52 protein-coding genes and 2 pseudogenes (1 of these 54 only partly in view) are annotated in these 56850 nt (G+C 64.6%); 23 read left to right on the top strand and 31 right to left on the bottom strand.

Translation table 11 applies throughout. The features are described 5' to 3' along the window. From CK220_RS22045 to CK220_RS22035, 3 genes are all read left to right on the top strand, one after another. Positions 1-502: the end of a sugar ABC transporter ATP-binding protein gene (locus CK220_RS22045; RefSeq protein WP_095813557.1), read on the top strand. Its footprint begins 1052 nt before the window's first position; the window shows 502 of its 1554 coding nt (coding positions 1053-1554); its start codon lies off the left edge, out of view; the stop codon is at positions 500-502. Beyond that, on the top strand, positions 499-1464 hold the full coding sequence (locus CK220_RS22040) for an ABC transporter permease (protein ID WP_095813556.1): 966 nt from the start codon (positions 499-501) through the stop codon (positions 1462-1464). The genes CK220_RS22045 and CK220_RS22040 overlap by 4 nt, the downstream gene beginning before the upstream one ends. Before the next feature lie 68 nt (positions 1465-1532). Then, positions 1533-2552: a zinc-binding alcohol dehydrogenase family protein gene (locus tag CK220_RS22035; RefSeq protein WP_095813555.1), complete on the top strand. Its 1020-nt coding sequence runs from the start codon at positions 1533-1535 to the stop codon at positions 2550-2552. 135 nt (positions 2553-2687) lie between these two features. On the opposite strand, the pseudogene CK220_RS22030 reads toward CK220_RS22035, so the two are convergent. From CK220_RS22030 to CK220_RS22015, 4 genes and pseudogenes are all read right to left on the bottom strand, one after another. Continuing rightward, positions 2688-2935, bottom strand: a pseudogene (locus tag CK220_RS22030) (UTRA domain-containing protein); the annotation flags it as partial. Positions 2936-2975: 40 nt separating this feature from the next. Continuing rightward, positions 2976-3827 (bottom strand): sugar phosphate isomerase/epimerase, encoded by an 852-nt coding sequence (locus tag CK220_RS22025; protein WP_095813554.1) that lies wholly within the window; start codon positions 3825-3827, stop codon positions 2976-2978. Positions 3828-4038: 211 nt separating this feature from the next. Beyond that, complete coding sequence (locus CK220_RS22020; RefSeq protein WP_095813553.1) at positions 4039-5226, bottom strand: Gfo/Idh/MocA family oxidoreductase; 1188 nt, start codon at positions 5224-5226, stop codon at positions 4039-4041. Between the two features lie 159 nt (positions 5227-5385). Next, positions 5386-6441, bottom strand: a complete 1056-nt coding sequence (locus CK220_RS22015) for a sugar phosphate isomerase/epimerase (RefSeq protein ID WP_095813634.1) — start codon at positions 6439-6441, stop codon at positions 5386-5388. Positions 6442-6842: 401 nt separating this feature from the next. On the opposite strand from CK220_RS22015, the gene CK220_RS22010 reads away from it, so the two are divergent. The 4 genes from CK220_RS22010 (at position 6843) to CK220_RS21995 (ending at position 10663) form a co-directional block, all read left to right on the top strand. Continuing rightward, positions 6843-7730, top strand: coding sequence for a sugar phosphate isomerase/epimerase (locus tag CK220_RS22010; protein ID WP_095813552.1), 888 nt, complete (start codon positions 6843-6845; stop codon positions 7728-7730). 61 nt (positions 7731-7791) lie between these two features. After that, positions 7792-8961, top strand: a complete 1170-nt coding sequence (locus CK220_RS22005) for a mandelate racemase/muconate lactonizing enzyme family protein (RefSeq protein WP_095813551.1) — start codon at positions 7792-7794, stop codon at positions 8959-8961. A gap of 2 nt (positions 8962-8963) precedes the next feature. After that, on the top strand, positions 8964-9680 hold the full coding sequence (locus tag CK220_RS22000; protein WP_095813550.1) for a FadR/GntR family transcriptional regulator: 717 nt from the start codon (positions 8964-8966) through the stop codon (positions 9678-9680). A gap of 5 nt (positions 9681-9685) precedes the next feature. After that, positions 9686-10663, top strand: a complete 978-nt coding sequence (locus CK220_RS21995; protein WP_095813549.1) for a hydroxyacid dehydrogenase — start codon at positions 9686-9688, stop codon at positions 10661-10663. Between the two features lie 19 nt (positions 10664-10682). Here the strand turns inward: CK220_RS21995 and CK220_RS21990 are convergent, their stop codons facing one another. Next, complete coding sequence (locus CK220_RS21990) at positions 10683-11978, bottom strand: amidase (RefSeq protein WP_095813548.1); 1296 nt, start codon at positions 11976-11978, stop codon at positions 10683-10685. Positions 11979-12091: 113 nt separating this feature from the next. Here CK220_RS21990 and CK220_RS21985 point away from each other — a divergent pair, with 113 nt between their 5' ends. Then, positions 12092-12439, top strand: coding sequence for a GFA family protein (locus tag CK220_RS21985; RefSeq protein WP_095813547.1), 348 nt, complete (start codon positions 12092-12094; stop codon positions 12437-12439). A 61-nt stretch (positions 12440-12500) separates the two neighbouring features. On the opposite strand, the gene CK220_RS21980 is transcribed toward CK220_RS21985, so the two are convergent. Then, positions 12501-13715 carry an MFS transporter gene (locus CK220_RS21980; protein WP_095813546.1) on the bottom strand — a complete coding sequence of 405 codons (1215 nt, stop codon included), beginning with the start codon at positions 13713-13715 and terminating at the stop codon, positions 12501-12503. Between the two features lie 168 nt (positions 13716-13883). Between CK220_RS21980 and CK220_RS21975 the strand changes: the two genes are divergently transcribed. Then, complete coding sequence (locus CK220_RS21975; RefSeq protein WP_095813545.1) at positions 13884-14852, top strand: AraC family transcriptional regulator; 969 nt, start codon at positions 13884-13886, stop codon at positions 14850-14852. Positions 14853-14962: 110 nt separating this feature from the next. Continuing rightward, a pseudogene (locus tag CK220_RS21970) lies at positions 14963-15389 on the top strand (DUF4437 domain-containing protein). A gap of 33 nt (positions 15390-15422) precedes the next feature. On the opposite strand, the gene CK220_RS21965 reads toward CK220_RS21970, so the two are convergent. The 7 genes from CK220_RS21965 to CK220_RS21935 all read right to left on the bottom strand — a co-directional run bounded on the left by CK220_RS21965 (position 15423) and on the right by CK220_RS21935 (position 22115). Next, positions 15423-16508 carry an ABC transporter ATP-binding protein gene (locus tag CK220_RS21965; protein ID WP_095813544.1) on the bottom strand — a complete coding sequence of 362 codons (1086 nt, stop codon included), beginning with the start codon at positions 16506-16508 and terminating at the stop codon, positions 15423-15425. Further along, complete coding sequence (locus CK220_RS21960) at positions 16508-17611, bottom strand: ABC transporter ATP-binding protein (protein ID WP_095813543.1); 1104 nt, start codon at positions 17609-17611, stop codon at positions 16508-16510. The genes CK220_RS21965 and CK220_RS21960 overlap by 1 nt, the downstream gene beginning before the upstream one ends. Next, complete coding sequence (locus tag CK220_RS21955; protein WP_095813542.1) at positions 17608-17829, bottom strand: hypothetical protein; 222 nt, start codon at positions 17827-17829, stop codon at positions 17608-17610. The genes CK220_RS21960 and CK220_RS21955 overlap by 4 nt, the downstream gene beginning before the upstream one ends. Then, positions 17826-18782: a carbohydrate ABC transporter permease gene (locus CK220_RS21950; protein ID WP_095813541.1), complete on the bottom strand. Its 957-nt coding sequence runs from the start codon at positions 18780-18782 to the stop codon at positions 17826-17828. Before CK220_RS21950 ends, CK220_RS21955 begins: the two co-directional genes overlap by 4 nt. 1 nt (position 18783) lies before the next feature. Next, positions 18784-19689, bottom strand: coding sequence for a sugar ABC transporter permease (locus CK220_RS21945; RefSeq protein ID WP_095780122.1), 906 nt, complete (start codon positions 19687-19689; stop codon positions 18784-18786). A gap of 67 nt (positions 19690-19756) precedes the next feature. Further along, positions 19757-21073: an extracellular solute-binding protein gene (locus CK220_RS21940; RefSeq protein ID WP_095813540.1), complete on the bottom strand. Its 1317-nt coding sequence runs from the start codon at positions 21071-21073 to the stop codon at positions 19757-19759. Between the two features lie 352 nt (positions 21074-21425). After that, positions 21426-22115 carry a TetR/AcrR family transcriptional regulator gene (locus CK220_RS21935; protein WP_095813539.1) on the bottom strand — a complete coding sequence of 230 codons (690 nt, stop codon included), beginning with the start codon at positions 22113-22115 and terminating at the stop codon, positions 21426-21428. 119 nt (positions 22116-22234) lie between these two features. Between CK220_RS21935 and CK220_RS21930 the strand changes: the two genes are divergently transcribed. Genes CK220_RS21930 through CK220_RS21920 form a run of 3 tightly spaced genes read left to right on the top strand, consistent with a single transcriptional unit; the run spans position 22235 to position 24735 of the window. Next, complete coding sequence (locus tag CK220_RS21930) at positions 22235-23431, top strand: Tm-1-like ATP-binding domain-containing protein (RefSeq protein ID WP_095813538.1); 1197 nt, start codon at positions 22235-22237, stop codon at positions 23429-23431. Between the two features lie 12 nt (positions 23432-23443). Beyond that, complete coding sequence (locus CK220_RS21925) at positions 23444-24298, top strand: phosphoenolpyruvate hydrolase family protein (RefSeq protein ID WP_095813537.1); 855 nt, start codon at positions 23444-23446, stop codon at positions 24296-24298. 14 nt (positions 24299-24312) lie between these two features. Beyond that, complete coding sequence (locus tag CK220_RS21920) at positions 24313-24735, top strand: cupin domain-containing protein (RefSeq protein ID WP_095813536.1); 423 nt, start codon at positions 24313-24315, stop codon at positions 24733-24735. Between the two features lie 133 nt (positions 24736-24868). Here CK220_RS21920 and CK220_RS21915 read toward each other — a convergent pair whose 3' ends face one another. Next, positions 24869-25273, bottom strand: a complete 405-nt coding sequence (locus tag CK220_RS21915) for a nuclear transport factor 2 family protein (RefSeq protein WP_095813535.1) — start codon at positions 25271-25273, stop codon at positions 24869-24871. A gap of 189 nt (positions 25274-25462) precedes the next feature. Beyond that, a complete protein-coding gene (locus tag CK220_RS21910) occupies positions 25463-26653 on the bottom strand; it encodes a Xaa-Pro peptidase family protein (protein WP_095813534.1) in 1191 nt (396 codons plus the stop codon). Between the two features lie 340 nt (positions 26654-26993). On the opposite strand from CK220_RS21910, the gene CK220_RS21905 reads away from it, so the two are divergent. The 6 genes from CK220_RS21905 to CK220_RS21875 all read left to right on the top strand — a co-directional run bounded on the left by CK220_RS21905 (position 26994) and on the right by CK220_RS21875 (position 33004). Continuing rightward, entirely contained in the window at positions 26994-28604 is a 1611-nt protein-coding gene (locus tag CK220_RS21905; RefSeq protein WP_095813533.1) for an ABC transporter substrate-binding protein, read from the top strand. A gap of 261 nt (positions 28605-28865) precedes the next feature. Further along, complete coding sequence (locus tag CK220_RS21895) at positions 28866-29852, top strand: ABC transporter permease (protein ID WP_095813532.1); 987 nt, start codon at positions 28866-28868, stop codon at positions 29850-29852. Next, positions 29849-30679 carry an ABC transporter permease gene (locus CK220_RS21890; RefSeq protein WP_095813531.1) on the top strand — a complete coding sequence of 277 codons (831 nt, stop codon included), beginning with the start codon at positions 29849-29851 and terminating at the stop codon, positions 30677-30679. The genes CK220_RS21895 and CK220_RS21890 overlap by 4 nt, the downstream gene beginning before the upstream one ends. Next, a complete protein-coding gene (locus tag CK220_RS21885; RefSeq protein ID WP_176479158.1) occupies positions 30676-31689 on the top strand; it encodes an ABC transporter ATP-binding protein in 1014 nt (337 codons plus the stop codon). Before CK220_RS21890 ends, CK220_RS21885 begins: the two co-directional genes overlap by 4 nt. Further along, entirely contained in the window at positions 31686-32465 is a 780-nt protein-coding gene (locus tag CK220_RS21880; protein WP_095813530.1) for an ATP-binding cassette domain-containing protein, read from the top strand. Before CK220_RS21885 ends, CK220_RS21880 begins: the two co-directional genes overlap by 4 nt. Further along, positions 32462-33004, top strand: a complete 543-nt coding sequence (locus CK220_RS21875; protein WP_095813529.1) for an L-2-amino-thiazoline-4-carboxylic acid hydrolase — start codon at positions 32462-32464, stop codon at positions 33002-33004. The genes CK220_RS21880 and CK220_RS21875 overlap by 4 nt, the downstream gene beginning before the upstream one ends. A gap of 46 nt (positions 33005-33050) precedes the next feature. Here the strand turns inward: CK220_RS21875 and CK220_RS21870 are convergent, their stop codons facing one another. Continuing rightward, positions 33051-34343: an FAD-binding oxidoreductase gene (locus CK220_RS21870; protein WP_176479157.1), complete on the bottom strand. Its 1293-nt coding sequence runs from the start codon at positions 34341-34343 to the stop codon at positions 33051-33053. Positions 34344-34345: 2 nt separating this feature from the next. Further along, entirely contained in the window at positions 34346-35719 is a 1374-nt protein-coding gene (locus tag CK220_RS21865) for a glutamine synthetase family protein (protein WP_095813527.1), read from the bottom strand. Between the two features lie 497 nt (positions 35720-36216). Here CK220_RS21865 and CK220_RS21860 point away from each other — a divergent pair, with 497 nt between their 5' ends. Beyond that, complete coding sequence (locus CK220_RS21860; RefSeq protein WP_095813526.1) at positions 36217-36657, top strand: GFA family protein; 441 nt, start codon at positions 36217-36219, stop codon at positions 36655-36657. A 19-nt stretch (positions 36658-36676) separates the two neighbouring features. Here the strand turns inward: CK220_RS21860 and CK220_RS21855 are convergent, their stop codons facing one another. The 5 genes from CK220_RS21855 to CK220_RS21835 all read right to left on the bottom strand — a co-directional run bounded on the left by CK220_RS21855 (position 36677) and on the right by CK220_RS21835 (position 41483). Beyond that, a complete protein-coding gene (locus CK220_RS21855) occupies positions 36677-37438 on the bottom strand; it encodes a glucose 1-dehydrogenase (protein WP_095813525.1) in 762 nt (253 codons plus the stop codon). Between the two features lie 11 nt (positions 37439-37449). Beyond that, on the bottom strand, positions 37450-38262 hold the full coding sequence (locus tag CK220_RS21850; protein WP_095813524.1) for an ABC transporter permease: 813 nt from the start codon (positions 38260-38262) through the stop codon (positions 37450-37452). Beyond that, complete coding sequence (locus CK220_RS21845; RefSeq protein ID WP_095813632.1) at positions 38262-39125, bottom strand: ABC transporter permease; 864 nt, start codon at positions 39123-39125, stop codon at positions 38262-38264. The genes CK220_RS21850 and CK220_RS21845 overlap by 1 nt, the downstream gene beginning before the upstream one ends. 77 nt (positions 39126-39202) lie before the next feature. Then, complete coding sequence (locus CK220_RS21840; protein ID WP_095813523.1) at positions 39203-40366, bottom strand: spermidine/putrescine ABC transporter substrate-binding protein; 1164 nt, start codon at positions 40364-40366, stop codon at positions 39203-39205. After that, entirely contained in the window at positions 40347-41483 is a 1137-nt protein-coding gene (locus CK220_RS21835) for an ABC transporter ATP-binding protein (protein ID WP_095813522.1), read from the bottom strand. Before CK220_RS21835 ends, CK220_RS21840 begins: the two co-directional genes overlap by 20 nt. 119 nt (positions 41484-41602) lie before the next feature. Between CK220_RS21835 and CK220_RS21830 the strand changes: the two genes are divergently transcribed. From CK220_RS21830 to CK220_RS21820, 3 genes are all read left to right on the top strand, one after another. Continuing rightward, complete coding sequence (locus CK220_RS21830) at positions 41603-42412, top strand: LuxR C-terminal-related transcriptional regulator (protein WP_245429344.1); 810 nt, start codon at positions 41603-41605, stop codon at positions 42410-42412. 202 nt (positions 42413-42614) lie between these two features. Further along, positions 42615-43313: a GntR family transcriptional regulator gene (locus tag CK220_RS21825; protein ID WP_095813520.1), complete on the top strand. Its 699-nt coding sequence runs from the start codon at positions 42615-42617 to the stop codon at positions 43311-43313. A 446-nt stretch (positions 43314-43759) separates the two neighbouring features. Then, complete coding sequence (locus tag CK220_RS21820; protein WP_095813519.1) at positions 43760-45115, top strand: glutamine synthetase family protein; 1356 nt, start codon at positions 43760-43762, stop codon at positions 45113-45115. Between the two features lie 12 nt (positions 45116-45127). Here CK220_RS21820 and CK220_RS21815 read toward each other — a convergent pair whose 3' ends face one another. The 9 genes from CK220_RS21815 to CK220_RS21775 all read right to left on the bottom strand — a co-directional run bounded on the left by CK220_RS21815 (position 45128) and on the right by CK220_RS21775 (position 56202). Then, positions 45128-46117 (bottom strand): ABC transporter permease, encoded by a 990-nt coding sequence (locus CK220_RS21815; protein ID WP_095813518.1) that lies wholly within the window; start codon positions 46115-46117, stop codon positions 45128-45130. Next, positions 46114-47634 carry a sugar ABC transporter ATP-binding protein gene (locus tag CK220_RS21810; RefSeq protein ID WP_095813517.1) on the bottom strand — a complete coding sequence of 507 codons (1521 nt, stop codon included), beginning with the start codon at positions 47632-47634 and terminating at the stop codon, positions 46114-46116. The genes CK220_RS21815 and CK220_RS21810 overlap by 4 nt, the downstream gene beginning before the upstream one ends. A 64-nt stretch (positions 47635-47698) precedes the next feature. Then, positions 47699-48691, bottom strand: a complete 993-nt coding sequence (locus tag CK220_RS21805) for a substrate-binding domain-containing protein (RefSeq protein ID WP_245429342.1) — start codon at positions 48689-48691, stop codon at positions 47699-47701. A gap of 84 nt (positions 48692-48775) precedes the next feature. Continuing rightward, positions 48776-49552: an SDR family oxidoreductase gene (locus CK220_RS21800; RefSeq protein ID WP_095813516.1), complete on the bottom strand. Its 777-nt coding sequence runs from the start codon at positions 49550-49552 to the stop codon at positions 48776-48778. Between the two features lie 2 nt (positions 49553-49554). Beyond that, entirely contained in the window at positions 49555-50727 is a 1173-nt protein-coding gene (gene dgoD / locus CK220_RS21795) for a galactonate dehydratase (protein WP_095813515.1), read from the bottom strand. A gap of 77 nt (positions 50728-50804) precedes the next feature. Further along, positions 50805-51548, bottom strand: coding sequence for a FadR/GntR family transcriptional regulator (locus CK220_RS21790; protein ID WP_141245199.1), 744 nt, complete (start codon positions 51546-51548; stop codon positions 50805-50807). A 187-nt stretch (positions 51549-51735) separates the two neighbouring features. After that, entirely contained in the window at positions 51736-52377 is a 642-nt protein-coding gene (locus CK220_RS21785; protein ID WP_095813513.1) for a ThuA domain-containing protein, read from the bottom strand. Between the two features lie 208 nt (positions 52378-52585). Next, positions 52586-53761 carry an acetate/propionate family kinase gene (locus CK220_RS21780; RefSeq protein ID WP_095813630.1) on the bottom strand — a complete coding sequence of 392 codons (1176 nt, stop codon included), beginning with the start codon at positions 53759-53761 and terminating at the stop codon, positions 52586-52588. A gap of 59 nt (positions 53762-53820) precedes the next feature. Further along, positions 53821-56202 carry a phosphoketolase family protein gene (locus CK220_RS21775; protein ID WP_095813512.1) on the bottom strand — a complete coding sequence of 794 codons (2382 nt, stop codon included), beginning with the start codon at positions 56200-56202 and terminating at the stop codon, positions 53821-53823. Between the last annotated feature and the right edge of the window lie 648 nt (positions 56203-56850).

Raw genomic sequence — 56850 nt, 5'->3', positions numbered from 1 at the left:
CCGCGACCAAGGCCTTTGCCTCAACCTGCCGGTCGGCACGAATCTCAACCTGCCGATCTACAAGCGCATCTCGAGCAATCTTCTGATCTCCGGTTCGCGCGAGAAGGCCGAGGCCGAGCGCCAGATAGCCGATCTCAGGATCAAGACGCCCACGCGCCATGCGCTGGCCTCCAGCCTGTCGGGCGGCAACCAGCAGAAGATCGTCATCGGCAAATGGCTGGCGCATGGCGCCAAGCTGTTCATCTTCGACGAGCCGACGGTCGGCGTCGATGTCGGCACCAAGGCCGAGATCTACCGCCTGTTCTCGACGCTTCTGTCCAAGGGCGCCGGCATCATCCTGATCTCATCCTACCTGCCGGAAGTCTACGAGCTCGCCGACACGCTGCATGTGTTCCGCCGCGGCAAGCTGGTGGCGACGCACGGCTTCCGCACCGCCAGCCACGAGGACATTTTGGGCCAGGCGCTGGCCGAGAAACAAGAAAAGACGGGAGGACAAAAATGAGCACCGAGGCGATCCCCGCCGAAAAGCCCAAGCGCAACTTCAACGCCCTGTTCGGGCTCACGCTGCTTGGCCTTCTGCTTCTGATGTGGATCGTGCTGGCCGTCGCCACGCCGTCCTTCGCCACGGCGCTCAACATCACCAATCTATTGCGCCAGGGCTCGCTGATCGCCATCCTCGCGGTCGGCCAGACCTTCGTCATCATCACCGGCGGCATCGACCTCTCGGTCGGTGCCGTGGTCGGCTTCACCACCGTCATCGTAGCGCTTCTGATCAATGCCGGCTGGCCGATCTGGGCGGCTGTGCTCATTACTTTGCTCGCCGGCGTCGCCATCGGCCTGTTCCACGGCTTCGGCATCGTCAAGATGGGCTTGCCGCCCTTCATCATCACCCTGGCCACCATGACGTCGCTGCGTGGCATCGGCCTCTTGATGACCAACGGCAATTCGATCTCGATCAACAGCGACCCCTTCCAGGCCTTCTCGCGCGGCTCGCTGCTCGGCATACCCTACCTCTTCTGGATGGTGATCCTGGTCGCGATACCGTCCTATGTCTTCCTGCACCACACGCGTTGGGGCCGTTACCTGTTCTCGGTCGGCTCCAACGCGGAGGCCGCGCGCCTTTCCGGCGTGAACGTGCCGCGCACCATCTTCATGGCCTATATCCTGTCCGGCCTGCTCGCGGCTTTCGTCGGTGTGCTGCTTGCGTCGCGCATCGGCATCGGCAACCCGACGCAGGGCGACACCTATGAGCTGCAGGCCATCGCCTCGTCGGTGATCGGCGGTACCTCGCTGTTCGGCGCCATCGGCTCGGTGCATGGACCGCTGATCGGCTCCTTCATTCTTTCGACGATCAACAACGGCGCCAACCTGCTCAACGTCAACACCTTCTGGCAGCGCGTCATCACCGGCCTGCTGATCATCGTCATCGTCTACTTCGACGGCCTGCGCCGTCGCGGCAAATAATCGTCCCTGAAATGACGCGTCGGTCCCGACCGAGCGGGCCGACGCTCCCTTGAACACTGGAACAGCGCATGAAAGCCGTCGTCTGCCGCTCGCCTGGCGACCTTGTTCTCGAAGATCGCGCCGAACCCGGCGCGCCGCCGCCCGGCTGGGCGCGGATCGCAGTCAGCCATGTCGGCATCTGCGGCACCGACTATCACATCTTCGAAGGCAAGCACCCATTCCTCGCCTATCCGCGCATCATGGGCCACGAGGTATCGGGCACGGTCGTCGAGAGAGGCGAAGGCGTAGAGCTCGCCGTCGGCGAGGCGGCGATCATCAACCCCTATCTCGCCTGCGGCAAATGCGTTGCCTGCCGGCACGGCAAGCCGAACTGCTGCGTGAAGATTGAGGTGCTCGGCGTGCATCGCGACGGCGCCATGTGCGACGAGATCCTGGTGCCGGCACAAAACCTTTATCCGGCGAACGGCCTGTCGCTGGCCGATGCCGCCGCCGTCGAATTCCTCGCCATAGGCGCACACGCCGTGCGGCGCTCGCTTAGTGCGCCCGGCCAGCGCACGCTGGTCATCGGCGCCGGTCCGATCGGCCTTGGCACGGCGCTGTTCGCCCGCATCGCCGGACTCGATGTCAGCCTGCTCGACATGAGCACAGAACGGCTCGGTTTCGCCGAAAGCGAGCTCGGCTTTACCGCGCTCGACGGCTCGAAAGCGCCGGCAGCCGATCTGGTACGGCAGGCCTCCGGCGGCGAAGGCTTCGACGTTGTGTTCGACGCCACCGGCAACACGCAGTCGGTGCAGTCCGCGTTCGCCCATGTCGCGCATGGCGGAGCGCTGGTGCTGGTCAGCGTCGTCAAGGACGACATCACCTTCTCCGATCCCGAGTTTCACAAGCGCGAGATGACGCTGGTCGGCAGCCGCAATGCGCTCAGAGCAGACTTCGACCATGTCGCCGCCTCAATCCGCAACGGCGCCGTGCCGCTGGAGAAACTCGTCACCCATCGCACCACGCTTGCCGATACGCCGCGCGATCTCGCACGGTGGGCGCGTGAAAAAACCGGCTTGATCAAGGCCGTCATCGAGGTGGGGTCATGACATGACAGGCGGTGAACCCGGCCTGAATTGAAGGCGCTTCTCAAACGCCAATCCGCTGACAAGTAAGCGCGACCGAGCTGGTCTGTTATCAGCGTGAGTCAGGTAAATCACGGTCTCGCATAAGGCCGGCGATCCCTACAACGCCGACAACTTCAGCTCCACTCGCTCCGCCGGGAACCGCGACTCCGCGAACTGGATCGGCTGGCCGTTCAGCTGACATTGACGGCGACGGTGACCAGCACGATGGCGCCGAGCTGCAGGTCGGGATCGGCAACGTCGTCGGCATCGGCGTGGCGTGCCGACAGCACCGTCGAGTGTCTCAGATAATCGTTGATGCCGAAGCGCTTGAGCGAGGCGGTGATCGATCCCGTCTCCGCCATCGCCGTCTTTTGCTCCGCCCGCGGATGATGACGAAGGGAGGACCTAAGCGGCCTTCTTCCACCCATCCCTGATATGCTTGTACCCTTCGCGATAAACGGCTTCCGGGCTCTCGGCAAAGTCGCGCCACACCTTCGTCGCCGCCGCCAAATCCTTCAGCGAGCGCCCAAACGCCTCAATGGTGAGCCAGTCGTCATAGCCGCTCTTGCGGATGGCGGCGAAGGTTTCCTTCCACGGAATATTACCCCGTCCCGGCACGCCGCGGTCGTTCTCCGAAATATGGATATGCACGACGTTCCGGCGATTGCGGGTATAGGCGCCGATCGGATCGGCCTCCTCGATATTGGCGTGAAAGGTGTCGTACATCGCCTTGATGTACGGATGGTCGATCGCGTCGATATGCTCGGATAGATCGTCCATGGTGTTCACCAGATAGCATTCGAAGCGGTTGAGCGCTTCGAGCCCGATGGTGACGCCCCTCTTGCCGGCATGGTCGCCGATGGCGCGTTGCGAGGCGATTGAGCGCTTCTTCTCGGCCGCTGTCGGCCCGCTGCCGGAAAAGGCGCCAAGCGTCGAATGCAGCGGCCCGCTCAGCCTGTCCGCACCGAGCGCCGCGCTGCAGTCGATCGCCCATTTCATGTAGTCGGTGCCGGCTTTGCGCGTTGCGGCATCGGGCGAGATCAGGTTCATCGCCGGGTCGCCCATCGCCGAGACCGCGCTGCGCTCCAGTCCGATGCGGTCGAGCATCTCGCCAAGCTTCTTGTAGTCATCCGGTTCGCCCGCGAAGACTGGTATCTCGACACCGTCGAAACCGGTCGCCTTGATGTCCTTCAGCAGCGCCCCGTGCTTTTTCGAGACGCTCGTCGTCCACAAGAACATGCACATGCCGATTTTCATCAACACCCCTCCCTCTGGCGGCCAACCTCTTGCGATAGCGGGCCACACCTCATCCGGCCGCTTCGCGGCCATCTCCCCGAGGGGAGAAGAGGCAGACACCGGCGTCGATCACCTCCTCCCCAAGGGGAGAGGCCGGATTACCCCGAATTGCCCTTCGCAATTCGGGGTAATCCGGGTGAGGCGGATTCCGCCTTTGACGACGCGGACACCCCTAGAGCTTGGTCCACGCCCCGTTCTTCTTCGACGACTTCACGCAGGCCTCGATGAAGGCCATGCCTTCGACGCCGTCCGCGATCGTCGGGAAGGCGACATCCTTGGCAAGCTTGCCGCCTTTCTTGCGCGCCGCGCGGATGGCGCGGGCTGCCTCCTGGTAGATGTTGGCGAAGCCTTCGAGATAGCCCTCCGGATGGCCGGACGGCACGCGGGTCACGCGCGCGGCCACGGGCATCGCTCCGGCGCCTGCCCGGGTCAGCAACTGCTTCGGCTGGCCGAAGGGCGTGTACCAAAGATAGTTCGGGTCGGCCTGCACCCATTCCAGCCCGCCCTTCGAGCCGTAGATGCGCAGCTTCAGCCCGTTCTCGTGCCCCGGCGCCACCTGGCTCGCCCAGATCATGCCCTTGGCCGGATGCTTATTGCCGACCGGCTTGAAGCGCAACAGCACATTGATGTTGTCGTCGAGCTGGCGTCCCGGCACGAAGGCGTCGAGATCGGCCGAAAGCGAATCGAGCTCCAGCCCCGAGACGAAGCGGGCGAGGTTGTAGGCATGCGTGCCGATGTCGCCGAGCGCGCCGCCGGCGCCGGCCTGCTTGGGGTCGGAGCGCCATGAGGCCTGCTTCTGGCCGGTCGCGGCGAGGTCTTCGGTCAGCCAGTCCTGCGGATATTCCGACTGCACGATGCGGATGTCGCCGAGCATGCCCTTGGCCACCATCTCGCGCGCCTGCCGCACCATCGGATAGGCGGTGTAGTTGTGGGTCAGCACGAACACCTTGCCGGTCTCTTCGACCAGTGCGGCAAGCTTCTTCGCCTCGGCGAGCGAGGTCGCCAGCGGCTTGTCGCAGATGACGTGGATGCCCGCCTCGAGGAAGGCTTTCGCCGCCGGCACATGCACATTGTTGGGTGTCACGATCGCCACCGCCTCGATCCCGTCGGGGCGCTTGGCCTCCGCCTTGGCCATCTCGGCATAGGAGCCGTAGCTGCGTGTGGGATCGAGCCCGAGTTCGGCAGCCGAGGCCTTGGCGCGCGCCGGGTCCGACGACAGCGCCCCAGCCACCAGCACGAAGTCGTTGTCCATGCGCGCCGCGATCCGGTGCACCGCGCCGATGAAGGCGCCCTGCCCGCCTCCGACCATGCCGTAGCGGATCGGGCCGCCTCCCGTTTCCGATTTCGATGCGCCGACCATGCTTTTGTCCCTCCATTGTCTCAGATATCCCTCCCCTTGAGGGGAGGGCGGCCCGAAGGGCCGGGTGGAGTCGATAGATGCCGAGCTCGACGCCCGGCGACCCCTCCCCGATCCGCTATGCGGATCGACCCTCCCCTCGAGGGGGAAGGTAAAGCGGTGCTAGATTCCCATCATCGCGCGCAGCAGCTTCTTGTCGCTGGTGGCGCCGGCGAAATCATCGAAAGCCCTCTCGGTGACCCGGACGATATGATGCTGGATGAAGGGCGCGCCTTCGGCGGCGCCGTCCTCGGGGTGCTTGAGGCAGCATTCCCATTCCAGCACCGCCCAGGAATCGTAGTCGTACTGGGTGAGCTTGGAGAAGATGCCGCTGAAATCCACCTGCCCGTCGCCGAGTGAACGGAAACGCCCCGCCCGGTTCACCCAGCTCTGATAGCCGGAATAGACGCCCTGCCGTCCGGTCGGGTTGAACTCGGCATCCTTGACGTGAAAGGCCTTGATGCGCTCGTGGTAGATATCGATGAATTCGAGATAGTCGAGCTGCTGCAAGAGGAAGTGCGACGGGTCGTAATTGATGTTGCAGCGCTTGTGGCCGCCGACCGCGTCGAGGAACATTTCGAAGGTCGCGCCGTCGAACACATCTTCGCCTGGATGGATCTCGTAGCCGACATCGACGCCGTTCTCGTCATAGACATCGAGGATCGGCTTCCAGCGCTTGCCGAGCTCGGCAAACGCCTCCTCGATCAGCCCAGGCGGCCGCTGCGGCCACGGATAGAGGTACGGGAAAGCGAGCGCGCCGCTGAAGCTCACCGACGCCTTGAGGCCGAGATTTTTCGATGCCTTGGCGCCGAATTCCATCTGCTCGACCGCCCATTTCTGCCGGGCCTTCGGATTGTTGTGCACCTCGGCCGGCGCAAACCCGTCGAACTGCGCGTCGTAAGCCGGATGCACCGCCACCAACTGCCCCTGCAAGTGCGTCGAAAGCTCTGTGATCTCGACGCCGGCATCGGCGCAGATGCCTTTCACCTCGTCGCAATAGGTTTTCGACGACGCCGCCTTTTTGAGGTCGAACAGCCGTCCGTCCCAGGTCGGGATCTGGACGCCCTTGTAGCCAAGCCCGGCCGCCCATTTGGCGATCGACGCCAGCGAATTGAATGGCGCGGCGTCGCCCGCGAACTGCGCCAGAAACAGGCCGGGACCCTTCATCGTCGTCGGCATCGGCATCCTCCCTCTCTCGTTTTCATGGACCAAGCATAGCGCCGATTGAAGCGAGGGCTAGCCTCTTCGATCGTTCGTATCGGCGCCGACAGGTAGCGGCATTCTGGTATTACCAAATCCGGCTATTTGGTCAAGCGGCCAGAAGCGGCTGGAGAGCGATCCGCACGATTGCCAAAGGGCAGCTTAGTCAATTAAAATCAACAGATTGACTGATGAGTCAGGCCCAATGGGCGGTCTCCTTGCCGTTCCTGTGTATTTGCTGTAGAGGTTCTGTCAGACCCAATTGGTAGAACCAGTTTCGAGAAAAACCGCTGGAACGCCGTGGGGAGGAGATCATGCGACGGGCTCAGTGGAGAACGCCGCGAAAAAACCTGACAGGCGAATTCTGGGAAGGATAGACCATGCATCTTTCGACGCACAACTGGATGCGGGCGGAGCCGCTGGAGGTGACGCTGAAGCGCATCAAGAAGTTCGGCTATGAGTCGATCGAGATTTCCGGCGAGCCCGAGCAGTACAAGACCAAGGAAACACGCGCGCTCCTGAAGGAGCACGGCATACGTTGCTGGGGCTCGGTGACGCTGATGCTGGGCGAACGCAACCTCGCCGCCAAGGACCAGGGCCAGCGCGAGCGATCGGTACAATATGTCAAGGACGTGCTGACCATGGTGAGCGAGCTTGACGGTGAGATCATCACGCTGGTTCCCGCCACCGTCGGCAAGGTGGTGCCCGACGGCACCGAGGCGGAAGAGTGGGGGTGGGTGGTGGACGCCACGCGCGAATGCTTCGCGCATGCCAAGAAGGTCGGCGTCAAGATCGCCGTCGAGCCGCTCAACCGATTCGAGACATATCTCTTCAATCGTGGTGCCCAGGCGCTCGCGCTCGCGGATGCGGTGAGCCCGGAATGCGGCGTATGCCTCGACGCCTACCACATCCACATGGAGGAATTTAACGTCTATGACGCCATCCGCCAGGTCGGCAAGCGCCTCTACGACTTCCACGTCGCCGACAACAACCGCTTCGCCGCCGGTCTCGGCCAGATCGACTGGCCGAAGATCGTCGGCACGCTGAAGGAGATTGGCTATGACGGCGCGCTGACCAACGAGTTCGTCGCGCCGGTCGACCGTACGCCGGCCGCCCCCTATCCGGAGATGGTGGAGCGCAACCCGGTCGACATCTCGCCCGAGCAGCTCAAATTCATCCAGGATCACGGCTCCAGCGTGCTCACCGAGAAATTCTACACCGACCAGATGCGCATCACCGCCGAAACGCTGCTGCCGCTGATCAAGTAGACGGACCGATTTGGAGCTTAGCCCTACCGTCCTCGCCGGGCGGCGGGGGCCGGGGATCAAGATGCGTATAAAAAGCGTCCAGGCCTGGTGGGTTCGCATACCGATCGAAGTCGCAAAGCAGCATCGCAGCGACTTCGGTCAGGTGACGACGTTCGACGCCGCCATCCTGCGCGTCGAGACCGATGACGGCCTGGTCGGCTGGGGCGAGGGCAAGAACGCCGCCGGCAGCGCCGGCAGCTATGGCGCGCTGGTCCACATGCTGAACCACGAGATTGCGCCGCAGCTCATCGGCCGTGATCCGGCCGATATCGGCATCATCTGGGAGATGCTCTACAACGGCGTGCGACACCACACGGCGGCCCATGCCGGCCATGCCATGCCCCAACTGGCGCGGCGCGGCATGAGCGTGGCGGCGATCAGCGCCGTCGACATCGCGCTTTGGGACATCCTCGGCAAGTCGCTGGGGCAGCCGGTCTGGCGGCTGCTCGGCGGCCGCAAGGTCGAGCGCATGCAAGCCTATGCCTCGGGCGGCTGGGCGCCAGCCGATACCATTGGCGACCAGCTAAAATCCTATATCGCCAAAGGCGGCTTCAAGGCACTGAAGATGCGCATCGGCGCTATGGACGGCGCGCCGCATATCTCGGCCGCGCGAGTCCGCGCCGCCAGGGAAGCGATCGGTCCTGATGTCGAGCTTATGGTCGACGCGCACGGCACCTACACCGTCGCCGAGGCCAAGCGCTTCATCAGCCTCACCGCCGATCTCGATCTGGCTTGGTTCGAGGAGCCGGTGATCGCCGACGACAAGCCCGGCATGGCCGAGGTGCGCGCCTCCGGTTCGACCCCGATCGCCACCGGCGAGAGCGAGGCGACGCGCTATGCCTTTCGCGATCTGGCCGTGCTGAAATCGGCCGACATCTTCCAGCCTGATCCCGCCTTCTGTGGCGGCATCAGCGAGGCGATGAAGATCGGCACCATCGCCAGCGCCTTCAACCTGCGCTTCGCGCCGCATCTGTGGGCCGGCGCGCCCTGCTTCTTCGCCGGACTGCATGTCTGCGCGGCTTCCCCGGCGACCTTCATCGTCGAATATTCGCTGGGCGCCAATCCGATGATCCACGATCTCGTCGAGGAGACTGTCGAAGCAAAGGACGGTATGATAGCGATCCCTGAAAAGCCCGGATTGGGTTTCACCGTTTCGGAGCGATTCCTGGAGGCGCACGCGCTACGCATTTGACGATGAAAGAAAAGAACCTTCTTGCGGAACTCGCCGCCTATCTGTTCTCCAACTCGGACAAGGAGTCGGGCCGCACGCCGTCGGAGCGCGAGCTGGCGGAACACTTCGTTGTCAGCCGCGGCCAGATCCGCGAGGCGCTTGCCATCCTCGAAGCGATGCGCATCGTCGAGCGCCGCGCCAAGTCCGGCATCTATATCGACACCAAGCAGGCAAGCGTAGAAGCGTTAGCGCTTTTCGCCCGCGCAGGCCTGCCGCTCGACCCGGTGCAGATCTACGAAACCGTCGAGCTGCGCAAGATCCACGAGATCAAGGCGGCCGAGCTTGCCTGCTCGCGCGCAACGGAAGAGAATTTCGAGCGGCTGCGTGAGATCCTGAAGGCTTCCGAAGAACGCATCGCCGCCGGCGAAGGCCTCGCCAAGGAGGACCGCGAGTTCCACCTCGAGATTGTGCGGGCGACCAAGAACGGCGTCTTCCACAACATCTGCAGCGTCTACTACCTGATGGGCGAGCAGCGCCTGCCGATCTATTTTAACGATCTGGAGCGCAGCATGCGCTCGCATGCCGAACACATCCAGATCTACGAGGCGCTGCTGCGCCGCGACGGCAACCTCGCCCAGGCGCTGATGAGTGCGCACCTGCAAGGAGCCGAGAGCTACTGGAAGGGGATCATCGAAGGTCGCTGGACCGAGCCGAAAAGCGCAGCGCTCGAAAAGGCCTGAGCCCGATGCGTAAAATATTGTCGACGCATCCGCTGCACCCGCGCGCCACGCAAATGCTGGCTGGGGCGGGCCGGCTGGCGATAGCCTCCGCGCTAGACGCCAAGACGTTGACCGCTGAAGCCAGGGACGCGGACATCGTTGTCGTCCGAGCGCCGCTGCCGCCGGAGCTGTTCGCAGGCGCGTCCCTGCTGCGCGCCGCGATCCGCCATGGCGCGGGGCTGGACATGATTCCGGTCGAGGCGGCCACCGCCGCCGGCGTGCTGGTGGCGAACGTGCCGGCCGTCAATGCCCGCTCGGTCGCCGAGCATGTGATGTTCACGGCGCTCGCGCTGCTCAGGCGATTCCGCGTGATGGATCGCGACCTGCGCGCCAAGGGCTGGCTTGCCGGGCGCGAGCACGCCAATTCGACCAGCGAGCTCGCCGGCAAGACGATCGGCATTGTCGGCCTTGGTGCCGTCGGTCAGGCCGTCGGCCACATTGCCGCGCACGGCTTCGATCTCAACGTCGTGGCGACGACACGCAGCTTGCGCCCGGCGCCTGAGCGCGTCGGCTTTCTGTCGATCGACGCGCTGGTCGAGCAGAGCGACATCATCGTGCTGTGCTGCCCGCTGACCGAGGAGACGCGCGGCCTGATCAGCCGCGAGCGCATCGCTCGCATGAAGCCCAATGCGCTGTTGATCAATGTCTCGCGCGGGCCGGTGGTCGATGACGAGGCGCTGATTGAAGCCCTGCGAAAGGGCCGCATCGGCGGTGCGGCGCTCGACGTCTTTGCGACCCAGCCGCTGCCGCCAAGCCATCCCTATTTCAGCTTCGACAACGTCATCATCACTCCCCATATGGCCGGCATCACCGAGGAATCGATGATGCGCATGGGCGTCGGCGCGGCCGGTGAGGCGCTTCTGGTGCTCGCCAACAAGCTGCCAGTCAACCTGCGCAACCCGGAGGTGACCGAGCACTATCGGCGCCGCTTCCCGGCCGACTGACTGCGCCGCTGCCACGATCTCAACCGCTCAGCAAAGCCTCTATCGCGGCGGCAATCGCTAGCAAGTGCCGATCGTGCCCATGCCTCGCCACCATCATCAGCCCGGCCGGCAGCTTCGTGCTCGGCATCGGCAGCGAGATTGCGCAGAGATCGAACTGGTTGGCGACCTGCGTGTTGCGCAACAGCAACCCTTCCGTCCGGTCGCGCAGCGCTTCGTCGCCGGCCATGGCGGCAATGGAGGGCGCGACTATCGGCACGGTCGGCAAGGCCAGCACATCGACCGTCTCCAGCCGTTGCGCCACCGCCGCCGCAAGCTCGCCGCGGCGGCGGATTGTGCGGATATAGGCTGAGGCGGGAACGGCCAGCGCGCGCGACAATGGCCCGGTGACATGCGGATCGACGGGCACGGACGTTTCGCTCGCCAGCCAGTCGGCATGCACCTCCGCGCCTTCCATGGACGCGATCGTCCCGCGCCTGGTAGCCAGACGCATCTCCGCGATGAGATCGTCGATGGAAAAATCGGAGGCGCGGGCGCCGGCCTGCCCGATCCTGTCGATGCAGGCCTCGAAAGCGCCGGCGACCTCGGGCTGCGTTTCGCCGAACAGCGCGCCGCGCGCAATGCCGATGCGCAGGCCGGCGATCGGGATCGGCTGAAGCGCAACCGGCTCTTCTCCGGCCATGATCGCGTCGGCAACCGCGCAATCGGCGACGCTTCTCGCAAGCGGGCCGATCGAATCCAGCGTCATCGACAGCGGAAAGGCGCCGGTTAAAGGTACGCGCCGGGCCGTCGGCTTGAAGCCGACGACGCCGTTGAGCGAGGCTGGAATGCGCACCGAGCCGCCCGTATCCGAGCCGATCGAGATTTGACTGCTGCCTTCGGCCACCGCAACGCCGGCGCCGGATGAAGAACCGCCCGGGATCAGGCTGGCATCCGCGGCATTGCCCGGTGTGCCGTAATGCGGGTTGTCGCCGATTGCGGTGAAGGCGAATTCGGTCATGTTGGTCTTGCCGAGGATCACCGCGCCCGCCCGGCGCAGCCGGCGCACGATCGCCGCGTCCTGCGCGGCGGGCGGAGCCCCGGCGAACATCAGCGAGCCTGCCCGGGTCGGCTCCCCCGCGACATCGAACAGATCCTTGATCGACACGATCACGCCATCGAGCGGCCCGAGGCAACCGCCGGCTCTTTGCCGCGCGTCGGCTGCATCCGCTGCGGCGAGCGCCGCTTGGGTATAAAGCTTGGTGTAGATCTTTTCGTCAGCCGCGCGATCGGCAAGACGTGACAGGATGATTTCGAGACGGTCGCGGGCGGATTGCATGTCGATGTCGGACTCCGCAGAGCTGCAACGTCTTTAAGGCAGCGGCCAACTTGGACGCGAAGCGATAATCAGCCAAGCGTGCGTTTGCGCCCGCCGATGGAGAGGAAGAACCGATGCTCTACAAAGGCAGCTGCCACTGCGGCAAGGTGGCGTTCGAGGTCGAGGGCGAGCTTGGCGGCGCGATACGCTGCAACTGCTCGATCTGCCGGCGCAAGGCTCCGCTGCTGTGGGCCGTGCCGCACGACAGCCTGCGTCTGGTCGCCTGGGGCGACGACCTTGGCCGCTACACGTTCGGCAAGGGCGCGCTCGTGCATCGCTTCTGCCGCACCTGCGGCATCCATCCCTTCGCCGAGGATGCCAGCCACGGCGCAGAGCGCAGCGCCTACATCAACATCAATTGCCTCGACGGCGTCGATCTCGCCACCGTCGAGGTTTTTGAGTTCGACGGCCGCTCGGCTTAGAGCAGACTGCATCGCGCTGCCGACAAGCCGGCCATATCGGCCGGCTTGTCGGCGTCCAAGACTATTCAGCCTGTTTCGGCCCGACGGCGAAAGTCACCAGCGCCCCGAGCAGCGTTGCCACGGCACCGTAGCCGAATGCGCTGGCGACGCCGGCCTGGTCGACCAGCACGCCGCCGAAAACCGCACCCAGCGCGATCGCCACCTGAAATGTCGCGACCATCAGGCCGCCGGCGCTCTCGGCCTGGTCGGGCGCGGCCCGCACCAGCCAGGTCTGCAGCCCGACCGGCACCGCGCCGAAGGCAAAGCCCCAGGCCGCAACCGCGATCGCCGCAATCACCGGTGAAGCGCCGAGGGTGAGCATGGCAAGCGCGGACACCGCGATCAGCAGCGGGGCCAATCCGACCGCAAGCTTCAGATTGCGCTCGGCCAGGAAGGCGCCGGCGAAATTGCCGAAGAAGCCGCCGATGCCGTAGGCGAGCAGAACCAGCGAGATGGTCTCGATCGGCATGACCGGCACCGTCTCCAGGAATGGCCGCACATAGGTGAAGCCGGCAAACTGTCCCGAGGCGACGAGCAGCACGACCAGCAGGGCGATGCGGATCGTTCGCCGCTTCAGTACCTCGATCAGCGTCCGAAAGCTTGCCACCGCCGTTGGCGGAAGGCTGGGGATGGTGGCGAGTTGTACAAGCAGCGTCAGCGCGCCGACGACCGCCGCGATCATGAAGGCCGTGCGCCAGCCCCAGATGTCGCCGACATAGGCCCCGACGGGCGCCGCGGTGACGGTCGCCACCGATACGCCGGTCAGGATGATCGACATGGCGCGCGGCATCAGCCGCATCGGCACCAGCCGCATCGCCATGGCAGCCGACATCGCCCAGAAGCCGCCGAGCGCGACGCCCAGGATCACGCGGGCCAGAAGCAGCATCATGAGCGAGGAGGCGAAGGCTGCAAGCAGGTTGGAGACGATCAGAAGCACGGTGAGCAGCCACATGACCAGCCTGCGGTCGAGCCGCTTGGTGACGATGGCCATCGTAGGTGCTGCGATCGCGCCGACGACGGCCGTCGCCGTCACGGCCTGGCCGGCGGCGCCTTCGCTGACGCCGAGATCCTGCGCCAGCCGCGTCAGCAGGCTGGCGGGCAGAAATTCGGCGGTCACCAAACCAAACACGCCGAGCGCCAGCGAGACCACTGCGGCCCATACGGGCTCGCTTCGCTCCTCGGCTTCGGTTCTATCGAGAACAGCGGCATCGATGGCGCCCGTGGCGGGTTCGGTCATGGGGAATCTCCGATCTGTTTTGCGCCATTTGAGAGACCGCCAGCTCGGGATCCACGCGTTACATACCTGGCGGGCGACGCCGTCGGTCGATTTGGTTGCGGCGCAACATTTGGCTGCAGTGCAACATAGGGAGTGACCGGCTGGCGTTTCCATGCTAGAAACGCCGAAATGAATTACAATTCGTCCAAAACCACATTGCCGGCGTCGGGCGATCCGCTGACCGACATGCTGCGCGGACTGCGGCTCGACGGCGTCGACTATGGCCGCTGCGTGCTGGGCGAACCCTGGGCCGTTTCCTTCCCCGCACAGAGGGCGGCGCGGTTCCATTTCATCGGCCAGCAGGGCTGCTGGCTGTACTCGCCGGCCAGGGAATGGATCGAGCTCTCGGTCGGCGACGCGCTCTTGATCCCGCGCGGCGACGAGCATGTGCTGGCCAGCGCGCCGGGCGTTCCGCCCGTACCGATCGGCCGCTACACGATCGAGCCGGTCTGCGAGAACATCTATGACGTCTCCAACGGCTGCGACGGCTGCAAGACCTTGCTGTTTTGCGGCAGCATGCATTTCAATCTCGACGGCTCGCATCCGCTGCTCGACATGATGCCTGACCTGATGCAGGCGCATAAGCTGATGGCGAACGCGCCGGGCATCCAGCATCTGCTCGATGCGATGGCCGGCGAGGTGACGATGGACCGGGTCGGCTCCGGCGGCATTCTCGCCCGCCTGGCTGACGTGCTCGCCGCCACAATCATCCGCTCCTGGGTGGAGAACGGCTGCGGCGACGCGACCGGATGGATCGCCGCGGTCCGCAATCCTGACGTCGGCAAGGTGCTCGCCGCCATTCATCTGCAGCCCGACCGCGATTGGACGGTCGAATCCCTGGCGCGATTGATGGGCGCGTCGCGCTCCGCCTTCGCGCAGCGCTTCGCCATCGTGGTCGGCGAGACCCCGGCCAAATATGTGCTGCGCGTGCGCATGCATCAGGCACGGCAATGGCTCGCCCGCGACGGCATGCGCGTTTCGGTGGCGGCGGCGAAGCTCGGCTACGATTCGGAAGCTTCCTTCAGCCGCGCCTTCAAGCGGGTGATGGGCATCGCGCCGAGCCACCTGCGCAACGGCGGCGGCGGCGAGCAATCCTGACGCCCGGCGATCGAGCTGCCTCCGGGCTGGAGGAATTGCCAAGTCTTTTGGACGACACGTCATTCCTCGTCGGCACTGGCGGCATAAGCTGGCCGGCGGAGGAAACAGCCATGGCCAACCATGTTGCACCGCTCGCGCTTGCCGCGCTAACAATCCTTTCGGGGCAGGCATTCGCGCTCGAAGACAGCTATCTGCCGGCCGACAGGATCCCTTATATCGTCGAAGCGCCGAACCAGCCGCAGCGTCTGGGGCCCCTGTGGGGCGAGCGGGCCAAGGGCCCGGCTGGTACGTTGCTGAAGGTTCCCGGCAATTGGCGCGCGCCGGTCCCACACCGCCGACTATCGCGCTGTGGTGATCAAGGGGCTCTGGGCGCATTGGCAGATGCAAGGCGGCGAGGCGACCAGGGTCGAGCTGCCGCCGGGCTCCTACTGGACCCAGAAGGCCAACGAAATGCATGACGATGCCTGCTTGTCGGACAACGAATGCGTGATCCTGCTGATCAACGACACGCCCTACGAGACCTATCTGCCGAAGTAGGTGCAAGCCGACAGCAATCGGCCGATTGGCCCGTTATCCGGCGTGCCGCAGGCTCACCCCGCTGCCCTTGTCGAACAGCAGCACCTTGTCCGCGTTCCAGGCAAAGCGGACCGGCTGCTCGATCTCGACGGCGGTTCTCGCCGGCACGGTGGCTCTCAGCATCGTGTCGCCGACCCTCAGCGTCACGATCTTCTCGACGCCGTGGTTCTCGACATCGTGGACCTTAGCCTCGACCGGCGCGCCGCCTTCCAGATAGACGTCCTCCGGACGGATGCCGAAGACGAGCGCGCGACCGTCGGTCGCGCCGCCCGTCCTGGCTCCCCCGCCAACCGGCAATTCGAAACTCATCGGCGCCATCACCGCGCGGTCGTCGACCAGCTTGCCGTCGATGAGGTTCATCGGCGGCGAGCCGACGAAGCTTGCGACATAGGTATCGCGCGGATTGTTGTAGATCTCCTGCGGCGTGCCGGTCTGGACAATGCGGCCGTGGTTCAGCACGCCGACCTTGTCGCCCATCGACATCGCTTCGATCTGGTCGTGGGTGACGAACAGGAAGGTGGCACCGAGTTGCATCTGCAGGTTCTTCAACTCCGTGCGCAGCGCCTCGCGCAGCTTGGCGTCGAGCGCCGACAACGGCTCGTCCATCAGGAACACGCGCGGCTTGCGCACGATCGCGCGGCCGATCGAGACGCGCTGCATCTCGCCACCGGAGAGCCGGTCGGTCTTGCGGTCGAGCAGGTGCTCGATGCGCAGCGTGCGGGCGGCGCGCGCGACGCGGTCCTCGATCTCGGCATCCGGCAGCCGGCGGATCTTCGGCTTCAGCGGAAACTCGAGATTCTGCCGCACCGTGTAGCGCGGATAGAGCGAATATTGCTGCAGCACCAAGGCCACGTCGCGCTCGGCCGCGCCCCAGTCGGCGACGTCGACGCCGTCGATGAAGACCTGGCCCTCGGTCGGTTTCTCGAGGCCGGCGATCATCCGCAGCGTCGTCGTCTTGCCGGCGCCGGTTTCGCCCAACAGCACGAAGAACTCCCCGTCGGCGATATCGAGATTGAGACCCGTCAGCGCGGTATGGCCGCCGAACTTCTTGGTGATGTTCTTCAGTTCGATATGGGCCATTACAGCCTTACTCCTAGCGACTTGCCGCTTGCCGAGTCGAAGAAATGCGCCTGCTCCGGGTCGATGCGGGCATGGACCTTCTCGCCCGGACCCGACACGTAGCCGGCCTTGGTGCGGGCGCGCAGCATCTTGGAGCCGACCTTGAGGTCGACAATGTCGAACGAGCCGAGCGGCTCGATGATCTGCGCTTCGACCGGAACGTAGCCGGGCGCAGCATCATGCCGGACCAGCACGCCTTCCGGACGGATGCCGAGCGTCAGGCCGCCATTGGCGTGGCCGTTGAGCTTGGACAAGAGCTCGCGCGGGAACTCGAAACCCGCCGGCGCGCCGCCGACGGTGACGGAGGCAGCGCCGGCCTGATCGGCGATGCTCGCCTCGGCGATGTTCATCACCGGGCTGCCGACGAATTGCGCCACGAACAGGTTTGCTGGATGGGAGTAGACCTCGTCCGGCGTGCCGACCTGCTGGATGAAGCCCTCATGCATGATGACGATGCGGTCGGCCAGACTCATCGCCTCGATCTGGTCATGGGTGACATAGATCGTGGTCGATCCTTGCTTGATGTGCAGCCGCTTGATCTCGGCCCGCATTTCCTCGCGCAGCTTGGCGTCCAGCGCGCCGATCGGCTCGTCCATCAGCATCGCCTTCGGCCGCCGCACCAGCGCGCGGCCGATCGCCACGCGCTGCATGTCGCCGCCCGAGAGCGCCGACGGCCTCTTGTCGAGCAGGTCTGTGATCCGCAACACCCTTGCGATCTCGCGCACCGAGGTGTCGACCTCACTGCTGCTCATGCGCGTGGCCCGCAACGGAAAGGCGATGTTCTCGAACACCGTCATATGCGGATAGAGCGAGAAGGACTGGAACACCATGGCGATGTCGCGGTCGGCAGCTTTGAGATGCTGCACCGCCTTGCCATCGATCAGGATATCGCCCTTGTCGACGGTTTCCAGCCCCGCGATCGCGCGCAGCGTCGTCGTCTTGCCGCAGCCCGACTGTCCTAGCAGCACGATGAACTCGTTGTCGGCGATGGCGAGGTTCAGATTGTGGATGACCTGGACCGCACCGAAGAATTTCTCGATGCCGCGAAGTTCGATCTGCGTCACTGCCCGGCCCCCTCATGCGTCACGGCGCCGGTTTCCTCTCTCTGCTCCGGTGCGATCTTCGACGTGATGTTGAAGCCGATCAGCCCGATCAGGATGATCGTCACGCCATAGGAATGCAGGCTGAGGCTCCATGGCTGGCAGAGCGCGGCGATGCCGAGCACCATGAGGATCTGCGATGCCGGCAAAAGGTACTTCTGGTTGACGGCGCGAAAACTCATTTGCGGATCGCTCCGAAAGTGACGCCGCGAAGCAGGTGGTTGCGCAGCAGGAAGGTGAAGATCGCAACGGGCAGCAGGAACAGGAATGTGCCAGCCGCGATCGTGGTCCAGTCCGGCAGGCCGGAGCCGATCTGCGACGGGATGAAGGGCGGCGCCGTCTGGGCGCGCCGGTTGGTCATGATCAGCGCGAAAGCGTACTCGTTCCAGGCGGTGATGAAGCAGAACACGGCGGTGGCGGCGATGCCGGTTGCGGCCTCGGGCAGTACGATTTTGAAGAAGGCCTGCATGCGCGTGTAGCCGTCGACTAGTGCTGCCTCCTCATACTCTTTCGGGATCTCGTCCATGAAGCCCTTCATCAGCCAGACCGAGAAGGACAGGTTGAAGGCGACGTAGAGGATGATCAGCCCGATATGGGAGTCGTTGAGGCCAACTGCTCGATACATCAGGAACATCGGGATGGCGACGACCACCGGCGGCAGCATGCGCGTCGAGAGGATGAAGAACAGAAGGTCCGCCTCGCCGGCGACCTTGAAGCGCGAGAAGCCGTAGCCGGTGAAGGTTCCCATGCCGACGGCGAGCACGGTGCTGATCACCGCCACGATCAGGCTGTTCATGAACCGGTCGGGATATTGCGAAAGCTGCACGTCCTTGCCGACCTTCAGCACCCGCTCGCCGCCGTCGTAGATGCGCTTTTCCCACCAAGGCGCGGCTTCGTAGACTTGCGGGTCGACGGTCTTCTGCATCTGCACGCGCTTGGTGAAGAGCCGCACGAACGGCGTCACCTCGGGTTCGAACAGGACGGTCGGCGGTACGCTGACGGCAAGTTCCTTCGGCTTGAACGCCGTCGAGGCGATCCAGTAGATCGGCGCCAGGAAGATCAGCGTCGCGATCAGCACCGCGGCGATGGCGACACGGTTGAGCGCGACCTCGGAAGAAGTGCGGACGGCGGCCATCTCAGCGCTCCTTCACCTTGTTGAGGTACTTCACGTAGAGGTTGGTGATGGCCAGCACCATGATCAGCACGATGTAGGCCAGCGCGCAGGATTTGCCGGTATCCCACTGCTGGAAGGCCTGCTTGTAGAGCCGGATCGCGATCAGCTCGGCGGTCGGCTGGGTCGTCATCGTGTAGGCGATGTCGAAGGTCTTGAAGGCTTCCATGGTGCGGAAGATCAGCGCGATCAGAAGGATCGGCGAGACCAGCGGCAACGTGATGCGGGTGAAGGTGTACCACCAGCTGGCGCGGTCGATCGCGGCGGCCTCGTAGAGGTGCTGCGGCACCGCCGACAGGCCGGCGAGCGAAAGCAGCATGACGAAGGGCGACCACATCCAGATGTCGGTGATCGCGACGGCGTAGAGCGCGCTGTCGGGATTGGAGAGCCAGGCGAAGTCGCCGAGGCCGAAGACGTAGTTGATCGGCCCCCAGGACGGGCTGTAGAGCAGCTGCCAGAACAGGCCGACAACCGCCGCCGACATCATCATCGGCAACAACAGCAAGGTCGTGATCAGACCCTTCATCGGAAAGCTGCGGTTGAGCAGAAGCGCGAGGCCGAAGCCGACGATCATCTGCCCGGCCACCGACACGATCACGTATTTGGCGGTGATGACGAAGTTCGACCAGATGTGATCGTCGCTGAGCAGCTCGCGATAATTCTGCAGGCCGACAAACTGCCAGGGCTCGCTGCGATTTGCGGCGAAGTTGGTGAAGGAATAGCCGAGCGAATAGATCAGCGGAAAAATGTTGAAGACGATCAGGAAAACCAGCGTCGGAATGATGAACATGTTGCGGATGGTCAGATCCGACCAGCCACGCGCGGCGGCCCTGGATGCTGGATCAAGATTGGTGAGGGCTACCGAAGCCAACGGTCGTTCTCCCTGAAAACAGGAATGCCGGAGGGGAAACCCTCCTCCGGCATTCCGACTGTGATGCTTACTTGTAGCGATTGTACTTGGTGAACGTCGCCTTCCAGTCGGCGGCCGTCTTGTCGAGCGCCTCCTGGGCGGTGCCCTTGCCGCCGACCACGAACGGATAGATGTTCTGGTTCAGTTGATCGAGCACTTCGGCATATTCGGGCGTTGCCCAGAAGTCCTTGACCATGAACATCGTGTCGTAGAAGGCCTTGTTATACGGCGTAGCGTTCTGGAAGGCCTCCGACTTCAGCACGGCCTGGCTGCAGGTGTAGCCACCGAGCTCGGCCCATTTCTTCTGGGTCTCGTCCTTGATGAACCACTCAAGGAATTTCATCGCCTCGTCCTTGTTCTTCGAGTACGAGACGACGGAGATGCCCTGACCGCCGAGAGCGGCGAAGCGCTTGCCGTCCGGACCGGCCGGGTTGGCGAAGAAGCCGGTGACGTCGGCATACGGGTTGGTGGCTTTGTTCACCAGCGGCGGGAAGAAGGCGAAGAAGTTCATGCTCATCGCGGCGAGGCCGCCGGTGATCGCCTGGTTGTCCTCCACGAAGAAGGTCTTGCCCCAGCCGGGAGGCGTGAACTTGTAGAGTTCCTTGTACATGTCGAGGCCGGCGACGGCCTCCTTGGAATTGATGATGCCGTCGACCTTGTAGGTCGCGTAGTCGCCGAGATCGCCGCCATAGCTGAAGATGGCGCTTTCAACGCCCATCGCCATCGCGTCATAGGAATTGTCGGTGTAGATGGCGACGCCGTAGCGCTTCTGGTCCGGACGGTGGAAGAACTCGGCGATGTCGCGCAGCTGCGCGTAGGTCTTCGGGATGTCGAGGTCGTAGCCGTATTTCGCCTTGAAGGCTTCCTTCTCCTTCGGGTCCTCGAACCAGTCCTTGCGATAGGACCAGCCGATCGCATCGCCTTCTAGCGGGATCGCCCAGTACTTGCCGGAACCGCCAGGGTATTCGGCATAATACTTGATGGTGGCGGGCGCCATCACATCGCCAAGCTTATGCTGGTTGAAGAAGTCGGTCAGATCCACATAGTGGCCCTGCGTCGAGCCGGCGCCCAGCCATTGCGAGTCGCCGACCACCATGTCGTAGGCGTCGCCATGCGCGTTGAACTCGGTGAAGGCCTTGGTCTGGAAATCAGGCCACGGCGTGGTCTGCACCGTGACTTTCACGCCCGTCTCGGCCGTGTAGTCGTTGACGAGTTCCTGCAGGTAGTTCGCCGGATCCCATTCCGCCCAGAAGATGGTGAGTTCCTTGTCTTGCGCGCGGACGGATGTCCCGCAGGCAAGCGCCAGCCCAATACCAGCGATCACGCTGGTCACTATCTTGCGCATAGTTTTCCTCCCTTGTGCGCATTCTACCTTGTCATGCGGGCCGGCATAGCGGTCGGCCCTGGCAGTTCCTCCCGTGACGGCACTCTCCGATTTCGGGCCTCCTCGCCCGGCCGGAAAGTGGCTCGCAGCCTTCACCTTCAATCCGCTTTACTCGTCCTGATCTGGTATTACCAATTCGAGAGGGACGTCAAGTTCTTTCTTATGCAGTCAAAAACGGTCCTATAAGCCGATCAACGGGGTATCTCTCTGTTTTCCCTAATTTTTCCTACTCCTTGATATATGGAGACCTTGTCTCCAGCGATGTATTGCGGTCATTATTGTTGACAGCCTTCGCAATCTGGTCGAACCAGATTCAGGACATCCCCGTCTTGGCTGATGCCGAACCTCGACTCGCCTTCCCTGCCGATTCCGCCACCGCCGCGCGCACCAGCGCGCCCGCCGCCCACTCGGCCACCGCCATCATGTCACGGCTGTTCAGCCCCCACATATCCTTCAGCACGATCAGCACTTCAACACCGAACATCATCGACAGCGCCTGGGCAAGACGCCTGAACTGGCGCGGTTTGAGCTGACCCTTGAGCGGTGCGATCGCGTCCTTCAGGAGGTCGACGCGATGGCCGCGCGTGAAAGCCGGTTCGGTGCCCAGCGTGCCGGCCTGCCGTCGCGCCCACTGGTCGAGCGAAAGCTTGAGCGCCGCCTTGAACGTCGCCTCGAAAGCCTCGATGCGCGGCATGGCGGAGGCGAACAGTTCGGCGACCCGCCGTTCCGGATCTTTCGAATTCGATTTCCAGGTCAGGATCGGTCCGAGCCCCTCGTCGACGACCGCCTGCACCAGCGCGGCCTGGCTCGGAAAGTAGCGATAGGCAGTCGCGCGCGACACTTCCGCAGCCTCCGCAACCTCGCTGACCGAAGGCGTCACGCCGGACTGCATCAGCCGCGTCGCCGTCTCCAGCATCAGCCGCCTGGTACGGGCGCGGGCCCCCTTCCCGGCCGTCAGCTGCTCGGCATCGTCGGAAGTGGCTTGTTGACGTGAGACATCCATATCAATACGATACGCGCGTCTCAAAAAATTGCAATGGCCTGACCGAGCGCCAGGCAAGAAGCGGCAGGCGGCAGCGCCGAGCAGGCTGGCCAACCGGGAGAGACAACGGGGAAACGCGGATGAAGCGCATCTATGTGGTCGGCACAGCCGACACCAAGGGCGAGGAACTTGCCTTCCTGGCCGACGCCGTCACCTCTGCCGGCGGCGCGGTCGTCCGCGTCGATACCGGCACACGCGGCGCGACCGTCCCAGTGGATGTCGCGGCAAGCGAGGTCGCCGCGCATCATCCCGATGGAGCCGGCGCGGTGCTCGGCATCGACGATCGCGGTACCGCCGTGGCCCGCATGGGCGTCGCCTTTACCCGCTTCATCCGCTCGCGCGACGACGTCGCCGGCGTGATCGGCATTGGCGGCGGCGGCGGCACATCGATTGTCACCGCAGGTATGCGCGCACTGCCGCTCGGTCTGCCGAAGATCATGGTCTCGACGCTGGCCTCCAGCGATACCGCGCCTTACGTCGATGTCTCCGACATCGTCATGATGCCGTCGGTGACCGACATGGCCGGCCTCAATCGCCTGTCGCGCGTCGTGCTGCACAACGCCGCCCAGGCGATCGCCGGCATGGCGGCCAGGCCGGCGATGTCAACTGCCGGCAAGCCGGCGCTGGGCTTGACGATGTTCGGCGTCACCACGCCCTGTGTCACGGCAATGGTCGAGCGCTTGCGCGCCGACTATGACTGCATGGTCTTCCACGCCACCGGCACCGGTGGCCGCTCGATGGAGAAGCTTGCCGATAGCGGCCTGCTCGCCGGCGTCCTTGACATCACCACAACGGAGGTCTGCGATCTGCTGTTCGGCGGCGTGCTGCCGGCGACGGAGGACCGCTTCGGCGCCATTGCTCGCACGAGACTGCCCTATGTCGGCTCGGTCGGCGCGCTCGACATGGTGAACTTCTGGGCGCCGCCGAGTATCCCCGAGAAACATCGCGGGCGGCTGTTCTATGAGCACAATCCGAACGTCACGCTGATGCGCACCACCGCCGAGGAGTGCCGCCGGATCGGCGAATGGATCGGCGGCCGCCTCGCCCGTTGCGAGGGCCCCGTGCGCTTCCTGATCCCGGAAAAGGGCGTATCGGCGCTCGATATCGAAGGCGGCGCCTTCTTCGATCCGGAAGCCGACGCGGCGCTGTTCGAGGCCATTGAACGCACGATCAAGCCGACGAAGAACCGCGCCGTGACGCGCCTGCCGCTGCACATCAATGATCCTGCATTCGCCAAGGCCGCGGCCGAGGCCTTCCTCGACATTGCCAAGAAGTGAGACCGGACAAGCATGGCCGCCATCCCGCGCAAAGAAATCCTGGAAAAGTTCCGCAAGATGATCGCGGATGGCGCGCCCATCGTCGGCGGCGGCGCCGGTACCGGACTGTCGGCGAAGGCCGAGGAAGCCGGCGGCATCGATCTCATCATCATCTACAATTCCGGCCGTTACCGCATGGCCGGGCGCGGCTCGGCCGCCGGCCTGCTCGCCTATGGCAATGCCAACGAGATCGTCAAGGAAATGGCCTATGAGGTGCTGCCGGTGGTGAAGAAGACGCCGGTTCTGGCCGGCGTCAACGCCACCGACCCCTTCGTTATCATGCCGCTGTTTCTCGCCGAACTGAAGACGATGGGCTTTTCCGGCGTGCAGAATTTTCCGACCGTCGGTCTGTTCGACGGCACCATGCGGCAAAGCTTCGAGGAGACCGGCATGGGCTTTGGCCTCGAGGTCGACATGGTCGCCGAGGCGCATAAGCTCGACCTTTTGACCACGCCCTACGTCTTCAATCCGGACGAGGCGCGCGCCATGACCAAGGCGGGTGCCGACGTCGTCGTGGCCCATATGGGCGTGACGACCGGCGGCTCGATCGGGGCCACTTCGGCGAAGTCGCTCGATGCCTGCGTCAAGGAGATCGATGCCATTGCCGACGCCGCGCGCTCGGTGCGCAAGGATGTCATCCTGCTTTGCCATGGCGGGCCGATCTCGATGCCCGACGATGCGCGCTACATCCTCGAGCGCTGCGAAGGCCTGCACGGCTTCTATGGCGCAAGCTCGATGGAACGGCTGCCGGCCGAGGCGGCGATCGCCAGGCAGACGGCGGATTTCAAGGCCGCGGCAATCGGCAAAGCGAAAATTGCCAGCAATTAGGAAGGGATGAGGCCATGGCCGACAAGAGCAAGGTGTTCGTTTATCCAAAGGATGTCAGCGCCTTCGGCTTCGACTGGGGCAAGCTGGCGCTGACGGTCGCTCCGGAAGTGAACGGCGCGGAACGCTTTTCCGGCGGCGTCGTCGACCTGCCGCCCGGCAAGGGGCACACCCGCCACAACCACCCGGGCGCGGAGGAGATCATCTTCGTGATCTCCGGCCATGGCGAACAGATGGTCGAGGACGAGAAGGGCAATCCGGTGGTCGCCAAGGTCGGTCCCGGCTGCACCATCTATGTGCCGGAAAGCCGCTTCCACTCGACCCTCAACACGGGCGATCAGCCGATGCAGCTTTTCGTCGTCTATTCGCCGGCCGGCCCGGAGCTGGCGCTGCGTGACCTGCCGGATTTCGAGCTGCTGCCGCGCGAGGCAAGCAATTGATGTCGAATGGTTTGCGGTCGTTATTCGACCACCGGTTTGCTTGGCAATCACCTCTCCAGGTATGTACGGGGACATAGCGAACAGGTGTGCGGAGACACGCGAACAATATCGTGCGAGGTGTCTCGAATAGAGGCTAAGCCCAGAATGCATCCCAGGCGTAGAGGTCGTAGAAGTGCTCCCGGCCGTCAACTACCTTGCCGTCCCTGATGTCGAAGACAATGCAACAGAGCACATCTAGCTGTGTGCCGTTGCGTTCCCCGGTATTGCGATGGACGCCGACCACATGTCCGTCCTCACTTTCCATGACATGCAGAAGATTCGCCCTGAAGGTGCCAAGGGTTTCACCGCCATAGCGGCCGAACTGGCCAAAAGTTGCCTCACGGCCTTTGTAGTCCCCGGCGATCGGATTCCTCCCCGGGCTGTGCCACGTGCATTTCTCGTCGATGATTTGCGTGAGCGTGTCCATGTCTCCCGAGTTGAAGGCGGCATAACCCCGCCGAACGAGCTCGGAGTTCTGATTAGATGTCACGTCTGCCATAACTTCCTCCTGCTACTGGCCCGACCTAACTGGTCTGGTAGGAGCCCGAGGGCGCCGGGCCCAACTCATGTCAGCAAGATACACCCGGCTCGGAGCGCGCGCACGACGAAGCCTGCTTCCTACGAGTCCGCAGAAGGCGCCCGAGGTTTGAATTCGATCATTCGGAGTGATTGGATTTCGGGGCGCGCTCTAGGCGATCCCGCCCTTGTTCCATCCGCGGCCACGATCGCCGAACATCACATAGCCGGTCTCGGTCACCGCCACGGTATCCTCGAGCTTGATGAAGCCGCGCGTCGGGTGAAGCATTGTGGTCTCGACCGAAAGCACCATGTTCTTCTCCAGCGGCTTGGCCGCATAGGTGCCTTCATAGGTGACCGGATGGTTGGTCATCAGGAACGGCGCCTCATGCGTGATCAGCCCCATGCCGTGGGCGAAGAAATCCGTATAGGCCGCGACCTTCGAGGCCTTCAGCACGCTCTCGGCATGCACGATCATGTCGCCGCCGAGCGTGCCCGCCATTACTTTGGAAAAGGCTGCCTGCTGCACAGCCTCGACTTCAGCCAGCAAATCTTCCAGCTCGGCATCCGGCTCGCCGAGCACGCCCATGCGGCAGAGGTCGCCGATATAGCCGTGATAATTGCCGCCGGAATCGATCGACAGCACCTCGCCCGTCTTCCATGCCTGGCTTGAGGCGGCGCGGTTGTGGCTGGAGCCCAACGTCAGCAGGCAATATTCGAAATGCGCGCCGCGATTGGTCTCCTCGCGCCTGAGCTGCTCGATGATGTCGGTCTTGGTCGTGCCTTCACGCGCCCACGCGATCGTTGCCAGCATCGAATCGGTGATCAGCTCTGAGGCGATCCGCAGTTTTTCGAGCTCCGCGTCGGTCTTGATGGCGCGCATGTTCTCCAGCATGCCGGTCGCGTCGACTAGCTTCGCGTCCGGCAACGCCTTGCGGATCAGCGTATAGGCGTCCGACGGCAGGAAGCCCGGCTCGATGCCGATGCGCGCAGCTCCCTTGCCGATCTTCAGCAGATGCTCGACGGCTAGATTGGCGGCGTCGAGCGTGCCCCAGCAAGCGGCATGCAATGTCGGCGTCCAGAACGGATGGTTCTGGTGCTCGCCGCCTTCCATCTTGTTGCCGATATAGGCTGCATGCTCCGGCCCGCCTTTCTCATAAATGACGATCGGCAAGTAGCGGCTATGGCCGATGGCGTCCATCGCCGCGAAAAAGATGAACTTGTAGCCGCCGAGCAGATATTGCGTGTTGTGCTTGGAGGTGGCGAAAAGCACATCGATGCCGGCCTCCTCCATCAGCCGGTCCACCCGCGCCTGACTGAACGGCATGCCGCGGACCTCGGTTTTGCCCGGAGCGATGTTCATCTGTCCCTCCCTGATTTCCTCGGCCGCTCAAGCAGTCAAATGTCTTGAAACTGCCGCTTGCGGCCAAATCTGCACCATATGGGTCGCTCTGGTCCAGCCAGAACTGACAACATCCGGCCAATCGCGCCCTCTCTGCTTGGCTGCAGGCCATCGACGTCTTAGTCTGGTCGTACCAGATAGCCGCGACCGCCGACCGATATAACTGGTCCAGTGGACGAAAATTTCAAAGCCAAGCCAGCATGCGCCAAATCCGTCTCTGGCGAAACCTTTGCCAAGCGCCATAATCCCGCTCATTTTGAGGGTGCCCGCGCCGGTCGCGAGTGAAGAGGGGAGTTTGAGGATGTCCGGATTGACGATTTCACGCCGCGGCCTGCTGGCCGGCTCGGCGCTGCTTCTGGCCTCGACCGCGTTGCCGGCCATCGGCCGGGCGCAGACGCCGAAGAAGGGTGGCAGGTTGATCGTCGCCGCCGACTCCGAGCCGCGCAACCTCAATCCGGCTATTGTCGCTTCCAACGACGTCTTCTTCATCTCCAGCAAGGTGGTAGAGACGCTGGCAGAGGCCTCCTTCGACGGCAAGGACGGGCTTCAGCCGCGCCTTGCGCGTTCCTGGGAAGGTGCGGCCGATGGCCGGTCGGTGACCTTCAAACTGCGCGACGGCGTCAAATGGCATGACGGCAAGCCCTTCACCTCCGCCGACGTCGCTTTTTCCGCGCTGCAGGTCTGGAAGCCGCTGCAGAATCTCGGCCGCACGGTGTTCAAGGACCTTGAAGCCGTCGACACGCCCGACGAGCTGACGGCCGTGTTCAAATTCGCCAAGCCGACGCCGTTCCAGCTGATCCGTAACGCGCTGCCGGCATTGAGCAGCGTCGTGCCGAAGCACATCTATGAGGTGGGCAAGATCGAGGACAACCCGGCCAATAACGCTCCGGTCGGCACCGGCCCGTTCAAATTCGCCGAATACAAGGCCGGCCAGTATTATCGGCTTGTTCGGAACGATGCCTATTGGGGCAAGGACGAGCCCTATCTCGACGAGATCGTCTACCAAGTGCTGCCCGACCGGACCTCTGCGGCCGCGGCGCTCGAGGCTGAAGAGATCCAGCTCGCCGCCTTCTCCGCCGTGCCGCTCGCCGACCTCGACCGCATCTCAAAGGTGCCGGGCCTGAAGGTCATCACCAAGGGCTATGAAGGGCTGACCTACCAGCTCGTCGTCGAGATCAACCATCGCCGCAAGGAACTGGCCGATCTGAAAGTGCGGCAGGCGATCGCGCATGCCATCGACAAGGATTTCGTCGTCAAGACAATCTTCCTCGGCTACGCCGCGACTGCAACTGGTCCGGTGCCGAAGCACGATCCGCAATTCTACACCGCCGACGTCCCGACCTACCCCTTCGACGTCGCCAAGGCCAACGAACTGCTTGACGAGGCCGGCTACAAGCGCGCCGACGACGGCAAGCGCTTTGCGCTGAAACTGCTGCCGGCGCCCTATTTCAACGAGACCAAACAGTTCGGCGATTACCTGCGCCAGGCGCTGGCCGCAATCGGCATCGACGCCCAAATCGTCAACAACGACTCGGCCGCCCATATGAAGGCAGTCTATACCGACCACGCCTTCGACCTCGCCGTCGGCCCGCCGGTGTTCCGCGGCGACCCGGCGATCTCGACCACCATCCTGGTGCAGAGCGGCATCCCCGACGGCGTGCCCTTCTCCAACCAGGGCGGCTACAAGAACCCCGAGCTCGACGCGCTGATCGCCAAGGCATCCGAGACGCTCGACACCGCCGCCCGCACCGAGCTCTACAAGGAATTCCAGAAAAAGGTCGCGGCCGACCTGCCGCTGATCAACGTCGCCGAATGGAGCTTCATTTCCGTAGCCCGCGACACCGTCGGCAACATCGCCAACAACCCGCGCTGGGCGGTGTCGAACTGGGCGGACACCTATTTGGCGGGTTGATCTCACACTTGCGGATTGCCTGGCTGGGTGCTGAGCTTTGAGAATGAGAGTTCCTTCGCGCCCCCCTCTGTCCTGCCGGACATCTCCCCCACGAGGGGGGAGATTGGCAGTTTCGCCCCCGGCGCTCTTCCTGCAGCGTTGGAGATTGGCGAACGCCGCGATGACGGCTGATCTCCCCCCAAGTGGGGGAGATGTCCGGCAGGACAGAGGGGGGCGCGAAGGAGCGCGGCGTCCAAGGGTTGGCCCTGATAGGGCTTCGCCATGACCCGCGCCATCCGCCTCCTCCGGCGCCGTCTCGTCGGCAGCGTCTTCGTTCTCCTCATCGTCGTCATCGGCAGCTTCCTGCTGCTCGAAGCCGCGCCCGGCGACGCGGTCGACGCCTATATCGTCTCGACCGGCGGCGATGCCGGCATGATCGAATTGCTGCGCCACCGCTGGGGCCTCGACCAGTCGGAGCTGACCCGGCTCGCGAATTATCTCTGGGCGCTCTTGCACCTCGACCTTGGCCAGTCCGTCACCTTCTCGCGGCCGATCCGCGACGTCATCCTCGAACGACTGCCGACCACGCTGATCCTGATGGGCAGCGCCACCGCGCTCTCCTTCGGCCTCGGCTCGGCGCTCGGCATCTATGCCGGCGCGCGTCCCGGCAGCTTTCGCGACCGCTTCCTGTCGATCGGCTCGCTGGCGCTCTATGCCGTGCCCGGCTTCTGGCTCGGCCTCGTGTTGATCGTCGTCTTTGCCGTCGACCTGCGCTGGCTGCCGATCGGCGGCATCGAGACCATCGCTTCGGCCAAGACCGGGCTGGCGCGGGCTGGCGACATCGCCACCCATCTCGTGCTGCCGGTGTCGGCGCTCGGTTTCATCTATCTCGCGCTCTATCTGCGCATGATGCGCGCCGGCATGGCGGAAGCCTGGCGGCAGGACTTCGTGCTTGCCGCCCGCGCCAGAGGCTTGCCGCGCCGGCGCCTCGTGCTTGCGCATGTCGCCCGCAACGCGCTGCTGCCGCTGGTCACCATGCTAGGCCTGCAATCGGCGCAGATGCTGGGCGGCAGTGTTGTCATCGAAAGCGTCTTTGCGGTGCCGGGCCTCGGCCGCTTGGCGCAGGAAGCCGTCGCCGGACGCGACACGCCGCTGCTGCTCGGCATCATTTTGGTGAGCGCCGTCCTCGTCATCGTCATCAACCTCCTGGTCGATCTCGCCTACGCCTTCCTCGATCCGCGTGTCGGCGCCGGCGAGGCGGGCGCATGAAGAGGCTGCATCGCTTTTTCCAGACGCCGGAAGCGATCGCCGGCGCACTCATCCTCGCCTTGCTCGTCATCATGGCGCTGGCAGCGCCGCTGCTCTTTCCGGGCGACCCGCAAGCGATCGCCGGCCCGGCCTTGCTGTCGCCGTTCCAGCACTGGTCGCTGCCGCTCGGCACCGACCGGCTCGGCCGCGACGTGCTGGCCGAGCTTTTCCACGGCGCCCGCACCTCGCTGGCGGTTGGACTAACGGCGGCCGCAGCAGCGCTCCTGGTCGGCGCGGTGGTGGGCACGATGGCCGGCTTCGCTGGCGGCCTGATCGACGAGGTGCTGATGCGCATCACCGACGCCTTCCAGACCGTGCCGAGTTTTTTGCTGGCGCTGGCCTTCGTCAGCATCGTCGGCCCCTCACTTGGTGTGGTGATCGCGGCCATCGCGCTCGGCGCCTGGACGGGACCGGCCCGCGTTGCCCGCGCGGAAGTGCTGTCGATTCGCGAGCGCGACTATGTCGCCGGCGCCCGCGTCATCGGCATGCATCCGCTGGAGATCGCTTTCCGCGAGGTGCTGCCCAATGCGCTGCCGCCGGTGCTGGCGCTGTCCTCGGTGATCGTCGCGGCCGCCATCCTCACCGAAGCAGCGCTTTCCTTCCTCGGCCTCGGCGATCCCAACCGCGTCACCTGGGGCGGCATGATCGCCGAAGGCCGCACTGTTTTGCGCACCGCGCCTTTTCTGTCGATCGTTCCCGGTATCGCGCTGGTGCTGACCGTGCTCGGCGTTTACCTCGCCGGCGAGGGCGTGGTGGAAAGCACCGCGGTACGCAGGAGCCTGTCGTGACCGCGCTGCTCTCGATCCGCGATCTGACGGTGCGGTATCGGCGCGGCGGCGTCGAGGTAACGGCGCTGAAGGGCATCAGCCTGGATGTGGAAGCCGGGGAGCGGCTGGCAATCATCGGTGAGAGCGGCTCGGGGAAAAGCACGCTGGCGCTGGCGATTGCGAGATTGTTGGCGAGGAGTGCCAGAGTTGGCGGGACGATTGAGTGGTCAGCCAGCCTGTTACAGAAGTCTCAGTCCGTCACACCCCCCTCTGGCCTGCCGGCCATCTCCCCCGCAAGGGGGGAGATTGGCAGCTTAGTCGCCGGCTCACCTTCTGCAACGTTGGAGACTGGCGAAAGCCGAGATGACGGCCTGATCTCCCCCCTTGCGGGGGAGATGCCCGGTCGGGTAGAGGGGGGTGTGCCGGAACGCCGACCATCCGCGATTGGCGATAACAATATCCCTCTCCTCGGCCGAGACATCGGCTTCGTCTTCCAGGACCCCTCCTCCAGCCTCGACCCGGTGATGCCGGTCGGCAAGCAGATCGCCGAAGTCGCCCGCACCCATCTCAACCTGGCCTGGGCCGATGCCTATGCCAAAGCCAAAACCCTGCTCGAACGTGTCCGCCTGCCGGACCCCGAAGCCGCCCTGCGCGCCTGTCCGCACCAGCTGTCCGGCGGCCAGAAGCAGCGCGTGGCAATTGCCGCGGCCATTGCTGCCGGCCCGAAACTGCTCATCGCGGACGAGGCGACCAGCGCGCTCGACACCATCGTCCAGGCTGAGATCGTTTCCCTGATCCGCGGATTGGTCACCGAGGACGGCATGACGCTCGCCTTCATCAGCCATGACATCGCGCTCGCCGCCACGCTCGCCGAACGCATCGCGGTGCTGCGTCATGGCGAGTTGATCGAATTGGGCGAGACGGACCAGATCCTAAACGCGCCGCGCCATGCCTACACGCGCACGCTGCTCGATGCCCATCTCGGCCTCGACGCCAAGCCGCTTCTTGACCGACAAGGCGCCTCGGCATGACCGTGCTCGCCGTCTCCAATCTTTCCAAGCGCTATCGCCGCGGCGGCAAACCCTTTGCGGCGGTCGACGATGTCTCCTTTGAGATCGGCCCGGCCGAAACGCTGGCCCTCGCCGGCCCGTCCGGCAGCGGCAAGTCCACGATCGCGCGGCTGGCGCTGCGCCTGCTCGAGCCTGACGCCGGGCGCATCCAATTCGAGGGCGCGGACTTCCTTGCCTTGTCGGGCGCCGCGTTGCGCGCCCGCCGCGCCCGTCTCCAGATGGTCTTCCAGGATCCGCTCGCCGCCTTCAACCCGCGCTCCATCGTGGCGCGTGTGCTGGACGACCCTTTGCGCATCCATGGCATCGCCTCGCGCTCGGAGCGCCCGCGCCGCATCGCAGCTCTCCTGGAGCGCGTCGGCCTCGATGCCGGCCTTGCAGCGCGCGCTATCCACGAGATTTCCGGCGGCCAGCGCCAGCGGGTGGCGATCGCCCGCGCCATCGCCACGCGACCATCGCTGATCGTCCTCGACGAGGCGGTATCGGCGCTCGACGTTTCGGTGCGCGGACAGATCCTGGAATTGCTGCTCGACCTGCAAAGACAGGAACGGATCGCCTATCTCTTCATTTCGCATGATCTCGGCGTCATCCGCGCCGTCGCGCATCGCATCGTGATCCTCGATGCCGGCCGGGTCGCTGAGAGCGGCGACGCACGCACCGTCATCGCCAGCCCGCAATCGGCGATCGGCAAGGCGCTGGTGGCGGCAACGCCGAGGCTGAATAGGATCAAAACACCATGACCGACCCCGACGCAGCCAGAGCCGAAAAACTGTCGCGCGAGCTCGACTCCGCCTTTCGCAACCGGGGCGATCTCTATCGCCTCTTCCTCGATGAGCTGACCGCCGAGCTTGGCGCCGAGAAGGCCGAAGCAGTGATGATCCGCACCATCGAAAAGCGCGGCCGGGAAGTTGCCGCCGCCGCTTTCGCCGGTTTCGGCCCCAATGATGCGCTGGCGATCGGCGAGGCGTTCCTTTCCGTCAGCCCGGATGGCGGGCGCATGTACCCGACCGACGTCGATCGCGGGCCGGACCGCATCGCTTTCAAGGTGAAGCGCTGCCCGCTGAAGGATGCCTGGGTCGAGGCCGGTGTCGGCGCGGAAAAGCTTGCCACGCTCTGCCGCATCGCCGGCGCCTTCGACCGCGGTCTGTTCGAAGCAACCGGCGTGCGCTTCGCCAACGTGACCTGGACCCCGGGTCACGGCTCCGGCTGCTGCCACATCGCGCTGACCAACCACGACACCTGGCAAGCCGACGAGTTAGCTTTCGGCGAGGACGTGTAGTTCCGCGCCCGGTTCGTCGATTGCGGCGCGCAGTTCCGCCGTCGCCTCAATGCCTGAGGCGATCTCGCATCGCATACCACAGCATGCCGAGCACATAGAGCGGCCCGCGCAGCGCCGTGCCGCCGGGGAACGGCAGCGGTGTCAGCGTCGAAAACAGGTCGAGCCGCGAGGCGTCGCCGGTGATCGCTTCCGCGAGCAGCTTGCCCGACAGCGTCGACAGGATGACGCCCTTGCCGGAATAGCCATGCGCGAAATAGACCTCGCCATAGTGCCCGACATGCGGCAGGCGCGACGTCGTCACCGACACGAGCCCGCCCCAGGCATGGTCGATCCGGCAACCCCTAAGCTGCGGGAACGTCTTTTCCATATGCGGCCGTACGAAGCCGGCAATGTCGGCCGGCGGCGAGGGCGTATAGCGCTCGCCGCCGCCGAACAGCAGGCGGCCATCCGCCGACATGCGGTAGTAGTTGACCACGAAAAGCGTGTCCGAAACCGCGGCGTTGGACGGGATGACGTTGCGCGCGCCCAACGGCTCGGTGGCGACGATGTAATTGCCGATCGGCATGATGCGGCTGTTGACGCGCGGCTCGAGCCCGTTGAGCAGCGCATCGCCGGCCAGCACCACATGCCGGGCGCGGACCGAGCCCTTGTTGGTGAAGACACGAATGGCTGGCTCGCGCTCGAGGCGCACCGCAACCGAGTTCTCATGGATGGTGACGCCGCCAGTGACTGCGGCGCGCGCGAGCCCCAGCGTGTAGTTCAGCGGATGCATATGGCCGCCGAGCGTCTCGAAGGATGCACCGAGATAGGGCGTATCGACCATTCGGCGCGCCTCCGCCGCCGACAGGATCTCGACATGCGGAAAGTCCATCACCTTGGCGAGGCACTCGGCCTCTTCCTCGAAGTCGCGCATGTCGGAGCCGTTGACCGCGCCGACCAGATGGCCGGTCAGGCGCAAGTCGCACTCGATGCCGTGGCGCTCGATGATGTCGAGCACCAGACCCCGCGCCTCGAAGGCGAGATCGAACAGCGCCTTCGCCCGCTCCGTCCCGAACGCCTTGACCAGCCCCTTGGCCCCCTTGCGCAGGCCGGGGATCATCTGGCCGCCATTGCGCCCGGAGGCGCCCCAGCCGATCTTGCCGCCTTCGAGCAGCACCACTTTCAGGCCGCGTTCGGCCGCATGGAGTGCCGCCGAAAGCCCGGTGCAGCCGCCACCGACCACCACCAGATCGGCTTCTACATCGCCGACGAGCGCCGGATGGTCCGGCGCCGGATTGGCAGTCGCGACATAATAGGATTTGCCGATATCAAGACCGGAATTGAAACCCGTGGAAGCCATGGTCACACCTTGAGCAGCAGATGGTCGCGTTCCCACGACGTCACTACGGTCTGGAACAGGTCGAGCTCTACGCTTTTCACGCGCAGATAGGTCTGGAAAAAATCCTCCCCGAGTAGCGCCCGCACCGGCTCGCAGGCGGCGAAACGATCGAGCGCTTCCTCCATGGTCTTGGGCAGCGTGCTTTGGCTGCGATAGGCGTTGCCGAAGGCCTCCAGCGAGCGGGCCAGCTTCTCCTCGACGCCCAGATATCCGGCGATAAGCGAGCCGGCCATCGCGAGGTAAGGATTGGCGTCGGCGCCGGGCAGCCGGTTCTCCACCCGCCGCGCGGCGCGCCCGCCCATCGGCACCCGCAAGCCGCAGGAGCGGTTGTCATGCGACCATTCGATATTGGCCGGCGCGCTATGACCCGGCCGGATGCGGCGATACGAGTTCACGTTGGGTGCAAACAGCGGCATGATTTCAGGCACGTATTTCTGCAGGCCGCCGATGAAGTGCGCGAACATTTCTGTGTCCTCGCCGTCTTTGCCGGCAAACAGGAGTTCGCCGCTTTCGTCCACGATCGACATGTGAAGGTGCATCGAGCTGCCGGCCTGCGCCGCGATCGGCTTCGCCATAAAGGTGGCGTGCATACCGCTCGCCTGCGCCGCCTGCCTGGCCATGCGCTTGAACAACAACACCTTGTCGGCCAGCGCCAGCGGGTCGCCATGCAGGAAGTTGATCTCGAGCTGCGCCGTGCCGGATTCGTGGATCAGCGTGTCGAGCGGCAAGCCGGCGGCCGCGGCGTGATCATAGAGGCGACGCGTCACCGCTTCGAACTCCTCCAGCGCCTGCATGTCGTAGGGATGCTGCACGCTTTCCGGTCGGCCGTTGCGCCCGACTGGCGCGGTCAGCGGCCGATCCGGATCGGGATTTGGCGCCGTGAGGTAGAATTCGAGCTCCGGCGCCATGACAGCGTGCCAGCCGCGCCGGCGGTAAAGATCGAGCACAGCCTTCAGCACATGGCGCGGCGAAGCCATCCACGGCCGGCCGTCCATGTGAAACGTATCGGCGAAGACATAGGCCTTGCCGGCCCCGCCGCCGGGCGCAAAGCTGAGGGTCGACAGGTCGGGCACCATGCGCATGTCGGGGTCCTGATAGGCGAACCCTTCATCGATGGAACCGGAATAGCGGCCGTCGATCGCGACAAGGAAGGCGCTGCTCGGCAGGTAGAGCGCACGGTCTTCGAGCGACTTCAGGAACTTGGCCGCCGGCAAGGCCTTGCCGCGCAGCACACCGTTGACATCGGGCACGAGGCACTCGACCTCGCTTATTCCATGTGTGGTCAGCCAGCTTTGCGGATCGCCGCTGGGGAATGAAGAATTCAGTCTGTCAGGCATCGGTCATGTCCGTACGAAGGAGAAGTCGCTTCGGCGGGCACGTCCGTCTCGGTTTGAACGTTGCAAGCTACGTGATCTGAATGACGGACGCCCGCCTGATGGCCGGCCAACAGGCCGGATCGAGCGCTCCGCATACCCCCTCGGTCCAGCCGTCACGAACGACATGCGAACCGACCTTGGTCTCCTCTGCGCGTTGCAGATTCTCGTGCCGGCAGCAGCGCATGACTAGTGATACCCTGCCGAAAGACGGTTTCTTGCGGCCGAAACTGAAAACAGACGAGAGCGGGAGCGTCTTTTTGCCATTTGCACGGCAAACCTCTTCAAGGAACCTGGCCTATGGTTTGACCGATCGTTGCTTCCGGCGCAAGCCCACCCGATGGGACCGCTCCGCGCGTTGCCTGGCCGAAGGAACTCGCTGCCGGTTTTGAGGTTCCCACTGGGCACGTCACCGGCGCAACGCTCGGCCGACGGAATTCAGCACGATCAGGAGCGATGGGATGGAAAGCAGAATCGAAACGGGGGCATGTTTTTGCGGAGCGATCGCGGCCGAGATGCAGGGCGATCCTTTCTGGATCTGCTTCGACCATGATGACGACTGCCGCCGGGCCATCGGAAGCCCGCTGACCATCTGGGTCGGCTATCGGCCGGACCAGTTCCGCTTGACCCGTGGCCAGCCCCGGGAATTCTCGAAAACTCGGGGCATCGTCCGCAGCTTCTGCGAGGAATGCGGCACCTCGATCGCCTATCGCGACGAAGGCCTGGACGACGAGCTCTACGTCACGATCGGCTTCTTCAATCATCCGGACCGGTTTCGGCCAAAGGCCCATGCCTATTGGCGCCTGCGTCTGCCCTGGCTGGAATTTTCCGACGATCTGCCCCGTATCGACACCTATTCCCGCCCCCGCGATCCGGCATTCGGAAATCCCGTCGACCGCTAGAAGGCTCGCCAAGGGCGCCTCAGCCGATGCTTTCGCCGCCGTCGACGACCAGCGCCTGGCCGGTCATGAAGGACGAGCGGTCGGAGACCAGGAACAGGATTGCTTCGGCGATTTCCTCTGCGCTCGCCCATCGCCCCATCGGGATCTTGGTGCGGACATAGTTTTCGATCGCGTTGCGCCCGCCCATCTGGGTGATGAACGGCTCGTTGAACGGCGTGTCGACCCAGCCGGGACAGAGCGCGTTGATGCGCACATTGTGTTTGGCGTAGTCGAGCGACATCTGCCTGGTCATCGCCACCACCGCATGCTTGGACGTGGCATAGGCGATCATCTCGCGATCGTAGAAGACGCCGGAATTGGACGCAGTGTTGAGGATGACGCCGCCGCCCTGCGCGATCATCGCCGGCATCACGGTCTTGGCCGCGAGGAACTGCGCCCGCACATTGATCCGCCACGACGCGTCCATGCCGTCGGTGCTGACTTCCGTCAGCGTGCCGCCGACCTGGATGCCGGCATGGCTGTGCAGGATGTCGATCCGGCCGTGCTTGCCGAGCGTTCCCTCGATGAGGTCCTCGACCGCGGTGTCGTTGCCGACATCGGTCGCAATTGCTTCGGCGCGGCCGCCGGCTTCGCGGATGTCGCACGCCGTCGCCTCGCCTGTCCCCGGATCCCGATCGGCGATCACCACGACAGCCCCTTCCCGCGCCATGATCATGGCGCCGGCGCGCCCGATGCCCGACCCGGCCCCCGTCACCACGGCGATGCGATCTTTCAGAATCATGGATCTGTCTTTCAAGGCGATGGTTTTCGTCGGCCGAGCTGCCATTGCGCGAGCAGGACGAGCAGCACCGAGGCGGCGAGCACCATCGTCGCGATGGCGTTGATCTCCGGCGTCACGCCGCGTCGGATCGAGGCAAAGACATAGATCGGCAGCGTCGTCTGCGCGCCGGCGACGAAGAAGGCGATGATGAAGTCGTCGAAGGAGAAGGTGAAGGCGAGCAGGAAGCCGGCGGTCACCGCCGGCATGATCTGGGGCAGCACGATCGAGCGGAACGTCGTCAGCGGTGTCGCATAGAGATCGCTCGAGGCCTCGATCAGATTGCGGTCGAGGCTGCTGAGCCGCGTGCCGACGATCATCGTCACCAGCGCCATCGAAAACAGGCCGTGAGCGGCGATGATCGAGCCGTAGCCGAGCGCCAGGCGCGGCGGCTGGTCGGTCGGCCAAACCGAAGCGAGGAACGGATTAACGACGGCGAAGAGCTGCACCAGGGCTACCAGCGTCGAGATGCCGATGACCACGCCCGGCACAACGATCGCAGCACCCAGCAACGCGTCGAACACGCCCCTTGTTCGCGCGCCGACACGCTGCAGCCCGAGCGCCGCGGCCGTGCCGCAGAAGGCCGCGAGCAGTGCGCTGGTGGAGGCAATGAACAGGCTATTCTTCAGCGCCTCGACCAGGAACGGGTTCGACAGCGCTTTGCCGTACCATTGCTCGGAGAAGCCGGTGAACTCGCTGGCATGGTGGCCGGCGTTGAAGGAGAACAGCACGACCAGCGCGATCGGCAGATAGAGGAAGGCAAAGACGGCAATGACGAAGGCGCGCATCAGATCAGGTCCACCCTGCGCGCGCCCGACAGTCGGGCCGAGATGCGGTTGGCGGCAATCAGCACCACCACCGAGACCAGCACCAGCGTGATGGCGATGGCCGAACCGAACGGCCAGTTGCGCGACTGCAGGAAGAGGTCGACCAAGGCGTTGCCGATGAAGAACACCTTGCCGCCGCCGAGCAGAGTCGGGATCAGATACTCGCCGAGCAGCAGGATCATCACCAGCGAAAAGCCGGTCATCACGCCCGGCAGCGACAGCCTGAGCGTGACCCCGAAAAAGGTGGAGAGCGGCGTCGCGCCGAGATCGGCGGAGGCCTCCAGCAGCCGGCGGTCAAGCCGCTCCAGGCTGACATAGATCGGCAGGATCATCAGCGGCAGATAGCCGTAGACGATGCCGAGCAGCACCGCGCCCGGCGTGTTGATCAGCCGGACGTCCTCGATGCCGACATAGGCGAGCAACGCCGGAATGCCGCGCCCGCCCAGCACATACATCCATGCATAGGTGCGCATCAAAAGGCTGGTCCAGAACGGAATGACGACGAGCGCCAGCAGGATCAGCCGCCAGCGCTCCGGCGCGCGCAGTGCCAGGTAGTAGGCGACCGGATAGGCGACGAGCAGGCAGGCGAAGGCACCGACCGGCGCCAGCACCATCGTGTTCCAGAACGCGGTCGCCCGCGCCGGCAGATTGGCGTATTGCGCCAGCGTGAAAGCCGCCTGATAGCCGCCCTCCGGCGCCCGCTCGCCGACGCTGAAGATAGCGATGGCGACGAACGGCAGGACCAGGAACACCACCAGCCACAGCGTCGCCGGCGCGAGCAGCAGCGCGGTCATGAGGTTTTTGCGAAGGAGGGTGCCGCGCATCGAAAAGGCCGCTTCGCTGCCGGCGGGCAATTGCCCGCCGGTCGCGTTGCCTGGATCGGATTTGTGGTCAGGTCCGCTCAAGCCGACTTGAAGCGCGCCATCAGCTCGGCGCGCCCCGGATCGGTGAGCGTCGCGGCGGCGCCGAACTCCAGCGGCTTCAACAGGTCCGCCGCCGGGTAGAGGATCGGATTGTCCATCACCTCCTTCGGCAGCAGCGCGTTGACGCGCGCATCGATCGAGGGCGCGCCATTGGCCAGATGCTCCTTCACCGCGACCTTCGGGTTCATCAGGTAGTTGAGCAGCGCGTAGCCGGCCGGCTTGTTCGGCGCATCCTTCGGGATGGCGTAGAAGTCGGTCCAGATCTCGCCGCCTTCCTTCCCGAGCACATAGGCGATCTCCGGGATGTCGCGATGGAGCTGCGCCCCGTCATTGGTCCAGCACATCGTCATCCAGGCATCGCCGGCGCGCATCGACGGCTGATAGTCGCTCGACACCGCGAACAGATGCGGCTTGACCTTGAGCAGCAATTCCTCGGCCTTGGCGAGCTCGTCCTGCTTCAGCGAGTTGAACGAATAGCCGTAATATTTCAGCGCATTGCCGATCGTGGTCAGCTGGTAGTCGTGCACCATGGTACGGCCATCGCCTTCCGCCATGGCCGTGTCCCAGAATTCCTTCCAGCTCGACATCGGTTTGGCGAGCTTCTTGGTGTTGACGGCAAAGCCGGTCGTGCCCCAGTTCTTCGGCACGGCGTAGATTGTGCCGTCGATCGTCCCTTCCGCGGTGAAGCGCGCATCTTCCTTGCTGGCGTCGAAATTGCCGAGCTTGGCCATGTCCAGCGGCTCGATGATGCCAAGCTTCTTATAGGTTGAAATGGTGTAGTTGGTCGGCACGAACAGGCTCCAGCCCGAGCCGCCGGCCTGCAGCTTGGCCAGCATCTCCTCATTCGAGCCGAAGACGTTGACCTCGACGGCCACGCCGGTCTCCGCCTTGAAATTCTCAAAGGTCTGCGGGTCATGGTAGTTCGGCCAGGTGGCGATCGACATGCGGTCGCCGAGGTTCTCGGCAGCGAAGGCCGGTGTCGGCATGATGCCGAGCTCGCGCGCCATCACCGCTGTCGCGACACCAAGGCCGGTGAGGCCAAGGAAGTCGCGCCGGCTGATCGAGCCGCGCTTCAGGCGCATCAATTGGTCGACGAATTTTTCAGGGCTTATCGGCAGTCCGTCACGATAGGATTTTGACATGTTGGTCTTCCCTCTGGTTGGTCCCGTTGTTCTTAGGTTGCGGAAACGCCAGCGGCGCTCCGGCGGCAAAGCCGATGGCGACGGGTTCGCCCGGCTTGAAAAGGTTGCCCCGGCCAGTCATGTGATCGGCCTTGGTGAGCAATGATCCAATGCTCTGCACTTCGATCGCGTATTCCGCGGTCGAGCCAAGAAAGATGCGGTTACGGACAATGCCCTTGAGGCCGCCGCCTCCGGGCGCCGAGAGGCTGAGCGATTCCGGCCGAAGGCTGACGGATACGGCCTCGCCCCGGCTGAGCGGTACCCGCTTGCGCGCCGAAATCACCGTGCCGTCGGCAAGCGCCACATCGACGAGGTCGCCGGAGAGGCCGGCCACCTTGCCGCTCAGCAGATTGGTCTTGCCGACGAAATCCGCGACGAAGAGGTCGGCAGGTTCGTCATAGATCTCGCTCGGCTGGCCGAGTTGCACCACGCGGCCGCCATTCATGACGCACACAAAGTCGCTCATCGACAGCGCCTCCTCCTGATCGTGGGTGACCAGCACGAAGGTGATGCCGATCTCGCGCTGCAGGTTCTGCAGCTCGATCTGCATGTCTGTGCGCAGCTTCTTGTCGAGCGCCGCCAGCGGCTCGTCGAGCAACAGCACCGCCGGCTTGTTGACCAGTGCCCGGGCGAGCGCGACGCGCTGCTGCTGACCGCCGGAAAGCTCGTGGATCTTGCGGCGTCCGTAGCCGGCAAGCTGCACCATGGCCAACGCCTCGCCTGCCTTCAGGCTGATCTCGCGCGACGACAGACGCGGCCTTGCCTGGCGCAGTCCGTAAGAGATGTTCTCCTCGACATCGAGATGCGGAAAGAGCGCGTATTGCTGGAACACCATGTTGACCGGACGCCGGTAGGGTGGCGTTCCGGCCATGTCGCGGCCGCGGATCAGCACCTGGCCCTCGCTTGGCTGCTCGAAACCGCCGATCATGCGCAGGCATGTCGTCTTGCCGCAGCCGGATGGTCCGAGTAGAGCGACGAAGGCCGCGGGCGGGATGGCAAGGTCTATGCCGCTAACCGCCGTGACGGCGCCGTAGCGCTTGGTGACCGCGCGAAACTCGATATCGGGCACTGCAGTCAAGCCACGGGCTCCAGCGACAGCGTGAGGCAATCTTTGCAACGCTAGCAGAGCCAATGGTGTCTAGTATATACCTCGCGGGTGGTATATTTAGTCGATTTTATCATTTAGAGGGGTATGAATTGGGCGCCTCCCGCAGCGACGACTACAACGCGCTCGGCGCCGTCATTGCCGCGGCGCGCGAGACCGGCGATCATTTCGGCAAGGCGATCGTCGGCTGGCTGCGCGGGCATGTCCGCTTCGATCACTGCGTGATCTTCGGCTATCGCGGCGCGGCGCGGCCGCCGCTTCTGTTCGAGACCTTCTCGCCGGCCGAAAGCCACATCTTCGTCGCGCTCTACCAGGAAGGGCCCTATCTGCTCGACCCCTTCCATCACGCCGCGGTCGAGCGCAGGGAAGGCTTCTGGCGCATGCGCGAGTTAGCGCCGGACCGCTTCTATGCCAGCGAGTACTACCGCTCCTACTACAGCCAGACCCGGCTCGCCGAGGAGGTCGGCTTCTTCGTTCCGCTGGCCGGCAAGGATGCGCTGGTGCTGTCGCTGATGCGGCTGCGCGCCTCGGGGCCGTTCGGAACAGCCGACGCCAGGCTGCTGCGCGACATGGCCCCCGCGGTGGTCGGCTTCTGCCGACAGCGCTGGCCGGCTTTGCCTGCCGAAGAGACCATGGTCGCGCCGCCGGGCGAAGCCGTGGCGGTGACCAACGACTTGGATCGCGCCCACATCTGGAAGAGCCTATCGCTGACCTCTCGCGAGAAACAGGTCGTCGACCTGGTGCTCCAGGGTCACTCGACGGAATCGATCGCCAGGGCGCTCAGGATCGTCCCAGGGACCGTGAAGGTCCATCGCCGCAACATCTATCGCAAGCTCAAGATCAAGTCGCAGGCCGGCCTCTTCGCGCGCTTCGTCGAGATCATAGACGCGCGCATCGGATAGCGCGTCTCCGGCCAGCTGGAACCGCTCCACGGCGCGCATGCCCAGGGGCGCCGTTAGGGTCAGTCAGGAAGCCGCCCCAGCCTCACTTGCGGCGCCGCGCGTTAACCGTCTATCGTGCGGATCGAGGGCCGCCGGCCAAGTATCCTGGTTGCAGACAGAGCGGCTAAACAGATTTCAGGACGCACGAAGTAGCGCATCGCCAATGGCCGACAAAACACAATTCGGACTGACTACCCTCGACACAGTACCGCTGCATGAGAAAGTCTATCTGGAACTGGTGCGGGCGCTGATGTCGGGTCAGCTCCAGCCCGGCCAGAAGCTGACCTCGCGCAAGCTCGCCAAGGAGCTCGGCACCAGCGACATGCCGGTCCGCAGCGCCTTCATGCGGCTGCAGGCGCTCAGGGCGCTGAGCCCAATGCCGAACGGCAGTGTCGAGGTGCCGATGATTTCGGCAGACCGTTTCCAGCAGCTCACCGACGTGCGCACGGTCCTGGAAGGCACGGCCACCGAGCTCGCCACCGGCCTCATCAACGGCAACAATCTGCGCGCTATTCGCCGTCATTGCGCAGAGCTCACCCAGGCCGCCCGCAGCGGCGACATCGACGATTACTTGCGCAAGAATCACGACTTCAAATTCTCGATATACCGCCACTGCGGCAACGAGCAGATGATCTTTCTGATCGAGACGGTGTGGATGCAGGTGGGACCTTTTCTCAGGAACCTGCGCATCGGCTTCGAGGACGACCTCGCCGGCATTCTCGGCATCGACTATCACGAGGAAGTTGTGGCGGCGATCGAGGTCCAGGACGGCGAACGAGCCCGCGCCGCCATCGTGCGCGACATCGACGAGGGCGCGACGCACATTCTCAAGCAGATCAAGTTTCCCGAACTGCGGCAGTAGCGTTCGGAACGCCGGCGATCTTTCGCGCCCCCCTCTGCCCTGCCGGGCATCTCCTCCACAAGTGGGGAGATCAGCAGCTCCGGCGCCCCGCCTCCTCTGCGACGTCGACAAATTGGCGAAATCGCCGATGACGGCCAATCTCCCCCCAAGGGGAGATGTCCGGCAGGACAGAGGGGGGCGCTGTCCCGCCGGTATCTCAGAGGTTCTGTCGCGGCCCATCCAGTAAACCGAATGCCCCTTGGCTTTCCGCCGCCTGCCAGCTATGTTGCGATCGCAGATCGCAGCTATGGACCCCAAATGCCGCCCGATATCCCAGCTAGTGAATTGAAAAAATGAAGGATCCTCGCCTGGAACCATCTGTGGCGACCTTCATAAACTCACAAGCTTTAAAATGGATATCGTAGCCGGAACGGCTACAGCACCTCCGAAAAAACAGGGGCTGGAAATTGGGCGATGCAATTGCGGACGTTTTGAACTGGCTTGAAAGCAGAGGCGACATCCAGAGCCTGCGGGCCGCGGTGTGCGACCTGAACGGCATCATGCGCGGCAAGCGCATCCCGGTCGAGCAGGCGCGCAAGGCGCTCGAAGGCAAGCTGCGCATGCCCTATTCGCTGATCGGGCTCGACATCTGGGGCGAGGACATCGAAGGCAACGCCCAGGTCTTCTCGACCGGCGACGCCGACGGGCTTTGCCATTGGACCGGACGCGGCATCCTGCCCGTCAACTGGACGGCGCATCCGACGGCGCTTTTGCCGCTGTGGCTCGCCGACGAGGCCGGCGCACCCTATCTCGGCGATCCGCGCCGCGCGCTCGCCCGTATCCTCGACCGCTACGCAGCGCTTGGCCTGACGCCCGTCACCGCGACCGAACTTGAATTCTACCTCGTCGACCCGACCTCGCAGCGTCCGGTCGGTCCTGTCTCGCCGGTCACCGGCCGGCGTCTCGATTCCGACGCGGCGCTTTCGATCGACGAGATCGACGATTTCGAGGCTTTCATCCACGACATCTACGAAGCCTGCCGCATGCAGGGCATTCCGGTCGATACGGCGATCGCCGAGAACGGCGTCGGCCAGTTCGAGATCAACCTAAACCACGTGCCCGATGCCTTGCGCGCCGCGGACGACGCCGTGCTTTTCAAGCGCACCGTGAAGGGCATCGCGCGCAAGCACGGCTTTGCCGCCTGCTTCATGGCCAAGCCCTATGGCGAGCGCGCCGGCAACGGTTTCCATGTTCATTTCAGCGTGCTCGACAAGGACGGCCGCAATATCTTCGACGATGGCAGCGACCAGGGCTCCGACACCATGCGCCACGCCGTAGGCGGCCTGCTCGCCGCCATGGCCGAAAGCACGCTGGTGTTCGCGCCGCATTTCAATTCCTATCGCCGGCTGCGGCCGCGCTCCTATGCGCCAACGGCCGTCGCCTGGGGTTACGAAAACCGCATGGTGGCGATCCGCATTCCAGGCGGCCCGTCTGCCGCGCGCCGCATCGAGCACCGCGTCTCCGGCGCGGACGCCAATCCCTATCTGGTGCTGGCGGCGATCCTGGGTGCCGCGCTGATGGGCATCGAGCGGCAGCTGTCGCCCGGCGAGCCGACCGGCGGCGAGGGACAGGGGCTGACGCTTGCCAAGCTGCCGCCGGACTGGGCCTCGGCGATTGCCGCCTTCGAGACCGGCAAGCGTGTCGCCGAAATCTTCCCGGCCGTGCTGCGCGACGCTTTCATCGCTTGCAAACGCCAGGAGTTGAATACCTTCGCGCTCAATGTCAGCGACTTCGAGATCGAGACCTATCTCGAAAGCGTCTAACCCCGCGCGGGGCTATTCTCCCGAGCGCGCCCGCTGGCGCTCTTGGACGATGACCGCCAGGATCAGCAGCGCGCCTTTGGCAAGCAACTGGTAGAAGGTCGGCACGGAGGTCAGGATCATGCCGTTGTTGAGGACGCCGATGATCAGCACCCCTAACATGGCGCCGATGATCGTGCCCTTGCCGCCCTGCAGCGCGCAGCCGCCGAGGATCGCGGCGGTGATCGCCTCGAGCTCCAGCCCCTGGCTGCCGGAAGCCGGCTGTCCGGACATCGTGCGGCTGGCCAGCACCAGACCCGCCACCGCCGCGGCGAAGCCGCTCATCGCATAGATCGAGATCTGGTAGCGGCGGATCGGGATGCCGGCGAGCCGCGCCACCGTCGGGTTGCCGCCGAGCGCATAGATGTTGCGGCCGACGACCGTCTCGCGGGTGAAGACGATGAAAGCCGCCATCGCAGCGATCAGCAGCCAGATGGCGAAGGGCAGGCCGAACAGCGTGCCGATGCCCAGCGCGCGCAGGCTGTCGCCGGTGATCGGAATGGAATTGCCGTTATTCATCAGATAGGCGAGGCCGCGGAAGGCCGACATGGTGCCAAGCGTCGCGATCACCGCATTGACCGGCCCGTAGACGATGATCAGCCCGTTGACGGCGCCTGCCAGCAATCCGGCGAGCAGGCCGGCGAGAATGCCGGCGGGGATCGAACCGGTTTCCTGGGCGGCGACGGCCAGCACCATCGTGCTCAGGCCGACGATCGACCCGACCGAGATGTCGAGCCCACCCGATACGATGACGACGGTCTGCGCCATTGCCAGGATGCCGAGGATGGTGACCGCGAGCCCAATGTTGATCAGGTTGCGCGGCGTGAAGAAGACGTCCGGCCTCAAGGCGCCAAAGATCGCCAGCAGCACGACCAGGGCGATCAGCAGGCTGATGTTCTGCGCGCCGATGCGGCCAAACAGGCTGGCCGGCGCGCGCTCGCGGCCGGCGGTCGCGGTATCGGTCACGATACCCTCCTTTCGATTGTCTCTTTGCCCGAGCGCATGGCCAGCGCCAGTACGGCCTCGTCGCTCGCCTCTTGCCAGTGAAGCTCACCGCTGATGCGACCGCTCTGCATGACCAGGACGCGGTCGGCGAGGCCGAGCAGCTCCGGCATCTCCGAGGAGATGAGCAGGATGGCGAGGCCCTGCTCGGCCAGGCTTTCGATCAGCCTGTAGATCTCCGCCTTGGCGCCGACATCGATGCCGCGCGTCGGCTCGTCGAGGATGAGCACCGCCGGCCCCCGTGCCTGCCAGCGCGCGAAGACGACCTTCTGCTGGTTGCCGCCGGACAGTTTCCCGACGGCCTGCTCGATCGACGGCGTCTTGACCCTGAGCTCGGCGACGTGGCGGGCGACCAGCGCGCGCTCGCGCCGGCGGCTGAAGAACCCGTAGCGCGACACCTTGTCGGGCACCACGAGGCTGACATTGTCGCGCACCGCCTGCATCAAGAGCAGCGCTTCCTGCTTGCGGTCTTCCGGCACCAGCCCTATTCCGGCGGCAACTGCATCCGCCGGCTCGCGCGGCCCGTAAGGCTGCCCGCCAACGGCCATCCGCCCGGAGCGCAGAGGGTCGAGGCCGACGATGGCACGCGCGACTTCCGTCCGCCCCGCGCCGACCAATCCACCCAGGCCGACGATCTCGCCTGCCCTGACCTCGAAGCTGATCCCTTCGACGCGGCGTGTCGTGACGCCTTCGAGCGCCAGCCGGACCGGCCCGAGCGCGCGCTCCTTTCGGTTGAACAGGTCGCTCACCGGCCTGCCGACCATCAGTCGCACCATGCGCTGTTCGTCGAGCGCCGCGATTGGCTCGTCGGCGATCCGGCTGCCGTCGCGCATCACCACGCAGCGATCGGCAAGCTCGATGATCTCGCGCAGCCGGTGTGAGATGTAGATCACCACGACGCCGTCGGCCTTCAGGCGCCGGATGACGCGGAACAGGCGCTGCGCCTCATCCTCGGTCAGTGATGAGGTCGGCTCGTCGAAGGCGAGCAGCCGCGCGCCGGGCCGCAGCGCGCGCATGATTTCGATCAGCTGCCTGAGCGCCGGGCTCAGGCCATGGCAGCGCTGCCCGGGGGAAAGCACGTCGACCACGCCAAAGGTGCGCAATAGGTCGAGACTGCGCCTTTCGAGATCGGCGCGGTCGAGAAAAATCCCGCCCCGCGCCTTGATGTCGCCGATGAAGATGTTTTCCGCCACCGTCAGCTCCGGGATGATCTCCGGCTCCTGGTGGATGACGCGGATGCCCGAGCCGTGTGCGGCGCGCGGCGAGTTGAGCTGCACGGGCTGGCCGTCGACGAGCACTCGGCCGCTATCCGGCCGATGCTCGCCTTCCAGGACGCGCATAAGCGTCGACTTGCCGGCGCCGTTCTCGCCGATCAGCGCGGTGATCTCGCCGGCGTTGAAAGCGACCGACACGTCGCGCAGCGCCTGCACGGCGCCGAAGCGCTTGCTGACGCCTTCGACGGAAACGACGGGCACGGTCATGGGCGGGAGGCTCCCTTTGAAGCCGCCCACCCAAAGGCCATCCGCCGCGAGCTCGAAGGGGAGCCTAGGACTTGCAACCGAGAGTGTCCTTGAACTTGGCGAAGTTCTCGCCGCTGATCAGCGTGGCGTCCTGGAAATAGTCCTTCTGCATCTCCTTGCCGATGGCTTGGTCGTAGAGCGCCTGGATGGCGGCGGCGCCGTGCTTGGCGCTGTCCAGCCACATCGTGCCGCGGAAGCCCGTCGGCTTGCCGGAACCGAAGGCCTCGCAGGAGCGGGAACCGTCAATGCCGATGCCGATGACGTTCTCCGGCTTCATGCCGGCATTCTCCGTGGCGCGTACGCCGCCGAGCACGCCGTCGTCATTGCAGGAGTAGAAGATCCACTTCTCGGCGTCCGGATTGGCCGTCAGGGTCGTCGAGACGACATCGATCGAGTTGACCATCGTGTTGTCGTAGGGAATCGAGACGATGCGCGACTTGATCTCTGGGATCGCCGCGACCAGCGCTTCCTCCGCGCCCTTGTTGCGGCGCATGCAGGTGTCGGCCTTCTGGTCCTCGATCGAGCCGACGCGGACCTTGGAGAGGTCCTTGTCCCAGCCTTCGGCCTTGACGATGCGGGCAATCTCGCCGCCGACCTGCTTGCCGATGTTGAGCGCGTTCATGCCGACATAGGCGACAGGTGTACCGTCGGCGAAGGCGATGTCGTCGTCGACGGCGATCAGGCCGATCTTGGCGGCCTTTGCTTTGTCGGCGACGACCGGGCCGAGCGAGCGGTCCGGCACCACCACGGCGATGCCCTTGACGCCGTCGCCGACATAGGTGTCGAAGGTGGTGACGGCGAGGTTGGCGTCGAACTGGACGTCCTGGACAAGCAGGTCGACGCCGAGCTCGGCGGCCTTGTCCTTGGCGCCCTTCACCTCGCGGACGAACCAGGGATGGTCGCCCATCTTGTTGATATAGCCGAACTTCATCTTGTCCTGCGCGCCGGCGCCGTGGACCGTCAGCGCGACGGCTGCGGTCGCCGCCACAGCAAGCCACGTCCTGATCATGCGTTTCATGGTTTCCTCCTCCATATCGATCCCGGCCGGCGGGAGTCTTTTTGCTTGAAGACGTTTCCGGCGACCGGCCGCCGGTGCGAAACCTCATTCGTGGTAGAGAACCGAGCGCCCGCCATCGATGACGATGCAGGCCGCGTTGATGAACGGCGCCTCGTCGGAGCCGAGGAAGACGGCGGTCATGGCCACCTCCTCCGGCCGCCCGATGCGGCGCGGCGGGTGCAGATCGTAGGTGCGCTGGCGCTCGGCCTGCGGATCAGGAAAGGTGTTCCAGTAGTCGATCGCGATCTGCGTCTCGATGTAGCCGGGTGCGATCGCGTTCACGCGGACGCCCTCGGCCGCGTATTGAATGCCGAGCGATCGTACCAGGCCGAGCAGTCCGTGCTTGGCTACCGGATAGGGGAAGGTCGACGGGATGATCGCGAAAGAATGGCAAGAAGCGATGGCCACAATCGAGCCCTGCGTCTGAGCCCGCATCGCCGGCAGCACCGCGCGCGCCGAATACCACACCCCGTCGAGATCGACGGCAAAGCAGCGCCGCCATTCCTCCTCGGTGGTTTCCAGCGGCTCGTGGAACACGTTGATGCCGGCATTGGCGACCAGCACGTCGATGCGGCCGAAGGCGGCAAGCGCCTGTTCGGCCATCGCTTTGCAGGATGCGATGTCGGCGACGTCGGTCTCCACGAACAGCGCCCGAGCGCCGGCTTCAACCAGCGACGCGGCAACGCTCTTTCCGCTCGCCGCATCCTTTTCGGCCACGACGATCGCCGCACCCTCGGCGGCCATCGCGCGCGCCGTCGCCTCGCCGATGCCGCGCCCGGCGCCGGTGACAATCACCACCTTGTCCTTCAGACGCCCGGCCATGGTCACCAGTCCACGATGGTGCCGTCGGCAAGGACGGCATTGGTGGTATGCATGACCTCCGGCCTGTAAGGATGCCGGTCCGCGGCCGCCTCGTCGACCTCGACGCCGAGCCCGGGCGCATCCGGCACCTGCCAGCAGCCGTCGACCATGCGGATCGGCCCCTTCACCACCTCGAAATACCAGGGCACGGCGCCAACCATCTCTTCCTGGATCAGGTGGTTGGGCGTGGACACGGCAAAATGCAGTGCCGCGGCGCCCGCGATCGGACCAAGCGGGTTGTGCGGCGCCACGCCCACCGAGACCGCCTCGGCCATGGCGGCGATTTTCTTCGCCTCGAGCAGGCCGCCGCAATGGCAGATGTCCGGCTGCACGATGTCGACCGCCCTTGCCCGGAAAAGGTCGTCGAATTCGGGACGGTCGATCAGCCGCTCGCCGGTGGCGATCGGCACGCGCGACTTGCCGGCGAGCTGCGCCAGCGCGCCGGTCTCGCCCGGCGGCAGCGGCTCCTCGATGAACATCGGCCGGTAGGCGGCAAGCGCGTCGATATAGGCGAGCGCGGTCGAGGCCGAGGCGGGACGGCCGTGGAAATCGACCATGATCTCGACCTCGGGACCGACTGTCTTGCGCAGCGCCTCCATCAGCCGGCCGACCTTGTCGACCTCGACGAGCGGCGCATGATAGTGGCTGTAAGGAATGAAGACGGCCTTCAGCGCGCGATAGCCCTTGGCCACCACTTCGGAGGCGCGCCGCACCAGCGGCTCGGTATCCAATGTTTCGTACACGGCGCGCATGTCGCCGAGGCCGAGATGGGTATAGACCTTGACCCGGTCGCGCACCTTGCCGCCAAGCAGGCGCCAGACCGGCTGGTCGAGCCATTTGCCAAAAATGTCCCAGAGCGCCAGCTCGATGCCGGAAACCGCCGACATGCCGATGACACCGAGCCGCCAGAACGAGTGCTTTTTGAGGATGCGCACCGCCTGCTCGATGTCGCGCGGGTCGCGGCCGACCAGAAGCGGCGCCAGGTCGTTTATGGCGCCGACGACGGCCTGGGTCTTCCATTCCAGCGTCGCCTCGCCCCAACCGTAGAGACCCGGCTGGTCGGTCTCGATACGCACGAACACCCAGTTGCGCATATCCGCGTTCACGACGCGCGTGGTGATGGCCGCGATCCTCAAGCGCAACTCCTTCGACGCAATTAGATCATATGAAATTTAAATATCATATGATCAAATTTGAGGTCAAGGCGGAAACGTCAGCCCCTGGCGTGAAGATCGTCGGCGGCGATGTCGAGCAGCCTGTTCATGGCGCCGCGGGCGCCGGCGGTATCGCGGACGCGGATCGCCTCCAGCACCGCGACATGCGCCGACAGCGCGCGCGATTGCGCCTCCATCAACGGGTTGGTGACGAGGAACGTGGCGCGCAGCGCAGCTTCCAGCATGCCGACCAGCCCCTTGAGCACGACATTATGGCTGGCGGCGATGACGCCCTTGTGGAAGGCAAGGTCCGCCTGGCAGACCGCGTTGAGGTCGCCCGGGATGTTGTCGCGCATGCCGACGACAGCGCGTTCGATCTCGGCGAGGTCGGCGGCGCTGGCGCGCCTGGCCGCAAGCTCGGCCGCCGCAGGCTCGAAGATCCGGCGCGCCTCGAGGAGACCGGAAACCAGCTCCTCGTCATCCTGGATGGACGGGTGCCAGCCGAGCACAACCGGGTCGAGCAGGCGCCAGCTGTCGCGCGGCAGCACGCGCACGCCCGCCCGCCGCCTGGCCTCGACAAGACCTTTCGCCGACAGCACTTTGACCGCTTCCCGAACCGAGGTGCGGCTGACGCCCAGCATGGCACAGAGCTCCTCCTCGCGCGGCAAGGCTGCGCCGGGAGCATAGTCGCCGCCCAGAATGCGGCTGCCCAGCACGCTGACGACGGCGTTGTGCACGCTTGCACCGCCCTGGTCGAGCGACGGCATCCACCCAGTTGCGTCCGAAGGAGCGATATTTTCCACGCAATCCTCTCCCGATGAGCAAGTTGCTGCCGGCCGTTGTATGAGAGCTTACGTCTTATGTAAATCTCTCATTCATATGATCTGTGATGATCATCGAAGCGGGTGGGTGACGTGCGTTCGGTTTCGTGTTCGGCAACCGGCCGCCGGGCGCGACCGGTCAGCGCGCGCCGATTGACCCGAGGGGCGCTCAGCGCGCCGCCCAGACAAGTCCGCGGCGCAGGATGGTGCGCATCTGCGGCACCTCGAATTCCTTGGCCACGTGGCCGAGCGACGAATAGAACACCCGCCCCTTGCCGTGCCGGCGCTTCCACATCACCGGCATCACGACACCGTCGATCCACGACGCGTGCTCGCCCGAGAAGGTGGTGGTCGCCAGCACTTCGTTCGATGGATCGACATGCATGTAGTATTGCTCGGAGCGGTATTGGAAATCGTCGATGCCTTCCACGATCGGGTCGTCGCGCCGCACGATATTCACCCGATAGTCGATGATGTTGCCGGGATGCGCGACCCACTGGCCGCCGCACATGAACTGGTAGTCCGTCGATTCGCGAAACGCGTCGCCCATGCCGCCGTGATAGCCGCCGAGGCCGACGCCGTTTTCGACCGCTTTGGTGAGGTTCGCCTCTTCGGCCTTGGCGAGCTTGGACATGGTGTAGATCGGCACGATCAGGCTGAGGTCGGCGATCGCCGGATCTGCCAAGGCCGCGGTCGTGTTTTCCACGCGCACGGCAAAGCCTTCCTCCTCGAGCATCGCCTTGAGGACGCGCGCCCCGGCCTCGGGTTCATGCCCTTCCCAGCCGCCCCATACAATCAGTGCCTGCCGCATCTTTGCGCTCCTTATGCATTTGCCCGCGCGGCCGGATAGAGGGCAGCGAGGCGCCGGGCGACCATCGCCGCAAAGTCCTGCCGAGTCGAGCTTGAAGGGAAAGTGAGGCGAACGAAAATGGCCCGCGCGAAGCCCGTCGACGCTCCTTCTGGTTCAACGGAAGCTCGGCGCGAAGTCACCGATTTCCTGCGATCCTGCCGCGGGCAGATCAGACCGTTTCGAGGTCGAGGATCTCCATGGCCACCGCACGTTCCTCGTCGGCCGGAATGACAAGAACATCGACGCTGGACTTTCGCGCGCTGACCAGCGCTTCGCCGCCGCGATTTAGACCGTGGTCGACCACGACACCAAGCCAGGCAGCAGCCTCGCAGATCTCTTGCCGGATCTGCGAGGCATGCTCGCCGATGCCGGCGGTGAATACGAGCGTGTCGAGCCCTGCAAGCGCGGCTGCGAGCGATCCGATCTCACGTCCGACGCGATAGACGAAGAGCGCGACCGCGCGCGCCGCCGCCGGGTCTTTCGATTCAAGCAGCGCCTGCATGTCTCCGGAAATGCCGGATACGCCCAGCAGGCCGGATTGCTCGTAGAGCAATTCGGTCACTCGGTCGGTCGACAGCTTGCGGTCCTGCAGAAGGTGCAGGATCACGCCAGGATCGATGGCGCCGCAGCGGGTGCTCATGACGAGACCGTCAAGCGTCGAAAAACCCATGGTCGTGGCGACGCTTACCCCTGCCTTGATCGCACACAGGCTGGCGCCGCTGCCGAGATGGGCGACAATCGTTCGGCCACCGGCGCCTTCGCCGTAGCGCTCGCGGAGCTTCGCTGCGATGTGGCTGTAGGAGAGCCCGTGGAAGCCGTAGGAAATTATGCCCTGTTCCGACATCTCGCGTGGCAAGCCATAGAGCCTGGCAAGCACCGGCCGCGCCGTGTGAAAGGCCGTATCGAAGCAGCCGACCTGCTTGGCTTCGGGCAAAAGCTGCCCGGCCAGATGGACGATCTCCAGGTTGATCGCCTGATGGATCGGTGCGAGCGGCTCAAGCCTATGCAGCGCACCGAGCGTGCGCTCGTCGAGCAAGGTCGCGCGGGTGAGTTCTTGCCCGCCATGGACGATGCGGTGCCCGACAGTGCCGATCAGGCGCAAAAGGGCGTGATCGCCGAGATAGGAAGCCACGGCCTCGAACGCCTTGGCGATATCGATCGGTCGGTCTCCCAGGCTCCTGTCGACTTCGCGTGACAACTCTGAGGACGCGACATGCAATCGTGGATGATGTCCGATCGACGACACGCTGCCGCGCACCAGCAGGTGAAGTTCTTCTCGCTGCTGAAACACGGCGAACTTCAGGCTTGAGGAGCCGCCGTTGAGGGCGAGAATGGCATCAGTCATGGTCGGCACCCGACCAATCGTGGTGCGCTCGTCCATTTGGCCTGGCGCCTCGACATCGACTACTGCTCCCACTTCCAGCCGAGGATCTCGGGCATGTCCTGCCCGTGCTCGCGGATATAGGCCCGGTGCTCGATCAGCTTGCCTTCCATCACCTGCTTCAGCCGGATATGCGCGCCGGCCGGCTCGGGAATGCGGTCGAGCACGCCCAACACGAGATGATAGCGGTCGAGGCCATTGAGCACGGTCATGTCGAAGGGCGTCGTCGTCGTCCCTTCTTCATTGTAGCCGCGCACGTGGATGTTGTCGTGGTTGGTCCGCCGGTAGGTCAGGCGATGGATGGTCCATGGATAGCCGTGATATGCGAAGATGACGGGCTTATCGGCCGTGAAAAGCGCGTCGAATTCACGATCCGACAGGCCGTGCGGGTGGTGTTCCTTTGGCTGCAACGTCATCAGGTCGACGATGTTGACCAGCCGCACCTTGAGGCCGGGAACGTGGCGTTTCAGAATTTGGACGGCGGCCAGCGTCTCGAGCGTCGGCACGTCGCCGGCGCAGGCCATCACCACATCCGGCTCTGCCCCGCCGTCGGTCGACGCCCACTCCCATATGCCGATGCCGGCCTTGCAATGGACTTTCGCCTCGTCGATCGACAGCCACTGCCAGGAATTGGCCTTGCCGGCAACGATCACGTTGATGCGGTTCCATGTCTGCAGCACATGATCGGTCACGCAAAGCAGGCTGTTGACATCCGCCGGCAGATAGACGCGCACGATGTCTGCCTTCTTGTTCAACGCGACATCGATGAAGCCCGGATCCTGATGGCTGAAGCCATTGTGCTCCTGCTGCCAGACATGGCTGGACAACAAATAATTCAACGACGCAATCGGCCGCCGCCACGGCAGCTTGCTGCAGGCATCGAGCCATTTCGCATGCTGGTTGAACATGGAATCGACAATGTGCGTGAAAGCCTCGTAGCAGGAGAACAGGCCGTGCCGGCCGGTAAGCAGATAACCTTCCAGCCAACCCTGACAGGTATGTTCGGATAGGATCTCCAGAACCCTGCCTTCGCGGCCGAGATGCACATCCTCGGGCAGGATCTTTTCCATCCAGGCGCGCTCGGTCACCTCGAAGACGTCCTGCAGCCGGTTCGAAGCCGTCTCGTCGGGACCGACAATCCGGAAGTTCCCGGCGCTTTGGTTCAACGCCATGACGTCGCGCAGGAAACTGCCCATCACCCGGGTCGACTCTGCTTTCACACCGCCCGGCTGCTGGACAGAGACTGCATGCGCTTGCGGGCTTGGCAGTTCGAGGGAGCGGCGCAGCAGGCCGCCATTGGCATGCGGATTGGCGCTCATGCGCCTGGCGCCTTCCGGGGCGGTGGCGCGGATCGTCGCCACCGGCGCGCCCGCGGCATCGAAAAGCTCTTCGGGCCGATAGCTTCTCAGCCACGCCTCGAGCATCTTCAGATGCGCGGGGTTTTCGGCGAGACCGGAGAGCGGAACCTGATGTGCGCGCCAAAACCCCTCGGTCTTCAGCCCGTCGACCTCCTTGGGGCCTGTCCAGCCCTTCGGGCTTCTAAGGATGATCATCGGCCATTTCGGTCGGCCGTCGGCAGTCTCGCCGCCGCTGCGCGCCGCCTGCTGAATCGCCCGGATGCGATCCAGCGCATCGTCGAGCACGACGGCCATCCGCTCATGCATCAGGGGCGGATCGTCTCCCTCGACGAACAGCGGCTCGTAGCCATAGCCGACGAACAGCGCCCGCAATTCTTCTCCAGGGATGCGGGCGAGAATGGTGGGATTGGCGATCTTATAGCCGTTGAGATGGAGGATCGGCAGCACCGCGCCGTCCTGCGCCGGGTTGAGGAACTTGTTGGAGTGCCAGGACGTGGCGAGCGGGCCGGTTTCCGCCTCGCCGTCGCCGACGACGCAGGCGACGATAAGATCCGGGTTGTCGAAGGCCGCGCCAAAGGCATGCGAAAGCGCGTAGCCGAGCTCGCCGCCTTCATGGATCGAGCCGGGCACATCGGGAGCGGCATGGCTCGGGATGCCTCCCGGAAAGGAAAACTGCCGGAAGAGCTTCCTCATTCCGGCCTCTTCGAGCGAAATATCCGGATTGATCTCGCTATATGTGCCTTCGAGATAGCTGTTTGCGACCATGGCCGGTCCGCCATGGCCGGGGCCGCAGATGTAAATGACGTTGGCATCGCGAAGTCTGATCGCGCGGTTGAGATGCGCGTATATGAAGCTGAGACCCGGCGATGTTCCCCAATGCCCAAGCAGCCTGGGTTTGACGTGCGCCAGCCGAAGCGGCTCGCGAAGCAGCGGATTGTCGAGCAGATAGATCTGCCCGACGGTCAGGTAGTTGGCGGCACGCCAGTAGGCATCGATGTCGTGCAGCTCCCGTGCGGACAAGCGATTGGTGCTGGGATGCGTGGTCATTTCCGACTCCTTCGCTGTTCCAAACCGACCCTGATGAGACACAACGCATGGACGTCGCCGCCGGTTCATGACCGGTCGGCGCCACGAGCCGGGCCATCGGGACACGCGGCCCACTGCCAGCACATGAACTGGTAGCGGCCATGCGCGAAACGCGTCGCGCCATGCCGCCGTGATGGCCGCCAAGGCCGACGCCGTTTTCCACCGCTTTGGTGAGGTTGGCCTCTTCAGCCTTCGCAAGCCTTGGCACCACCAGGCCGACTTCGGCGGCCGCCGGCTCTGCGAAGGCCGGCGGCGGTGCTTTGCGGCGAAGCCTTCCGCCTCGAGCATCGTCTCCACGAGGCGCCCCGGCGAGCACCGCTGCAAAAGTCGAGTCGAAGCTTGCAGGAAATGTGGCGCCACGAACGCAAACGGCCCGCGTTGGCGGGCCGGTTTGGATTGGTTGGTGGGGACAGGATTTGGCTTCTCTGTCGCGCAGCGTCGGCTTGGCCGCCTTGCGGGCCCCCGATGAGCTCAAATCAGCCGGCCGCCACGGCCGGATACAAAAACGCCCGCGCGAGGCGGGCCGTTTTGGATTGGTTGCGGGGACAGGATTTGAACCTGTGACCTTCAGGTTATGAGCCTGACGAGCTACCGGGCTGCTCCACCCCG

The organism is Mesorhizobium sp. WSM3860 (assembly GCF_002294995.1).
Classification (GTDB): Bacteria; Pseudomonadota; Alphaproteobacteria; order Rhizobiales; family Rhizobiaceae; genus Mesorhizobium.
This window is presented reverse-complemented; position numbering and strand designations above follow the sequence as displayed.

Excerpts from the sequence above, each read along its gene's own strand:
- CK220_RS22040 (WP_095813556.1), top strand. The coding sequence starts at position 499 with ATGAGCACCGAGGCGATCCCCGCCGAAAAGCCCAAGCGCAACTTCAAC.
- CK220_RS22035 (WP_095813555.1), top strand. The coding sequence starts at position 1,533 with ATGAAAGCCGTCGTCTGCCGCTCGCCTGGCGACCTTGTTCTCGAAGAT.
- CK220_RS22025 (WP_095813554.1), bottom strand. The coding sequence starts at position 3,827 with ATGAAAATCGGCATGTGCATGTTCTTGTGGACGACGAGCGTCTCGAAA.
- CK220_RS22020 (WP_095813553.1), bottom strand. The coding sequence starts at position 5,226 with ATGGTCGGCGCATCGAAATCGGAAACGGGAGGCGGCCCGATCCGCTAC.
- CK220_RS22015 (WP_095813634.1), bottom strand. The coding sequence starts at position 6,441 with ATGCCGACGACGATGAAGGGTCCCGGCCTGTTTCTGGCGCAGTTCGCG.
- CK220_RS22010 (WP_095813552.1), top strand. The coding sequence starts at position 6,843 with ATGCATCTTTCGACGCACAACTGGATGCGGGCGGAGCCGCTGGAGGTG.
- CK220_RS22005 (WP_095813551.1), top strand. The coding sequence starts at position 7,792 with ATGCGTATAAAAAGCGTCCAGGCCTGGTGGGTTCGCATACCGATCGAA.
- CK220_RS22000 (WP_095813550.1), top strand. The coding sequence starts at position 8,964 with ATGAAAGAAAAGAACCTTCTTGCGGAACTCGCCGCCTATCTGTTCTCC.
- CK220_RS21995 (WP_095813549.1), top strand. The coding sequence starts at position 9,686 with ATGCGTAAAATATTGTCGACGCATCCGCTGCACCCGCGCGCCACGCAA.
- CK220_RS21990 (WP_095813548.1), bottom strand. The coding sequence starts at position 11,978 with ATGCAATCCGCCCGCGACCGTCTCGAAATCATCCTGTCACGTCTTGCC.
- CK220_RS21985 (WP_095813547.1), top strand. The coding sequence starts at position 12,092 with ATGCTCTACAAAGGCAGCTGCCACTGCGGCAAGGTGGCGTTCGAGGTC.
- CK220_RS21980 (WP_095813546.1), bottom strand. The coding sequence starts at position 13,715 with ATGACCGAACCCGCCACGGGCGCCATCGATGCCGCTGTTCTCGATAGA.
- CK220_RS21975 (WP_095813545.1), top strand. The coding sequence starts at position 13,884 with ATGAATTACAATTCGTCCAAAACCACATTGCCGGCGTCGGGCGATCCG.
- CK220_RS21965 (WP_095813544.1), bottom strand. The coding sequence starts at position 16,508 with ATGGCCCATATCGAACTGAAGAACATCACCAAGAAGTTCGGCGGCCAT.
- CK220_RS21955 (WP_095813542.1), bottom strand. The coding sequence starts at position 17,829 with ATGAGTTTTCGCGCCGTCAACCAGAAGTACCTTTTGCCGGCATCGCAG.
- CK220_RS21950 (WP_095813541.1), bottom strand. The coding sequence starts at position 18,782 with ATGGCCGCCGTCCGCACTTCTTCCGAGGTCGCGCTCAACCGTGTCGCC.
- CK220_RS21940 (WP_095813540.1), bottom strand. The coding sequence starts at position 21,073 with ATGCGCAAGATAGTGACCAGCGTGATCGCTGGTATTGGGCTGGCGCTT.
- CK220_RS21935 (WP_095813539.1), bottom strand. The coding sequence starts at position 22,115 with ATGGATGTCTCACGTCAACAAGCCACTTCCGACGATGCCGAGCAGCTG.
- CK220_RS21930 (WP_095813538.1), top strand. The coding sequence starts at position 22,235 with ATGAAGCGCATCTATGTGGTCGGCACAGCCGACACCAAGGGCGAGGAA.
- CK220_RS21925 (WP_095813537.1), top strand. The coding sequence starts at position 23,444 with ATGGCCGCCATCCCGCGCAAAGAAATCCTGGAAAAGTTCCGCAAGATG.
- CK220_RS21920 (WP_095813536.1), top strand. The coding sequence starts at position 24,313 with ATGGCCGACAAGAGCAAGGTGTTCGTTTATCCAAAGGATGTCAGCGCC.
- CK220_RS21915 (WP_095813535.1), bottom strand. The coding sequence starts at position 25,273 with ATGGCAGACGTGACATCTAATCAGAACTCCGAGCTCGTTCGGCGGGGT.
- CK220_RS21910 (WP_095813534.1), bottom strand. The coding sequence starts at position 26,653 with ATGAACATCGCTCCGGGCAAAACCGAGGTCCGCGGCATGCCGTTCAGT.
- CK220_RS21905 (WP_095813533.1), top strand. The coding sequence starts at position 26,994 with ATGTCCGGATTGACGATTTCACGCCGCGGCCTGCTGGCCGGCTCGGCG.
- CK220_RS21895 (WP_095813532.1), top strand. The coding sequence starts at position 28,866 with ATGACCCGCGCCATCCGCCTCCTCCGGCGCCGTCTCGTCGGCAGCGTC.
- CK220_RS21890 (WP_095813531.1), top strand. The coding sequence starts at position 29,849 with ATGAAGAGGCTGCATCGCTTTTTCCAGACGCCGGAAGCGATCGCCGGC.
- CK220_RS21880 (WP_095813530.1), top strand. The coding sequence starts at position 31,686 with ATGACCGTGCTCGCCGTCTCCAATCTTTCCAAGCGCTATCGCCGCGGC.
- CK220_RS21875 (WP_095813529.1), top strand. The coding sequence starts at position 32,462 with ATGACCGACCCCGACGCAGCCAGAGCCGAAAAACTGTCGCGCGAGCTC.
- CK220_RS21870 (WP_176479157.1), bottom strand. The coding sequence starts at position 34,343 with ATGGCTTCCACGGGTTTCAATTCCGGTCTTGATATCGGCAAATCCTAT.
- CK220_RS21865 (WP_095813527.1), bottom strand. The coding sequence starts at position 35,719 with ATGCCTGACAGACTGAATTCTTCATTCCCCAGCGGCGATCCGCAAAGC.
- CK220_RS21860 (WP_095813526.1), top strand. The coding sequence starts at position 36,217 with ATGGAAAGCAGAATCGAAACGGGGGCATGTTTTTGCGGAGCGATCGCG.
- CK220_RS21855 (WP_095813525.1), bottom strand. The coding sequence starts at position 37,438 with ATGATTCTGAAAGATCGCATCGCCGTGGTGACGGGGGCCGGGTCGGGC.
- CK220_RS21850 (WP_095813524.1), bottom strand. The coding sequence starts at position 38,262 with ATGCGCGCCTTCGTCATTGCCGTCTTTGCCTTCCTCTATCTGCCGATC.
- CK220_RS21845 (WP_095813632.1), bottom strand. The coding sequence starts at position 39,125 with ATGCGCGGCACCCTCCTTCGCAAAAACCTCATGACCGCGCTGCTGCTC.
- CK220_RS21840 (WP_095813523.1), bottom strand. The coding sequence starts at position 40,366 with ATGTCAAAATCCTATCGTGACGGACTGCCGATAAGCCCTGAAAAATTC.
- CK220_RS21825 (WP_095813520.1), top strand. The coding sequence starts at position 42,615 with ATGGCCGACAAAACACAATTCGGACTGACTACCCTCGACACAGTACCG.
- CK220_RS21810 (WP_095813517.1), bottom strand. The coding sequence starts at position 47,634 with ATGACCGTGCCCGTCGTTTCCGTCGAAGGCGTCAGCAAGCGCTTCGGC.
- CK220_RS21805 (WP_245429342.1), bottom strand. The coding sequence starts at position 48,691 with ATGAAACGCATGATCAGGACGTGGCTTGCTGTGGCGGCGACCGCAGCC.
- CK220_RS21800 (WP_095813516.1), bottom strand. The coding sequence starts at position 49,552 with ATGGCCGGGCGTCTGAAGGACAAGGTGGTGATTGTCACCGGCGCCGGG.
- CK220_RS21785 (WP_095813513.1), bottom strand. The coding sequence starts at position 52,377 with ATGCGGCAGGCACTGATTGTATGGGGCGGCTGGGAAGGGCATGAACCC.
- CK220_RS21780 (WP_095813630.1), bottom strand. The coding sequence starts at position 53,761 with ATGACTGATGCCATTCTCGCCCTCAACGGCGGCTCCTCAAGCCTGAAG.
- CK220_RS21775 (WP_095813512.1), bottom strand. The coding sequence starts at position 56,202 with ATGACCACGCATCCCAGCACCAATCGCTTGTCCGCACGGGAGCTGCAC.